This is a genomic window from Desulfomicrobium macestii, assembly GCF_014873765.1.
Taxonomy (GTDB): Bacteria; Desulfobacterota; Desulfovibrionia; order Desulfovibrionales; family Desulfomicrobiaceae; genus Desulfomicrobium; species Desulfomicrobium macestii.
The window spans coordinates 1-54,224 of the sequence record NZ_JADBGG010000031.1; the positions used below are offsets into that span (position 1 = coordinate 1).

Consider the following 54,224-nt stretch of genomic DNA (forward strand, 5'->3'; position numbering starts at 1 on the left):
AAAAGCAAGTTCAATATACCGATATCATTGATTTATTTCAAGTGCAAAATGTTTCAAAACTGTATATTCAATGCAACTTTTTCACGGATTCAGGGATATTCTTAATCCTCTTTTTTTAATCCAGTTGTTTATATAGACATTAAATTCCCGAAATGGGTATCTAAATTTATTCTTTATTTTAATTTTTAAATTAAAAAAATGTAATTTTTTGAGAAATCGTGTTGTATATTTTTTTCTATTTTTAATATTGTGTATGTGAAATGCAGTTATAGTTAAAATATGTTGTAATTGTGAATTTCTGTCAAATATAACATTTGTCATATTCGATTTGTTAAAATTGGAGAATGACATGTTAGCTTCTCGTAAATCAGTCTCAGTCATGTTTGTATTTGTGAAATTGCATTCTGAAATATTGCTTTGAAAGAAAACACAACGACAGGCATCGGCGTTACAAAATGTACTGTTAGGAAGATTAGATTTAGTAAATTTTGAATCTGCGATTTTTGCACTATTAAAGTTTGCTCCATTTAAAACAGCTTGTCGAAAACAACTGTCTGTGATGTCAGCAAATTGAAAACTTATATTTGCCAAATCTGATCCCGTAAATTTATTTGCACCTCCTTTGGCATTTTTGAATTGAGCGCGAGTCAAAATTGAATCAAGAAAATGTGCGTTTCTAATTAATGAATTATGGAATTTTGCTTTTGAAAAATCGCAGCTCTTAAATATAGAATTGCGAACATCTGCTCCTTCAAGAATTGTATTTGTAAATGTTGAATACTCTACAAGAGTTTCAGGGAAGTTTGTCATTTTCATTATAGCTGTATCAAACACTGTTCTTAACAATATAGATTGTTCAAAATTTGCAGATGAAAGGTTAGCTTTTTTAAAAACAGTGTACTCTAGATTTGCTCTTTCGAAATTTGCATTGGTTAGTTTAGAATTAGATAAATCAGCATTAGTTAATTCAGAGTTTGTGAAGTCACAATTTTCAAGATGAGCTCCAAAGAAAATAGTACATTTTAGATTTGATTCTGTAATAGTTGAGTCATTAAGTATAGAGTTTGAAAAATCAGCAGAAGTAAAATTTCCAAAGTCAAGGTTGGCGCCATTAAGGTTAACTTGGTGGAAATCAATATGTTGAAGCTGTTGTCCGCTTAAATCCTCTTCGCTCAGGTCCGGCAGTAATTCAGGATGTCTGGAACGCCATTCGTTCCATTTGGTGACGCCTTTTAACAGAATTTGTATATGCTCTTTGTTTGCCATGGGGTGTATATATTTATTTATAAATCTGCGATCAATCTTTTTTAGACAGTAGCACCAATGAGGAGCACAGGACTCTCTACTTCAGGCGTTGCGAGAGTTGTGTGCGTCAATTTCTGCAAATTCTTCCACAGCATAACGGGTATGCTCAAGCATCTGGCGACCGAGAATGGGCCACCCAGAGCTCGTCGGAGGTCGCCAGATGCGTTTTCCATTAAGCAACCAGTTCCATCAAAGCCTTCTTTTTCATATCTGTCAGCAGGTTTAGGGAAGAAACTGGGGTCAGATCTTGGAAGAAACTGGGGTCAGATCTTGAATCTTGAATTTTTCCTAAACTCTCATCTCACCATTTCCAGAATAGCCAAAGACATATCTGATCTGCATCGTGTCTGTTCAGGGTGGTGCTTGACAGCCCTTCGACGTCTTGGGCGGTGGGGTCACGTTCTCACTGATTTTTTTTAGCGAGTGAGACCGCGCTGCGAGCACGGTGGACCATCACGCAATTTTATACCGTGCAAATCGATAAGAATGTCATATGTGTTTATTATAACATATTGAAAATATTGATTGAAGTGCTATGTAGTCATCAGCTCTGCACCCGCTACCCACTTTGTGAAGAGGGAGTGAAGGGTGCAGGAACATGAAACCATGGAGGTTTTGATGGCTACGTTTTCACGGCGAGGGTTCATGAAAATCACCGGGGCGGGCGTCGCAGCCATGTCCCTCGGGCAACTGGGGTTCGATCTGAAGCCCGCCTACGCGTATGCGAAGGCCCTGAAGATCGAGGGAGCCAAGGAGGTCATCTCGACCTGTGCCTTTTGCTCCTGCGGATGTGAGATCATCATGCATGTCAAGGACGGGAAGCTCGTCAGTTCCGAGGGCAATCCCGATTATCCCGTCAGCGAAGGCGCATTGTGCGCCAAGGGAGCGGCGTATTACGCCATGCACGTCAGCGACCACCGCGTTCTCAAACCCAGGTATCGCGCCCCGGGTGCCGACAAATGGGAAGAGAAGGATTGGGACTGGGTCCTGGATCGCATCGCACACAAGATCAAGGATACCCGCGACAAGGATTTCGTTTTCAAGAACGACAAGGGACAGGTCGTCAACCGCTGGGAATCCTACTTTCAGCTCGGCACTTCCCAGATGGACAACGAAGAGTGCGCGCTGGCGCACCAGATGTGTCGCGCCCTGGGCGGCGTACACATGGACCATCAGGCCCGGGTCTGACACAGCCCCACTGTAGCGGCTCTGGGAGAGTCGTTTGGACGCGGTGCTATGACCCAGCATTGGATTGATATCAAGAACGCCAATGCCATTCTGATCATGGGCAGCAATGCTGCCGAACATCACCCTATTTCCTTCAAATGGGTGCTTAAAGCCAAGGACAAGGGCGCCAAGGTGATCCATGTGGATCCCAAGTTCTCGCGTACCTCGGCACGAAGCAGCTTCCATGTTCCGCTCCGCAGCGGAACCGACATCGCCTTCCTGGGCGGTATGGTGAAGTATATCCTGGAGAATGACCTCATTCAGAAGGAATACGTTGCCGAGTACACCAACGCTTCCTTCCTTCTCGGCGACGATTACAAGTTTGAGGACGGCATGTTCTCCGGCTTTGACCCGGCCACAGGTACGTACGACCGCAAGAAGTGGGCCTTCGCCAAGGACGAAAAGGGCATCTCCAAGCGCGACAAGACCCTCAAGGATCCTCGTTGCGTATTCCAGCAGCTGAAAAAACACTATGAACGTTACAACCTCGATACGGTCTCTTCCGTGACGGGTGTGTCCAAAGCCAACCTGCTCGCGGTGTACGAGGCCTATACGGCCACGGGCAAGCCCGACAAGGCCGGCACTATCATGTACGCCCTTGGCTGGACTCAGCACTCCGTCGGCTGCCAGAATATCCGGCTCGGTGCCATGATCCAGCTGCTCCTGGGCAACATCGGCGTGGCCGGCGGCGGCGTCAACGCCCTGCGCGGCGAGCCCAACGTTCAGGGCTCCACGGACCATGCCATCCTGTGGCACATCCTGCCCGGCTACCACGCCGTGCCGACGACCACTTGGCCCAAGCTCGAAGACTACCTCAAAGCCACGACTCCCAAGACCAACGATCCCAAGAGTGTGAACTGGTGGGGCAACCGTCCCAAGTATGTCGTCAGCTTGCTCAAGGGCTGGTTCGGCGACAACGCCACTGCCGAAAACGAGTTCGGATACCAGCTGCTGCCCAAGTGCGATGCAGGCGTGGACTATTCGACCATGTTCATGTTCGATCGCATGTACCAGGGCAAGATGAAAGGTGGCATGATCTTTGGCCACAACCCGTGCATAAGCATGCCCAACACGCACAAAATCCGTGCGGCCATGCAGACGCTCGACTGGCTCGTGATGGGCGAGGTCCACGACACCGAAACCTCGTCTTTTTGGCGTCAGCCCGGTCTCGATCCGAAGAAGATCAAGACCGAGGTCTTCATGCTGCCCTCCTGTCAGCGCGGCGAGAAGGACGGCACGACCTCCAATTCCGGTCGTTGGCATCAGTGGCACCACAAAGGCTACGAGCCCCTGGGCGAGAGCAAGTCCATGGGTTGGATGCTGGTGGAGATCTTCAAACGCGTGCAGGCACTCTACGCCAAGGACAAAGGCACCTTCGCCGAAGGCGTTCTGAGCCATTGGTGGCCCGAGAAGTACGATGCCGAGCAGATGTCTGCGCTGATTAACGGCGTTTTCACCCGCGACACGACCATCAAGGACAAGACCTACAAGAAAGGCGATCATGTGCCCGGTTTCGCGGCCCTGCAGGCCGACGGCTCCACCACCAGCCTTAACTGGCTGTATTGCGGTGCCTACCCCGAGGCAGGCAAGAACCTGACCAAGCGTCGCGAACTGACCCAGACGCCCATGCAGGCCAAGCTGGGCCTGTTCCCGAACTATACCTGGGCGTGGCCCATGAATCGCCGTCTCCTGTACAACCGCGCCTCCGTGGATCCGCAGGGCAAGCCTTTCAACCCCGAGCTGCCGGTCATCCTGTGGGAAGGCGGCAAGTGGGTGGGCGATGTTCCGGACGGTGGAGCACCGCCCATGGCCGAAGAGAAGGGCACCTATCCCTTCATCATGCAGGCTGAAGGGCATGGTCAGATCTTCGGACCTGGCCGCGTGGATGGCCCCTTCCCGGAACACTACGAACCTGCGGAAACTCCGCTGGCCAAGAACCCCTTCTCCCAGCAGATGAACAACCCCTGTATGAAGGTGGCAAAGGCTGATGTGGATCTGCTGGCGAAGAACGCTGATCCAAAGTATCCTATCGTGCTGACCACCTACAGCCTGACCGAGCACTGGTGCGGTGGCGGCGACACCCGCAACACTCCGTATCTGCTCGAGGCTGAACCGCAGCAGTATGTGGAGATGAGCCACGAACTGGCCGCCGAAAAAGGCATCAAGAACGGCGACGTGGTCGTGGTCGAGAGCATCCGCGGCAAGGTCCAGGCCATCGCCATGGTCACGGTGCGCATTGTGCCGTTCCAGGTGGAGGGCAAGACCGTGCATCTGGTAGGCATGCCCTTCTGCTTTGGCTGGACAACACCCGGTTGCGGCGACGCCACCAACCGTCTTACTCCTTCCGTGGGCGACCCGAACACCACGATCCCGGAATACAAGGCGTGTCTGGTGAATGTGATCAAGGCCGACAAGGTCTCGGAACTGGCCATCTAAGCAGGGAGGAACGTCATGACGAAGAGCATCTTCATCGATACCACCCGCTGCACGGCTTGCCGTGGCTGTCAGGTGGCGTGCAAACAGTGGCACGATCACGAGGCCGTGCCCACAAAGCAGACCGGCACGCATCAGAATCCGCCGGATCTGAACCCCAACAACTTCAAACTGGTCCGTTTCTCGGAGCACAGGATCGAAGGCCGCGTGGAGTGGCTCTTCTTTCCGGAGCAGTGCCGCCATTGCCAGCAGCCCGGCTGCAAGGCCGCGGCCGATGCGTATGTGGACGGCGCCATCATCATCGACGAAGCCACGGGCATCGTCATCTGCACCGAAAAGACCAAGGAACTGACCAAGGAGCAGTGCGACGAGATTATCGAAGCCTGCCCCTACAATGTCCCGCGCCGCAACGATGCGACCGGCATGCTGACCAAGTGCGACATGTGCATCGATCGCGTGCAGGCCGGGCTTGTTCCCATGTGCGTCAAATCCTGCTGTACCGGAACCATGAACTTCGGCGACCGCGCCGATATGCTCAAGCTGGCCGAGGAAAGACTGGCCAGGGTCAAGAAGGAATATCCCAAGGCGGAACTGCTGGACATGGAAGACCTCTCGGTCATCTATCTGGTCAGCCAGCCGCGTGAGATGTACCACCTGTACGCCCGACGCGAAGTGAAGCCCCTGAACCGGGCCGACTTCCTCGCGGGTTTGACAAGACCCGTGCGCAACATCCTGGGCTGATACATTCATTAACATGGCCCGCCGGGAATTCCCGGCGGGCCCCTTCACAAGGAGCAGACATGCCGTCCACGGAAATTCGACCAAGGCAAACCCTTCTGAACGAAATGGCCGGCAGGCACGTTGCGTTTCGTGAAATAATCGAGCGATTCGGAATGCTGCTGGACCGTCAGGCGGAGGCGCGGGAGGAATTGCACGTCGTGAATCCTGCGAAATGCGCATACGAAGAGGAGCGTTTTCTGGGAGGAGAGCCCTTGGTGGCTTTCGTGAATCCCGAGGAGTTCGGTCCTGCCCTGCGACAGTCGGCTTCGAAGCTGTGGCCGTTTCTCGGTCTGGTTTTTCCCCCGCTTCACGAGGCTCTCGGCACCATTGGAAAACGTCTCGACGAGGACGGGGACTGGCTGAACCTTTGTCTGCGTGCGATTGTCCATGGCGACGAGGAAGCCTTGACGCAGGCTGCCGCCCTGGCCCACGTGAGCCCCGATTTTCTGTTCATGGCCTTGCAGACGGCGTATGGGCCGTGCATCACAGCGCACAAGGAGGCTCTTTTATCCCTGGCGCCCGCCGAGCTCTGGCGCAAGCCTCATTGTCCGGTCTGTGGTTCCGCTCCGGATCTGGCCACGCTCGAATGTCATTCGGGCCAAACTGATTTTCTGATATCAAAAGGCGGGGAACTGTGGCATCACTGCTCCGCATGCAGTCATCATTGGCGTTTCGTTCGGCTGGAGTGTCCGGGCTGCGGCAATCAGGACCACAAGACCCTGGTACGCTTCTCCCTGCCGGACTCACCCCGCGAGCACATCTACGCCTGCGAGAAATGTCGGCATTACCTGCCGTGTCTGGACTTGATGGAAAGTTCCGACAAGGTGGATCTGGATCTGACTGCCCTTGGGCTTGTGCATCTGGACGCCGTCGCGCAGAGCAAGGGGTATGCGCCCCTGTCCCCGGCCCCCTGGACCGCCCTGGGTCTGGCAACGCCCGAGGCCAAGGCATCCTGACTCTTCATACTCTTCACCCTCCTCCTTAGGTGATGGGCCGTCAATGGACTGGGCGAGTCCGTTGGCGGCCGCTTTCATTTCAACCCGCAAGCTCATCCCGCCTCATTTGCGGGGCACGAACATGCACAGCATCTGGGCCAGGATGGGAACGAGATCCTGGTCGCGGGAGTTGTAGCGGAGTTCGCATTCCTTCAGATAGAGCGGGAAATGCGAGGCCGGCACGCCGCGCATGTGGCGCAGGCGCAGCTTGGCGAAAGTCCAGAACGGGGACGCCTCGACAGGCAGGCGCTTGTCCGCGTGCCTGATGTACTTGGCGGGCCAAAGGCCGGGTCCGCAGGAGACGAGGGACAGATACTGCTTGTAGGGCGCGGTGTAGACCACCTGCCCGACGCTTGCCGTCTTGAGGTAGAAGTTGAGTTTGAAGTGCAGCAGATTTTCGGCGCTGAGGGAGGGCATGAGGTCGCAGATGGCCACGCCGCCCAGTTCGATGATGCCGAAGACCGGGGCATCGACAATGGCCGCCGTCGGCATGGGATTGCCCGGGCCGGGCCACACGCCCGCCTCGTAGAGCCTTTCGGCGTCCAGCGCCTGGGCCACTATGGCCCGGCGTACGGTATCGGCAGCTTTCAGGATGGTCGCGTAATTCACGTCCATCTCCGTTGAGATGCAGACCGGAGCTATGTCCAGTGCGAAAAGCTTCAGGAACCAGAGCCATTGCCTTGAGGTGAAGGCGCAGCGATTCAGGAATCGGCGGCTGAAATCATGAAAGGTGTAGCCGCAGCGGCCGCATCTGCGTCTGCCGTCGGCGAGGCGATAGAGTTTGCGGTTTTTGCAGCTCGGACAATATCTTTGATGGTTTTTCCAGCAAAAATCCAAAAGGAATTTTCGTGCGGACTTCTCCGTGAAAGTCAAGCTATTGAAGCTGATGATGTCTATTTTTGCCATGCCCTGCCGTGCCGGATCGTCAATGTGTTCAGGTAGAGTGGGTGCGTTATCGGCGGTTTTGTCACAAACAATCATGCCTAACAAGACATAATGACGAGCGAGTTTCATGCGGTTGGGTCAAAAAGACGCAGTGATTTGTCTTGGCGAAAAAAAATCAATAAATTTAGACGAATGTCGAATTAAAGGGCTGGGCCAAAGCGATAGGTTGTGCAGCACGGGGGCGTTGCGGCGGCATGGTTCCATGATATGTTCCTGCGCGACATGACACGAAATTTCATAATTGGAGCGCCCATGAACATGCCCGACGGATCTTCAGCCCTGAGTTATGCCAGCCCCGTCATTGGTCCGTACACCGTAGACGAATTCATAGAAGCGGCGGGACGCTTTCACGGATATGCCGCGCCCGGCCTGATACTGGGCGGGTTCATGGTCCATGAGGCGAAAAGCCATATCGCCGAGGGAATCCTCTTCGACGCCATCTCCGAAACCGCCTGGTGTCTGCCGGACGCCGTGCAGATGCTGACCCCTTGCACTGTGGGCAACGGCTGGCTGCGAATTTTCCATCTTGGCCTCTACGCCGTCTCTCTTTTTGACAAGTTCACCGGCAAGGGCGTGCGCGTGGCCGTGGAGACGGACCTGCTTACGCCCTATCCGACCATCCGCGAGTGGCTTTTCAAGCTCAAGCCCAAAAAGGAGCAGGACAGCAAGCGTCTGCGCGAGGAGATCCGCATGGCGGGGGCATCCATCTGTTCCGTGAAGGAGATCGCGCTGCGGCCGGAATTCATGGGAGGGCGCGGCAAGGGGGCCATCGCGGCCTGTCCGTCCTGTGGTCAGGCCTATCCGGCCCGGGATGGCTCGGTCTGCCGGTCCTGCCGGGGCGAGTCCCCCTACATGGGCTGGATCGGAGGCTATGATCTGCGCGAACTGGGCTTCGACGGGCCAAGGCTCCGGGTGGTCGCGGCCGAAGAGGCGGTGGGCGAGAAGACCCTGCACGACATGACCTGCATCGATCCGGGCGTGAGCAAGGACGCCGCCTTCACGCGCGGGCAGGTGCTCGATGTAGGTGACGTCTGCCGTCTGCAGCGTATGGGCCGGTTCGAGGTCTATGTGGAGGATGAGGAGCTGGAGGAATCGCGCTGGGTTCATGAGGACGATGCGGCGAGACTGCTGGCCGCGGCCGTGGCCGGAGACGGGGTGGATTGTTCGGGAGAGCCCCGCGAAGGCAAGATCACCATGGTCGCCCGGCACGGAGGACTCGTGACCATAAACGAGGAGGCGCTCGAAGAGCTGAACGCCATCCCCGGCGTCATGTGCGCCACACGTCACGCCTTCAGCGTGGTCGAGAAGGGACAGCAGATCGCGGCCACTCGCGCCATTCCACTCTATCTTGGCCGGGATACGCTCGGCGAGGCGCTGCGCACCCTGGGCGGCGGTCCCGCCGTCAGCGTGCGTCCCTTCGGCAAACGCCAGGTCGGCATCCTGGTCACGGGCACGGAAGTGTTCAAGGGCCTGGTCGAGGATCGTTTCATTCCCATCATCACCGCCAAGGTCGAGGCCTACGGATGTCCCGTGGTGGCCACGGACATCGTGCCTGACGAGCGTAAGCTCATTTGCCGGGGCGTACAGGACATGCTCGATCGCGGCGTCGAGCTGATCGTGACCACGGCCGGTTTGTCGGTGGATCCCGGAGACGTGACCCGGCAGGGGCTTGTCGATGCCGGTCTGGAAAACCTGCGCTACGGCACGCCCATCCTGCCGGGGGCCATGACGCTGCTGGGCTCGATCGAGGGCGTGGAGCTGATCGGCGTTCCGGCCTGCGCCCTGTATTTCAAAACCACGAGCCTTGATCTGTTGTTGCCGAGGGTGCTGGCCGGAATGTCTCCGTCACGCCGCGAACTGGCCAGGCTTGGCCACGGCGGACTGTGCATGCAGTGCAAACGCTGCACCTATCCCAAATGTCCGTTTGGAAAGTGAGGAATGCCATGAAGACACCAACCGTTCGGATGCATCTGTGGCTGGAATCGGGGGAGAACGTCTATTTCGGCATGGGACGGCTCATGCTTCTCGACAGAATCGAGGAGCATGGCTCCCTGCGCAAGGCCGCCGAATCCCTGGGCATGTCCTACCGGGCGGCCTGGGGAAAACTTCGGGCCACGGAGGACGCGCTGGGCGAGGTGCTTGTCGAGACGATCGGCACCAAGCGCGGTGGATACCGCCTGACCCCGGCCGGTCGGCGCTACCGGGACAAGTTCAGCGCCTGGTTCGAAGCAGTGGAGAGGACGGCCGTGGCCGAGGCCCGGGTCATTTTTGCCCAAGGCGTGCAAAGCTTTTCCGAAAAGAAGATCAGGCCGCACGCGTCCGGGCATATTGAAGTTCCGGCGAATCATCGAAACAGGCATTGAGCCTGTTTCGATGATTCGCCTGGCCCACTCTCAATGCTGGTGGCCGCTGCACACCTGCAATTCTTCAAGTTCGTGATGATTTTCGTTGCATTCGTCCGTCCCCTCAGGGTTGCGGATCAGCTTTAGTTCCCGCCTCTCCATGGCCATGAGGGCCTCTTCCGCGGACAGGCCCGACCCGAAAAATCGGGTCACGTGGTCGTCCGCCAGAATCTTGAAAACATCCTCTTCGAGCTTGCCGGTGATCAACGCTTCACAGCGGTGTTTCAGGATCATTTCGGCCAAGGCGATCTCCGAGTTTTTCCCGGACTTGTCATGCGGAATGCTTGTGCATTCCATCGTCTCTACATTCACGATCAGCAGAAACGGAGTTTTCGAGAATTCTTCGAAAACCGGACTGGCCAGGGATGCTCCTGCGGCGCTTACTGCAATATTCATGAGTTCTCCTTTGATGTTTTGATGGCAGAGCCAAGCATTTATTGTGCCTTTTTCGACATATGTCGAGATGGAATCGCTTGGGAACCGAGAGTCTTGCCTGAGAGGGCGGTTCGGGATTCCAGGCTGAAGTTTTTCATGTCAGGTGTATCATTTTGTCTCATTTTTCCTTTTTTGGGTGGTTCCATTTGGGACAATTCGGCCAAGTGCGAACACGAATCAACTTCAAAGAGTGACTGAGCTTTTACGTTGAAAAGTTATATTTTCAATTAATTCGACAGTTTATTATATTTTAGGGTAATAATTTAAGCACGTTGGCCTTGTTTTTGCCTTTATGCGTCGATATGCCACTTGTGACATAGTGATTTAGTTCGGCTTGACAGCCTCCAACATTTCGATGTGGCGAGGTCTTTTCAGAAAGAATGTTTTGCATATGATAATAGGTGGTTAAGGTTGCTCAGGCCTTAAAATATGTCAAAAATGACATGTTTTAATATTAAAATGCCAATCAAGATATATTTTGGACATGCGATGAAATCCATCCCCGTTGAAGAAGCTGTCGGCACCGTTCTTTGTCATGACATCACGCGCATCGTTCCCGGCGAGGCCAAGGGACCCGCCTTTCGGCGCGGGCACATTGTCGGCCCGCATGACATTTCCACCTTGCTCGATATCGGCAAGGCCCATCTTTATGTTTTCGATCCCAGAGACGGATACGTCCACGAGGATGAATGCGCCCTGCGCCTGGCCCGGGCAGCGGCCGGACAGGGCATCTCCATCAGTTCGCCAAGCGAGGGCAAGTCGACGCTCACCGCCGCCCACGACGGTGTCCTGTCCATCGACGTGGAAGGACTTTTCCGCCTCAATTCCATCACCGACGTGACTTTTGGCACCATCCACACCGGCCAGTTCGTGAAGTCGGGCAGAGTGCTCGGCGGCACGCGGGTCATCCCGCTGGCCGTGCCGGAAGAGTTGCTGCAGGAGGCCGAGGGCGTCTGTCGCGAGCATGCCCCGCTCATCGAGGTCCGCCCCTTGAAGCCCGCGCGCGTCGGCGTGGTGACCACGGGCAGCGAGGTCTACACCGGCCGCATCAAGGACGGCTTCGGGCCGGTGCTCAGGAAGAAATTCGAAGGTCTTGGATCAACCGTTCTGGATCAGGTTTTCGTCTCGGATCAGGTCGAGATGACAGTCGAGGCCATCATGGGCCTCAAGGAGCGGGGCGCGGACTTCATCGCCGTCACCGGCGGCATGAGCGTCGATCCCGACGATCAGACCCCGGCGGCCATCAGGGCGACCGGTGCCCGGGTCGTTTCCTACGGCGCGCCCACCTATCCCGGCGCCATGTTCATGCTCGCCTATCTGGATGACGTGCCCGTGGTCGGACTGCCGGGATGCGTCATGTACTACAAAGCCAGTATTTTCGATCTGATCGTGCCCCGTCTGCTGACCGGGGAGCGTTTGGAGCGGAAGGATATTGTTGCGTTCGGTCACGGAGGCCTGTGCGAAAGCTGTCCCAGTTGCCACTACCCGGCCTGCGGCTTCGGCAAACTCTAGCGTCCCCACGCAGATTCTGTTCGAACATTCACATTGTTATTTGGAGGAACCGGAATGATTAAGAAGCAAATTGTGGTCAATGGCATCCCCAGGAACCTGGTGGTCGACGCGGAAGAAACCCTGGTCAACGTGATCAGGAAGAGCATCGGCCTGACCGGCACCAAGGTCGGCTGCAACGAAGGCCAGTGCGGGGCGTGCAGCGTCATCATGGACGGCAAGGTCGTGCGTTCCTGTGCGACCAAGATGAAACGCGTCAACGATGGCGCCGAGATCACCACCATCGAAGGCATCGGCACCCCGGCTAATCCGCACCCGCTGCAGCTCGCCTGGATGCTCCACGGCGCTGCCCAGTGCGGATTCTGTTCCCCGGGCTTCATCGTCTCGGCCAAGGGCCTGCTGGACACCAACCCCAGCCCGACCCGCGACGACGTCCGCGACTGGTTTCAGAAGCATCGCAATGCCTGCCGTTGCACCGGCTACAAGCCGCTGGTGGACGCCGTCATGGACGCGGCCAAGGTGCTGCGCGGCGAAAAGAGCGCGGCCGACCTCGAATTCAAGATGCCTGCCGACGGCAGTGTGTGGGGCACCCGCTACCCCCGTCCCTCGGCCTTGAGCAAGGTCACGGGAACCCTGGATTTCGGCGCTGATCTGGGCCTGAAGATGCCCGCCGGTACCCTGCAGTGCGCCATGGTGCAGGCCGAAGTGTCTCACGCCAAGATCCTGTCCATCGACACCACCGAAGCCGAGAAGATGCCCGGCGTGTTCAAGGTCGTCACCCACAAGGATGTGAAGGGCAAGAACCGCATCACCGGTCTGATCACCTTCCCCACCAACAAGGGCGACGGCTGGGATCGTCCGTTCCTGTGCGACGAGAAGATCTTCCAGTACGGTGACGCCATCGCCATCGTCTGCGCCGACACCGAAGAGCAGGCCAAGGCCGCTGCCAAGGCCGTCAAGGTCGAGATCGAGCAGCTGCCCGAATACATGAGCGCTCCGGCGGCCATGGCCGAGGACGCCATCGAGATCCATCCCGGCACGCCCAACGTCTACTACATCCAGAAGATCGCCAAGGGCGCCGAGACCGCTCCCATCTTCGACAAGGCCGACGTGGTCGTGGAAGGCAGCTACTACACCTCCCGCCAGCCCCATCTGCCCATCGAGCCGGACTGCGGCTTTGCGTACATTGATGACGAAGGAAAGCTGATCATTCACTCCAAGTCCATCGGCCTGCACCTGCATCTGTACATGATCGCTCCCGGTCTTGGTCTGGAACCCGATCAGCTGCACCTGGTTCAGAACCCGGCCGGCGGCACCTTCGGCTACAAGTTCAGCCCGACCCTGGAAGCCCTCGTCGGCGCCGCCGCCCTGGCCACCGGTCGTCCCGTGAATCTGGTATACGATTATCGTCAGCAGCAGGCCTACACCGGCAAGCGCTCCCCGTTCTGGACCAACGTGCGTCTGGCCTCCACCAAGGACGGCAAGCTTCTGGGCATGGAAACCGACTGGACCGTCGACCACGGCCCGTATTCCGAGTTCGGCGATCTGCTGACCCTGCGCGGAGCCCAGTACATCGGCGCCGGCTACGATATCGAGAACATTCGCGGTGAAGGCCGCACCGTCTGCACCAACCACTGCTGGGGCGCTGCGTTCCGTGGCTACGGCGCTCCCGAATCCGAGTTCCCGTCCGAGACCCTGATGGACGAACTGGCCGAAAAGCTGGGCATTGATCCTTTTGAACTGCGCTACAAGAACATCTACCGCAAGGGTTCCACCACCCCCACGGGTCAGGATCCTGAAGTGTACAGCCTGCCCGAAATGTTCGACATCATGCGGCCCAAGTACGAGGAAGCCAAGAAGCGCGCCGCCGCTGCCTCCACCGCCGAAGTCAAGCGCGGCGTGGGCATCGCCCTGGGCGTTTACGGCGCAGGCCTTGATGGCGCCGACTCCGCCGCCGCCGATGCCGAACTGATGGCCGACGGCACCGTCACCATCTACGACTGCTGGCAGGATCATGGCCAGGGCGCCGACATGGGCACCCTGGGCACGGCTCACGAAGCCTTGAAGCCGCTGGGCATCACGCCCGACAAGATCCGCCTGGTCATGAACGACACCCGCGTGGCTCCCAACACCGGCCCTGCGGGCGGCAGCCGCTCCCAGGTCATGGGCGGACAGGCCATCATCAACGCCTGCGAACAGCTGCTCAAGGCCATGAAGAAGCCTTCCGGCGGATTCCGCACCTACGATGAGATGGTCGCCGAAAAGCTGCCCACAAAGTATAACGGCAAATGGACCGCTCCCGCCAAGGATTGCGACGCCAACGGCCAGGGCAGCCCCTTCTGCTGTTACATGTACGGCCTGTTCCTGTCCGAGGTCGCTGTCGAAGTCGCCACCGGCAAGACTACGGTCGAAAAGATGGCCATTGTCGGCGATATCGGCAAGGTCAACAACTACTCCCTGGTCGACGGCCAGATCTACGGCGGCGTGGCCCAGGGCATCGGCCTGGCGCTGACCGAGGATTACGAGGACCTGAAGAAGCATGCCACCATGCGCGGCGCCGGTATCCCCTACATCAAGGACATCCCGGACTCCATGGACATCACCTATGTGGAGACCCCGCGTCCCGCCGGCCCCTTCGGCGCCTCCGGTGTCGGTGAAATGCCTCTGACCGCTCCTCACGCAGCGGTCCTGAACGCCGTGTACAACGCCTGCGGCGCTCGTATGCGCGAGATTCCCGCGCTGCCGGAGAAAATCCTGGCTGCAATGAAGAAATAATGACCTGGTCAACCTCCCTCCGGGCGCTTTTGTGCCCGGAGGGCTTTTTTTATTTCTAAGGAGTGGTCATGGACCAGAAGGAACTCAGGAAATGGGAAGCGAAATGCATCCAGGAGGAGCCCCCCAAATGCAAGGCCGGGTGTCCCCTGGGAGTTGATGCCAGAGCTTTCGCCCAGGCAATGGCCAAGGGCGATCTTGGCGCTGCGAGGACCGTGCTCGAAAAGAGCATGCCTCTTGCGGCGATTACGGCCCGATTGTGCGAGGCGCCCTGCGAGGAATTCTGCGTCCGGGGGGATCTTGGAGGAGCCGTGGCCCTTGGAGGGCTTGAGCGCCTGTGCATCCGGGAGACCCGGCCCAAAGGCAAGCTTCTGCGTCTTCCCGCCCGCCCCCGCAAGGTGGCGGTGTTCGGGGCAGGGCCGAGCGGCCTGGCCGTGGCCTTTGATCTGGGCAAGAAAGGTTACCCCGTGACCGTGTACCATGTCGGCGAGGCTCCCGGCGGGTGGCTTCGCGATCTTCCCGAGGCCGACCTGCCGACGCGGGTGCTCGACGAGGAGCTGTCCAGGCTCGCCTCCCTGCATGTGACCTACGTGTCCGTCCCCGTCATGGATTTGGCCCTGGTCGAAGCGCATCCCGCCGACGCGGTGTATGTGGGTCAGGATGACGCACTTGCTCCGGAACTCCTGGCCTTGCTCGGTTCTCCTGATCCCGACACCTTTGCGCTGGAGCGTCCGGGCTGGTTCACGGGCGCGCTGGAAGGGCGGTCGCACCGGTTCATCAGCGCTGTTTCCCATGGCCGCGAAGCAGCCGTTTCCATCGACCGCTACCTGCAGAACGCCTCCCTGACCTCAAGCCGCGTTTTTCTGCGCAGGGGCCAGACATCGCTTTTTACCCGGACCACGGACATTGCCCCTGTCCAGAGGGTTGTCCCGGCCGACGGCGTCGCATTCACCACAGAGGAGGGCCTGCTCGAAGCGGCGCGCTGCATCGACTGCCAGTGTCTGGAGTGCGTGCGGCACTGCGTGTATCTGTCCGAGTACGGCGGGTATCCCAAGAGTTATGCACGCCGTGTCTTCAACAATTCGGCCATAGTGAAGGGTGGGGGCGTGCATCAGGCCAACACGTTCATCAATTCCTGCTCCCTGTGTGGGCAGTGCGAAACGCTGTGTCCCAACGACTTTTCCATGGCCGACATGTGCCTGGACGCAAGGCGACTGATGGTGCGCGACAACCGCATGCCGCCGTCGGCCCACTGGTTCGCCCTGGAGGAGATGCGCTCGGCAGCGAGCGAACAGGCCGCCTTTATCAGGCATGCGCCCGGAGCACCGGACAGCGCAATGCTCTTCTTTCCGGGTTGCCAGCTCTCCGGCATCCGTCCAGACCAGACCCTGCGCCTTTACGACCGCCTGCTGGAGATGGAGCCGCGCACGGGCATCTGGCTCGACTGCTGCGGCGCTCCCGCCCACTGGGCAGGGCGCGAGGACGAGTTCGCGGCCGTGCTGGGCAAGCTGGAGGAGGCCTTCAAAACCATGGGCAGCCCCAGGGTCGTCACGGCCTGTTCGACCTGTCTCAAGATGTTTCGCGAACACCTGCCGGCATTCGGGGCCGAATCGGTCTGGACCCTGCTGGCGGGCGAGGCCCTGATTCCCGGCGAGCCCCGTGAGCCTCTGGCCCTGTCCGATCCCTGCACATCGCGGCACGACGCCGCCACGCGCGGGGCCGTGCACGCCGTGCTGGAGAAGCTCGGGCAGCCCCTGGCGCCGTTGGCCATGTCCGGCGAGCTGACGGAATGTTGCGGCTTTGGCGGCCTGATGGACAACGCCAACCCTGCCCTGGCCCGCAAGGTCGCCCAGGCGAGAGTGGCCCAGTCCGAGGCCTCTTTTCTGACCTACTGCGCCATGTGCCGCGATCAGCTGGCCAAGACCGGCAAGCCCGTCCTGTACATCCTTGACCTGCTTTTTCCTGATCTGGCCCACGGTGCTACCGAACCGCCCGCCGGCATCTCGGCCCGGCGCGTGAACCGGCGCAGGCTCAAGGACGCTCTCCAGGGCCGGCACGGCCGCGAGGGCATGCCGCGTCAGCCCTTTGAGGACGTGTCCCTGGTTTATTCCACGGAAGTGGCCGAACTCTTGGAGACCCGGCGCATTCTCGAAGACGACCTGCGCCAGGTCCTGCACAAGGTCCGAAACGGCGGGAAATGTCTGGTCCATGGCGAAGACGGCCGCAGGATTGTCGCGGCCGAACTGGGTGAGGTCACCTACTGGGTGGAATTCAGGCACGTAAAGGATGGTTTCGAGGTCCTGCGGGCCTGGTCTCATCGCATGCGCATCGCGGGAGGGCGGATATGAGCAGTCTTACGTTCGAGCCCAAGGACATGAACTGGGTCTGCGAGCCCTGCGGCCAGGCCCTGGAGCTTGGCCGCGTGGAACTCACGTATCTGGGCAACTCCTTTCATGTGGAGTTGCCGGTCTGTGCCAGGTGCGGAGCGGTGTACATCTACGAAGAGCTGGCCATGGGGCGGATCTTCGAAGTGGAGCAGTTGCTTGAGGACAAATGAACTTTATGCCTCGCCTCCGGTGCGCAAGTTTCTCGGCCCGGCGCTGCGTCCGGGCGGCGAGAGGCTGACCCGGCTCATGCTGGAGCTGGCAGGCCCGCTGCACGGCGCGCTGGCTCTGGACGCCGGATGCGGTTGCGGGGCGACCCTGGCGCTGCTCAGGGAACATGGGGCCAGGGCCGTGGGTTTGGACTTGAATGCGGCTTTGCTGCGCGAAGCCGGAGACGTGGATGCGCGCGTCGCACAGGCTGATTTGGCCGATCTGCCGTTGCCGGACGCATGCCTGGACCTCGTTCTGTGTGAATGCGTCTGGAACCTGACCGACAAGGAGCGCGTGCTGGCGGAATTTCGCCGGGTCCTCAGGCCGGGAGGAACGCTCGCACTGGCCGACATTTACGCGCGCGGGTGCCGCACCGGGGATTGGCCCGTGCGCTGCTGTTTCGCGCAGGCCACGGATCTGCAGACGGTGATGGAGCAGGTTGCCGGAGCCGGATTCGAGATCGATGTGGTCGAGGAGCACACGGAATTGCTCAAGAAGACCGCTGCCGATTTCGTGTTCCGGCACGGCTCCCTGCACGGCTTCTGGCAGGCCGTGACCGGCGACCCGGTGCTGGCGCAGATGGCCTGCGACGCCTCGCGGGCATCGAAGCCGGGTTTGTTTCTGCTGATTGGGCATGCCAGGAAAGTTACATAAGTCCTATAGGACCTATAAGACCTATGGGACCTATAGAGCACTTTGTTTTATTTAAACAAATACCGAGGCCGACATGAACGAATACGATCTCGACATCCTGCGCCTGCACACCCAGGGTTTTTGCTGCGCGCAGATCGTCGTGCAGATGGCTCTGGAGATGCAAGGTGCTGAAAATCCGGGTCTCATCCGGGCCATGTCTGGACTGTGCGTGGGTTTCTCGTCCGCTCGGGGCGCGTGTGGAGCCTTGACCGGAGCAGCCTGTCTCATTGCCTATTATGCGGGAAAGGGTACGGCCGATGAACAAGCGCACGACAGATTGCCCCTCATGCTGACCGAACTCGCGGATTGGTTCGAGGAATACGCCACGGAACGCTTCGGAGGCATGGCCTGCTCGGCCATCGTGCCCTACGGCAAGCCGGATGCATCCATCTGCGGCGGCCTTGTCTCCGAGTGTTTCGGCAGGGCCATGACCATCCTGGTTGAAAACGGATTTGACCCTTCGAGCGATGTTCATGAGTAAGGTTTTGGGTTCGATCCGGAGCGTGTGTCCGGAATGTCTGGGCAGGGTGACCGGGGAGCTGGTGCAGACCGGGGATGTCGTGCGCATGGTCAAGAGATGTCCCGAGCATGGAGAGTATACGACAGTTGTCTGGCGAGGGAATCCGGCATTTTCAAGCTGGGTGCGGCCCAAGATTCCTTTTGGCGGTGGTGTGCGCGAATCGGTCGGCAATGGCTGCCCCTATGACTGCGGCCTGTGCGCGCGCCATGCCCAGCGCACCTGCACGGCATTGGTCGAGATCACCTCGCGCTGCAACCTGCACTGTCCGGTATGCTTCGCCGACAGCGGCGGGGCAGAAAAAGATCCGGATCATGACGTCCTGCGGCGCATGTTCGAGCAGACCATGGCCCGCACCGGCGGCTGCAACCTGCAACTCTCCGGCGGGGAGCCGACTGTGCGCGATGATCTGCCGGACATCGTGCGCCTGGCCAAGCGTGCCGGGTTCGGGTTTGTGCAGCTCAATACCAACGGGCTGCGTCTGGCCGAAGATCCGGCCTTGGCCGGAAAGCTCGCCGAGGCCGGGCTGTCGTCGATTTTCTTGCAGTTTGACGGCGTGCGCGACGAGGTCTTTCGCGCCTTGCGCGGCCGGGATCTGCTGGAGACAAAGAAAAGGGCCATGGACCACGCGGCCGGAGCGGGACTCGGCATCGTGCTCGTGCCGACCGTGGCGCGCGGCGTGAACGTCGATCAGCTGTGGGATATCGTCCGGTTCGGGCTTGAGCGTCAGCCCCATGTGCGCGGAGTGCATTTTCAGCCCATGAGTTATTTCGGTCGCTTTCCCGCTGATTTTTCACCGGAGCACGTCACCTTGCCCGAGGTCATGACCGGCCTGTGCGAGCAAAGCGGCGGCGAGATCAAGGCGGGAGATTTTTTGCCTCCGGGCTGCGAGCACGCCCTGTGCTCCTTCTCGGGCAAGTTCATGACGCGCGAGGACGGCGCGCTCATGCGCATGGGCAGCGGGACTTGCGACTGCACCCCAAGGCCCGCCGAGGCCGGAGCGCTGAAGTCCATTGGCGTCACGGCCCGTCAATGGTCCGCTCCGGTGGTCCCGGAGGCTCAGTCTTCAGATTGTTCCCGCACGTCCCCGGACACCTCGCCTGGCGACGACCTGGATCGTTTTCTGGCCCGCGCCCGGACGCATTCCTTCACCATTTCGGGCATGGCCTTTCAGGACGCCTGGACCCTCAATCTGGACCGCTTGCAGGGGTGCTGCATCCACGTGGCCCAGCCCGACGGGCGGCTCATCCCCTTTTGTGCCTTCAATCTGACGTCCAGGGATGGCCGCAGCCTGTATCGCGGTACCGTATGAAGCCAAGCAGCGTGGACGCCTTGTCGGCCAGGCGCCTCGGCCTTGCCTGGCCTCCGGACCGGGAGCGGATTGAGACCGCGCGCATGGAAGCGCTCAGAAGCACCGTGGCCCACGCACGGCAAAAGAGCTCCTGGTACCGTGAGCGACTGGCGGGTCTGGACCCGGATTGTCTGCGCTCCAGCGTCGATCTTGCGCGTCTTCCCTTTCTGAACGGCGCGGACTTGGCGGCCCACGGCCGAGAGCTGCTCTGCGTCTCCCAGAGCGAGGTGGCACGTATTATCACTTTGCAGACCTCCGGCAGCACCGGCGCGCCCAAAAGGCTGCATTTCACGCGCGAGGACCTGGATTCGACTGTCGATTTTTTTCAGCAAGGCATGTTTTCGCTCATTTCATCCCACGACAAAGTGCTCGCCCTGCTCCCTTTTTCCCTGCCGGACAGCACCGGTGATCTGCTCATCCGTGCCCTGGCAAAAGGGGGCGTGCACTGCGAGGGCGTGTGGCCGCCGACAGACTGGAGGGCTTTGGCCCTGCGCATCCGGGACGAGAATTTTACCAGCATCGTCGGCCTGCCCCAGCACCTCCTGGCTCTGGCCTATGAACTTCCGCACGGCCTGGTGCGCACCATGCTCCTGTGCTCGGATTACGCCCCGCAATCCCTGCGCGCCCGAATCGAGGAAGCCTGCGGCAGCGAGACCTTTCTGCACTACGGCACCACCGAGACGGGACTTGGCGGCGGCGTGGAATGTCTGGCGCACGGCGGCTGTCACATGCGCGAGTCAGACCTCCTGATCGAGATCGTCGACCTGCGCACAGGAGCACCCGTGCCCGAAGGCGAGGTGGGGGAGGTGGTCGTCACCACCCTGAACCGTCAGGCCATGCCGTTGCTGCGTTACCGCACCGGAGACCTGGCCAGCCTCGACACGTCGCCCTGCCTGTGCGGCGGGGTCTCAGCCCGCTTGTGCGACATCCGGGGTCGGCGCAAGGCCTGTCCGATCGCGGGAGGCTACTCCGTGGCCAGCCAGGACCTCGATGATGCCCTCTTTGCGCTGGATGGCCTGCTCGATTATCGCGCCTCCTTGACACGTTCGGCCGGAAGGGATGCAATCAGCGTTGAATTTCTGGCCAGGCCGGGGCATGAGCGCCTGGAGCGGGAGATTCATCGGGCCTTGAAATCGGTGCCTGCCCTGAACATGGCCATGCAAAGCCTGACCTTCGAGGCCGGGCCCGCGCTGCGGGTGGAGTCCTTTTCTCCGTCGCACACCTTGAAACGCACCATCCTTGATAACCGTGGGAGTTGTTCATGAATGATATATTTCAGTCTGTTGTGGAAGTTCTTCGGAAGGGGGAAGACGCTGTTTTCTGTGGCATCGTCGAGAGTTCCGGCTCTGCCCCACGCACTTCCGGGGCGCGCATGCTGGTGCTGTCCGACGGGTCCATCCATGGCTCGGTGGGCGGTGGCCCCGTCGAGGGAGCCTGCCAGGCCAAGGCCGCAAAACTTCTGCAAGGGACAAAGACGCATCACTTTCTGTCCTTTGACCTGAATTCCGTCAAAGCCGCCGATGCGGGGATGGTCTGCGGTGGAGCGGTCAAGGTGCTGCTGCAGCGGGTTTCCGCGGAGCATCTGCCATTTTTCGAAAACATCGTGTGTTTGCAGCGAGAAGGGGAGAGGCCGGTGCTGGTCACCGTCATGCAGCCGAAGCAGGATCCCGTGCTGGCCGTCTGGACGGCGCGCGACGGACTGGCGGGAGCCGCACCGCCTGAAACCCTCGCCGCTGAGCTGGCGCGCAAGGCCGCCAAGACGCGTCAGTCCTTTGGTCTCGAAGAAAGCGGCGTTAGCGTCTTTGCGGAGCCCGTCGTCATGCCGACGGTGCTGCACCTGGTCGGCGCGGGGCATGTGGCCCTGGCCACGGCCAAGGTCGCGGCTTTTGCCGGATTCGAGGTGGTGGTCATGGACGATCGCTCCGAATTTGCCGATCCCGGGCGTTATCCAGAGGCGCGCGAGGTGCGCGTGCTGGAAAATTTCGATGCCTGCCTCGCCGATCTTGGCGCCGACGACTATGTGGTCATCGTCACGCGTGGGCATCTGCACGACCGCGACGTCCTGGCCCAGGCGCTCAAAACCGGGGCCGGGTACATCGGCATGATCGGCAGTCGCAGCAAGCGCGACGCGGTGTACCGTTCGCTTCTGGAGTCCGGCTATACCCAGGCAGACCTGGACCGCGTCTTTTGTCCTATCGGTCTGACCATCGGCGCGGACACGCCCGAGGAAATCGCCGTCAGCATCGTCGGCGAGATGATCCGGGTACGGGCCGGGGTCCCGGCGTGACGGAAGGAGGCACACGCTTCGGGGCCGTCATCCTTGCGGCCGGGTTTTCCTCGCGCATGGGCGATTTCAAACCCCTCATGGACCTCGGCGGCATGGCGGTGCTGGAGCGCTGCGTGCGCATGTTTCGCGACGCAGGCGTCGAGCGGGTCCTGGTAGTCACCGGGCATCGCGCCCCCGAGGTGCGGGCCGAGGCCGGGCGGTTTGGCGTACCCACGATTTACAACGAGGGGTACGAGAAGGGCATGTTTTCCTCCGTGCGCACGGCCGTGTCCGCCATGTCCGGGCACGACGCCTTCTTTCTCCTGCCCGTGGACATCCCGCTGGTCCGTCCTTCCACGGTCACGGCCCTGCTCGACGAGTATGACGGCCGCATCGCCTTTCCCGTCTTCGAGGGAGAACGCGGACATCCGCCCCTCATTCCCGCCGCCCTGATCCCCGCCATCCTGGAACATGACGGCCGGGGCGGTCTGAAGACGCTGCTGGAAGGGTACCGTGCCCTTGATGTTCCGGTCTGGGACAGAGGCATCCTTCTTGATGCCGACACCATGACGGATTTTGCGCTTCTTGAGAGGCGCGCCGCCCGTCTCCATATCGGCGATCGCGGCGAGGCCCTGGCCCTGGCCGCGCAGTCCATGCCCGAGCGGGGCCTCGCACACGGTCTGGCAGTGGCCGCCGTGGCCTTGCGCCTGGGCGGAGAGCTGAACCGGCATGGAGGGAATCTTGATCCGGACCTGATCCACAACGCCGCGCTGCTGCATGACGTGGCCAAGGGCTGTCCCGGGCATGAGGCCGCCGGCGGCGAGCTGCTGGCGCGTTTCGGGCTGTCCGGCTTGTCCTCCATAGTGGCCGCCCATCGCGACGTCCCGCCCCCGGCTTCGGGCGTGCTGACGGAGAAGGAGGTGGTCTGTCTGGCCGACAAGCTGGTGCGCTGCGACAGGCGTGTGGCCGTGCGGGATCGTTTCGGCGAGAAGCTGGCCCTGTACCGCTGCGACGAGGAGGCCTGCGCGGCCATCCGAGGCCGCATGGACAACGCCCTGGCCCTGGTGGCCCTGGTCGAGGCGGCCTGCGGTCGGGGTATCGAGGAGATTCTTGTGGGGGAAGCGGCGTGAGCGAAATCTATCTCATCCGCCACGGCGAGATCACCCAGTCCTCGCCGCGTCGCTTTGTGGGGCAGACGGATCTGCCTCTGACGGACAGGGGGCGGGAGCAGATTGAAAGGGTGGCGCTATTTCTTACCGGCAGGGGCGTGGGGCGGCTGCTGTGCAGCCCGATTTCGCGCTGCGTGGAGAGCGCGGGCATCATCGGCGCGGTTCTGGGGATTGCGCCCGAAATCGTCCCGGACCTGCGCGAGATCGCGCTTGGCGCCTGGGAGGGCCTGACCGTGGACGAGGTGCGCGAGCGTTTCCCGGGCCGCTACGAGGCGCGGGGCCGAAACCTGGCAGGATTCCGTCCGCCGGACGGGGAGAGCTTCGCCGACGTGCAGCGCCGAGCCTGGCCGGCCTTCGAGACGGCCGCCGTCGATCTGGATGAACCTCTGGCCATCGTGGCTCACGGAGGAGTCAACCGCGTGCTCCTGTGCCGCATCCTGGGCATGCCGCTCGAAAACCTGTTCCGCCTGGAGCAGCACTATGCCTGTGTCAATATTCTGCGGGAGGACGACGGTGAGTTCCGCGTGGCGACGATGAACCATTGGGCGGAGTGAACGGACGGGCTGCTCCGGAAATCCGGTCCCGGAGATCATGGAACCGGGACATGCATCCGGTCGGTAAGGAAATAAAAAGGACCGCCGCGTGATTATCGCGGCGGTCCTTTGTGTTGCGAAGCCGGACTCGGAAGGTCAGAAGCGGTAGGCCACGCTCATGCCGACCAGATGGGCGTCGCCGTCCTCGAAGTCGGCGGTTTCGACGTTCCCGCCGCTGACATGGATTTCCGCGCCCTTGCGGTCGATGATCAGCAGATAGGTATAGCCAAGATCCACGCTCCAGGCGTCTCCGTGCCAGCCAAGGCCGGCGGAGAAGAGCTGACGGTCGTTGGCCGGGACCATGTAGTCGGCGCGTTCGGTGCGGACGGGCGTTTCGTCGTAGACGTAGCCGGCTCGCAGATCCCAGGCCGGAGTCAGGGCGTATTCGGCCCCGATCGCCAGTCTCCAGGTGTCTTTCCAGTCCTTGAAGACGGGGCCGGAGGGGTTGACGCCATTGATACGGATGTCCAGTTCCTCGTATGAGGACCAGCCAGTGCGGGTCACGTCCACTTCGATGCTCAGCCTGTCGACGGGGGTCAGGCACATGCCGAGGGACCAGGAGTCCGGCAGGGTGATTTCGCCGTCGGCGTCACCGTTGAGCTTGTCGCCCAAGGTTCCGGGCACGTTGCTTTCGGCCTCGCCGCGCGGATGCACGTCGATGGCGCTGCGGTACATGAGCCCGAAGGACAGCCAGTCCGTCGGTGCATACAGGGTGGAAACGCTGACACCCAGTCCGACGTCGTCGCCCCGGACCTTCAGGTCGTAGGCTCCGGCCACTGTCTTCTTCTGCTCGAAATCGAAATAATTGGCCTCGACGCCAAGGCCGATGGACCAGGTGTCCGTAAGCTTCATGCCGAGCACCGGCGTAACGGAAACGCTCTTGATGCCCGCATAATAGACGCTGCTGCTTCCGGCCCAGTCCTCGTCGAATTCCGTGCCGAGCCCGAAGCGGTTGTAGACGCCGATCCCCAGCCAGTAGCGCTCGCCGAGCTGGTGCACTGCATAGGCATGGGGCAACAGCCAGACATTGTCCTTGCCGTCGGCGCTCTGCCGTCCGTCAATGGACACGGTGGCCATGGGGGCCACGGCCACCAATCCGGTCATGACCTGCGTGCCGTTCAGCCCGGTCATGGCGGCGGGGTTGGACGCCACCACCGAGGCATCGGCCTTTCTGGCCATGGTCGTGCCGCCGAGGGCATTGCCCCGTGCGCTCCATTCGTAAACGGCAAAGCCGGCCGCCGACACCTGCTGTCCCGTCAGCAACAGCGCCAACATGACAGCGGCAACAATTCTCCCCATCGCTCCTCCTCGTTCAGCACAGGTTCATGCGCACCCGCCCGGGCGCGCGACAAGCTCCGGCGCATACGGATTTTTTTCTGTCATCTCAAGGAGAAAGGGTAAAGTGATCGCTCAGTTGCGGCTCATGGATCGCGGCAATGACGGGAGGAAACTCAACAGTAGCGGTGAGTTCAGTCGTTGAGTGTCTGCCGCAAGGGAATTGTCGTGATATTGAACATGCCGCCCATGGAGCGCAGAAAGTCTTCGATACGGGCGATGAGCCGTTTTTCCAGTTCCCGTTCGCTGTGCTTTTCATCGAGTTCCAGAAAATCGAAGGTGTAGCCGTCTCTTACGGCCAGCTTGGCCTGGTTGCGGAGCGCCGGCGTCAGCGCCTGTTCGAAATTGTGCTGGCCGGGAAGGGATTTCTCGTCGTTCTCATAATGACAAGGTGTTGGCTCCCCCCGATTTCTCGCACAAGTGGTGCGAGTTTTATGTGTGCATCGTAGGACTAGAAAAACGGATCACGGCAAGGGTCATGTCGTCGGCCTTTTTCTCCGTTCCCCGAAAGGCGTTCACGGCGTCGATGATCTCCCGGATGATCCCGGCGGCCGGGAGATCATGGTGGGTGCGGATGGTGTCCTTGAGGCGCTGCTTGCCGAACATCTCCCCGTCCGCTGACATCGTCTCCCAGATGCCGTCCGTGCCGATGAAGATGATCCGGCCCTCGGGCAGGCCGGGGCGCTCGTGCAGCTCGAAGTCGGTTTGCCTGATGACGCCGAGGGGCAGGCCTTCCCCACGGAGCTCCTCGAATCTGTCTTCGACCGGGGAATAGACCAGGGCCGGATCGTGCCCCGCCCGGACCCAGCGGATGGCCCCGCTTTCAGTCAGTTCCAGCAGGAACAGGGTCATGAACCGCCCCGTGCGGTCCGTGTCCTCGGCCACAAGCTCGTTCACGCGCCCGACGATATCGTCCAGACCCTTGCCGCAGGCTGCCTGGCTCCGGATGTAGGCCCTGGCCGAAGCCATCATCAGGGCGGCCGGGATGCCGTGTCCGCTGACATCGCCGACGGCGATGACGAGACTCTTCCCATCCGCGCCTTGTCTGGGGATGAAGCCGTAGTAATCGCCTCCGGTCTCGTGGCAGTACTCGCTGACGGCGGCGATGTCGTGCCCGCCGAACCGTGGACTTTCCGTTGGCAGGAGGTTCTGCTGGATCTGCTGCGCCACTTCCAGGGCGTTCTTGATGTGAATCCGGTCTTCGAGTTCAGGGACCATGCGGTTGAAGGCCTTTCCGAGCTGTCCTATTTCGTCCTTGCCCCGCACGTCGGCTCGCGCCGCGAAGTCGCCACGGGCGATCCTGGCCACAGCGGTGGCGAGCATGGAGATGTTGCGCGTGAAGAGCTTGGACAGGATGAAGGCCACGGCGCAGACAACCCCGCCCACGATCAGGACGATGACGCCCATGCTCCGGATGTGGCTGCGGATTTGGGCGAGGATGAACTCCCGTGCGGTCAGGGTTTCCCTGACGACATCGGCCTTGGGCACGAGAACCATGAGGGCCGCTCCGCCTGGTTCGATGGGTGCATAGGCCCACAGCGTGTCCTCTCCCTTGGAACGCATGTCGGCGATACCCGAGGTCGTCGCCGTCAGGTCCTGCAGCATGGCGGCGTAGGACTGTACATCGTCGGAAAGGAGCCATGTGTCCGTGCCCGGCCGGCCCCAATGACCGCGCTGGGTTTCCTGGGACTGCTCCCGGGCGACGATCCGCAGCTGCCTTTCCAGCGAGCCGGGGGCGGTTTCCGGGCTGGCCAGAAACGTGGCCGCGTTGTCCGAAAAGATGCCAAGATGCGGGTTCTTGTGGAGAAGTGCGCTCACCGGAACGGCAAGGGTCACGTGGCCCTGGACCGTACCGGTTTCGTCCTTGATGGCGGAGGTGATGTTGAAGACGAGCAGACGGGTGCGCGGGTCGATCTGTGGGTCCGACCACGCAAGCTCCCGGACGTGTTGCGTGTCGGCGTCGCGGTATAGCGGTTCGCGAAGGAACATGCGCGAGGTGGATTTCGGGTAGGTGATCCGTGTCGCGTCGGAAAGCTCGATGTCGATCCAGAGGACGAGATCGCTGTACCTGAACTTCAGATTTTTCAGGACGGGAAGGAGCAGGTCGTGCAGGGATGAGGCCGAGGGATCGGGGATGCTCCGCCGATCGTTTTCGATCTCCATGGAATCAAAGTCGACCTCCAGATTCTGCCGTCCGCTTCTGTGCAGAAAATAATAGTCGTCCCGGGCGGTGAAGACCTGCGCCGCTGACGGCAGAAAGCGGGGTTCGGTCGCGGCGTGCTCGTGTCCGTACAGGATGCCTTCGATCCTGGAGGCGAGAAACTGCGCGTTGGATTCCAGGAGCTGCTGTTCACGCCGCAGGATGCGGGCATGGTCCTCGACGATCCGTTTCAGGGTCGTTCGGGCGGTGTTCATGAGGGCGTTGAAACTCCGGTCCACGAGTCCGTCGCCGAGGGCGGCCAGGTTGTCCCGGAATTGGAAGCCGACCACGAGCAACGGCGCGAGGGAAATGAAGAGCAGCAGTACGAGCAGTTTGTTTCGAATGCCCATGGGTCCTCCACGGAAAGGCGATGCGCTGGGGTGTTGGTCAGTGTATACCAACCCCGGTCAGGGGGGAAGTGCCCCGGACGCGGCGACGAGACTGCCGTCATGATGACGCAGCAGGCCGGACGTAGCGTCTGGAAAGTGAAAACGCCGTCCCGGTTGTCCGGTACGGCGTTTGTCATGCAGATCACGGCCTGGCGCGGGAGGAAGGGCTTTTTAGAAACGCTTGAGCTCTTCCTTGGCCAGGACCGCGTGAATTCCGTCGCTGTCCGCCGGATGGACAAGAAGCGTCGATCTGCCGTTCATGCAGATGGTCTTGAGCTGGTCCGAGATGCGAATGCGTCTTGCGTCCTCGATGGGCGCGTTGTCCGGGGTGCGGATGTCCTCGATGGACTCGTAGCTCCTGAGTTCTCCCGCCGTCATGACCGAGCCGGCTTGCCCCAGATGATACCAGCCCCGGAAGCGACCGTCGTTGCCCTGCAAGCGCAGGCCGATTCCGGCCAGGGCACCGATGATGCCGCCGCCGGTGCCGCCGTGCTCGGACAGGTGTATGCCGAGCTTTTCGGCCAGGGTATACGCCTGGCTTTTGGTCAGTACCTCCTTCTTGGCACGCAGACCGAATGAGATCAGGGCCTTGCAGGTTGCAGCCTCGGGTTCGGGGACGATGCACAGTCCCGGATCTGAGCCTGGCGCGCTGTGCGTTTCAAGGTAGGCGCTCAGGAATTCTGCGTATTTTTCCGGCGCGACGTCGGTCTTGGCCGTAAAGACCATGGAGCTGTTGTGCGAGGTGTAGGGGATGTCCGGGTGCACGAAGAGCTGATGGCGGGAGATCATGGAATATGAGCCCCAGCCCATGGCGGTCATCTCGCGACACGCGGCCTCGACCAGCCACCCTGTGCCCTTGCTTTCCAGATTGTCGGTGTCGTCCATGCAGATCATGAGTTTCATGGGTTCGCTCCTGAATTTTCGGGTTTGGGATTTGCGGAAAGAAGTCCACGGGCTTCAAGTTTGGTCAAAAGGGCCGGAACGGGCAGCGCGCCCAGTGCTCCAAAAATCATTCCGCCGCCGGTCTTGATGGCGGTGCTCATGAACAGCACCTGCACGTCCATGCCGACCATCCACTCCGAAAAGAGTGAGATCGGGGCGCGGGCCGCGGCCGCCAGCAGGCCCGCGACGGCGAAGAAGGCGAGGTTCTTGCGATGGCTTTCCAGGAACGGCACGCAGAAATCGATGACCAGGGCGGGCAGCATGTAGCTGACGATGCCCAGGGGGCCGAGCTTGCCGCTGCCCGTGAACATGCCCAGCAGCCCGGCCATGCCCGCGGCCAGGGTGGCGCTCCAGCGCTTGCGCACGCACAGGGCGGCGAGCATCAGAAAAAGGATCAGAAAAAACATGGAGTGGCCAGGCACCTTGAGGTGCAGGCGCAACATGAGCTTGGTGGACAGAATCAGCAGGGAGCAGAAACCCAGGAAAAGGGATTCCTGCAGGGTGAAGCCGAACATGTGGTTACGCACGGGGCTCTCCGGTTGTATTTGATGGATTGGGGCCGGGCCACACGGTGCGGTCCGGGTGCAGGCCGTACCAGCGGCAGTGGGCGGCCAGGGCCACGTCCTTGGCAAGGACCAGGCTGGAGACGATGGCGGGCAGGCAGATGACGCGCACCAGCGTGCCCCAGTTGGCGGGGTTGACGAGCTCGCGAGGCAGGATGCGGGCCCCGCGCAACACCTGACTTTCATATGTCTGCACCGAGACGCCCCACAGCGTTGGGAAGAAGAATACACAGGTGGAGAGCACGAAACCTACCTTGGCGGGCAGAAAGCGGAGCAGGAGTCTGGCCATCTCCCCGTGATGCGTGGTCTTCATGAGCAGCACTCCCGGCAAGACGAGCAGTACGAGCCGACAGGCGACCAGGGCCCCGTCCGGCAGGCTCTGCACGCCGTATCGAAGCAAATAGAGGGCCATGACCAGCACGACCTGCCAGATGAAGACAAGGACGAGGCGTCTCCAGGGATGGCGATGGGCTCCCGTGGCTACGGCCAGGGCCGCCGTGCCCAGGGTCAGGGCCGTCAGGCTCCAGGGGCCGTGCCAGAACAGGGCGCCCATGGCGAGTGCCATCGCCGCAGTGATGCGAAGGATCAGCCGGGTCTGGCTGACTCGCGTGGTGTGTCGGGATGACCCGTTCAGCATGGGATGAGCCCCATGGCCCGAAGTTCGTGGACGCTGTGCGCCCCATGCACGGCGGGACTGCGGTGCAGGGTGCAGATGACGGACGTGCCGTCAAGGCACGCCTGGTGCAATATGCTCCAGACGCGGGTGGTCGAGGCCGGGTCCAGACCCACGAAGGGGTCGTCCAGCAGGAGCAGTTCCGGCTCCACGGCCAGGACCGAGGCCAGGGCCACGAGATGTTGCTCGCCGTGGCTGAGCAGGAATGGCGGGCGCTCGGCCAGTGCGACCAGATCCAGTTTTTCAAGGATGTCCATGGCCAGTTCACGGCAACGCGCCTTGGGCAGGCCGCGGTACGTCAGGGGAAAGGAGACCTCGTCCAGGACCGTGTCCGCCGTGAGTTGGCGGGCGGGGTTCTGGATCAGCAGTCCGACCCTGCCGCGCAGTCCTTTCGGAGTCGGCGTCAGGCCGAAGACGGAGGCGCTGCCGTCGCTCAGGGACTCAAAGCCCGTCAGGCAGCGCAGCAGCGAGGTCTTGCCCGAGCCGTTACCACCCTTGATGATGGCGATTTCGCCTTGGTGCAGCGTGAAATCGAGCCGTTCCCAGATGCGTTTGTCACCCAGTTCAAGTCGTGCGTTCTCCATGGTCACCACGGCGGTTTTTCCGGGTACGGAGGGAGGGGCGGGCAGGTCAACGGGGGGAGGGACGACGGCGGGCCGCAGAGTCCTGTTCGCGATGCCCAGGATGCGGCCGATGGCGCGCAATGGAGCGGGGTCGTGTTCACACAGAACCACGCTCCCGCCTGCGGCCAGGAAATTTTCGAGGATAGAGTTCAGGGCGTCGATGCCGCCCTGGTCGAGCTGGGCGCAGGGCTCGTCCAGCAGCAGGATATGGGGCTCCATGGTCAGCATGGCCGCCAGGAGGAGTTTGTATTTTTGACCGACGGACAGGGTCCCCACCGGGCGGTCCAGGGGCAGGGTGTCGTGGTCGAGTCCCACGCGGGACATGGCCCCGAGCATGCGCGAGGTAATCTTCTCGGGCGGCACGCGCAGGTTCTCCAGCCCAAAGGCCAGTTCGGACCCTACATCGGCGCAAAGAAGCTGTGTGTCGGGGTTCTGAAGGATGAGCCCAATGCGCCCCGGAAGGGCCTGGGAAACTGGCTGGCCGTCTAGCAGGACCCGGCCAGGTCCCGGCTCGTGCAGGCCGGCCATGGTCCGCAGCAAGGTTGATTTTCCGCATCCCGTGGGGCCGGTGATGCAGACGCATTCCCCGGGGCCGACCTCAAGGTCGACCCCGGAGTAGAGCGGGCCGGTCAGGCCGGCCGCGCCGACATTTTCCAGCGTGAGCGCCATCAGAAGGCGTAGTCGATGCCGCAGTAGAGGGTCCGTCCGGGACGGGGGAAGCCGTAGCTCTCCTCGTAGTCCTCGTCGAAGAGGTTGTTCACCCCTGCATAGACGCTCAATGCCTTGTCCAGGAAGGACTGGCTGATCTTCAGATCGACCACCGTGAAGTCGTCCATGCGTTTCTTCTCGGTCGCGTCGTCGTTGTAGGTGTACTGGTTGGCCACGTACCGGACTCCGGCATACAGAGCGGTGCCGAAGGGGCAGGTGTACTGGGCCTCCAGGGCCACGGTGTCGCGCGGACGGTACTGCAGTTCGTCGCGTTCGGAGTTGTCGGACTTGTCTTCGGAATGCAGGTAGCCGTAGCTCGCCCGGGCCCAGAAGGAGTCGAAGAACCTGTTTTCCAGACCCACTTCGAAGCCTTCGAGGAGGTATTCCTCATAGTTCTCGTAGATATCGGTCGTGTCGTCCTTCTCGATGAGGTTCTCGGCATACGTACGGTACACGGAGCCGGTGAACACGGTCTTGAAGGGCAGTTCCTGGTCCAGGCCGATCTCGAAGTGGCGGGCCACCTCCGGTTCCAGGTCCGGGTTGCCGGAGGTGGCGTCGAAGAGGTTGCGGATGGAGGCGAAGCGCACCTTGCGGGCGTGGTTGGCGGAGATGGTCGTGCCTTCGAAGGGCCGGTAGCTGGCGCCGAGGAGGTAGGTCCAGTCCGTCGCGGTTTCGGACTCGGGGCCGGTCTGGGCCACGTAGCCGCCGCCGGCCACCAGGGTCACCTGTTCGATGGGAGTGATGGTGTATTCCATGGCCGCAGAGTATTCCTGCAGGTCCTTATCCGTATCGATGATGGTCTCGCCTTTCTTCTTCTTGGTGAACCCGGTTTCTTCCCAGCTCTGGTTCTCGCCGCTCAGGGCCGCGGTCAGGACGCCGTATGCGTCGAAGTCGTAGCTGGCACGCATGTTCGTGCCGGCGATGGTGCTGGTGGAGTCGCTCTTGGAAGAGCCGCTCAGGTCGGTCGTGCTGTAAGAATCGTCGTCGTAGCCCTTGGTCAGTTCGTTGCGCTGGTTCGCATAGACGGCCGTGGCGATGGTCAGCGGAAAATCGAACTCGTGGCGCAGGTTGAACTGGGCAGCCAGGTCGCTGTAGTCTTCCAGGCGCTCGTACTTGGCCGTCTTGCCAAAGGGGTCGGTGCTGTCGGTGATGACGGACGGCGGCTTCCCGTAGCTTCCGCCGGTGTACGAGAAGACGGCGCCAAGCTGGGTGCTTGCGTCGATGTTGTAGGCGCCGTTGAAGAAGAAGCTGTTGCGCTCACGGTCGCTGTTCTCGCGGCGGTCGGAGTCCTGGGCCTCGTTTTTGTCGAAATCGTCGGAAATCAGGTAGCCGTTGGAATTGAGCCGGCTCACGCTGCCGAAGAAAAATCCCTTTTCGTTGCCGCCGGAGAGGGATGCCTTGCCTAGGTAGGAATCTTCCTGCCCGGCACGAAGGCCCACGGAGCCGTGCATGCCCTGGTTGCCGCCCTTGGTGATGATGTTGATGACGGCTGCCGTGCCGCCGGAACCGTACAACACCGAACTCGCGCCCTTGGTCAGGATGATGCGGGAAATGTTCTCGGCAGGGATGGATGCAGGATCGAACTGGCCGTCATAGGTGGACTGGAAGGGCACGCCGTTGATCAGAAGCTTGATGTGCCTGGTTCGGAAGCCTCTGATGTCGATGCGCGGAGTTCCATCGGCGGCCGTGCGGATGTACACGCCGGGGAGCATCTGGATGGCCTCGTTCAGGGTCGTCGCGCCACGGGTTTCAATGTCCTTGGCCGTGACCTCGGTGATGTTGGTCACGTCGTCCACGCCCGGTTTGTCGGAAGTCACGACAATTTCGCCCAGAGCATATTCAGGCTCTTGGGCAAGGGCGGGTTGGGCTGCGACCAGGGCGAGGAACAGCAGGAGGGCCAGTTGGAATCGGGGCATGGTAATCCTCGGAAGTAAAGGGTTGGTGGTAGGTTGGCATCAACAGCATGTAATTATGTCTGATTTGGTATAGTTTGAAAAAATTTTAGTCAATAATGTCGAATATGTCAGATGAGGCATAATAAGTTTGTTGGCCCATGCCTCGCCATGCAAGGCGACTCTGGATTGTTGGACAGGGAATTCGTGACGACGTATGGGAGGCACACTCGTGTTTAATGCTGCAAGCAAATAAGGATTTCGCATGAAAGATAAAGACAACAGTGCTTTGGGTCGTTCTCTGTGGCGGCTGGTGCGTTTTGCCCGCCCGCATGCGCGGCGCATAGGCCTCGGGCTTGCCGCCAATGCGGGGGCACGATTTTTCGACCTTCTGCCCATGATCGTGGTCGGGCGCGTGGTGGATACCGTGGCCGGGGCTCTGCGTGAAGGGCAGGTCCTGGCTGGCGCCGATTTTGCTTGGGCAGGCCTTCTGGTGCTGGGTACTTTTGCCGGGCTGGCCGTGTTTCAGAGCGTCAGCGACTACACCCTGGACTCGGCGGCGCAGCGGATTCGCCACGACCTGCGCGTGGATCTCTACACCCATGTGCAGAAGCTGGACGTGTCCTACTTCGAATCCCGCCAGACCGGCGACATCATGGCCGTGCTGGCCGGGGATGTGGACAATCTGGAGCGCTTCTTCTCCGACACGTCCACGAGCATCGTGCGTCTGCTTATAACCTTCACCGGAATCTACGGCATCCTCTTCTGGATGGACTACCACCTTGCGCTGCTGCTCCTTGCGCCCATGCCCATCGCCATCTGGGCCGTGCGCTTCTTCGCCACCCGCGTCGCCCCGCAGTACCGCAAGGCGAGAAAGGCCGTCGGCGACATCAACGCCATCCTGGAAAACAACCTCCAGGGCATGAACGTCATCCAGGCATATTCCGCGCAGGACCACCAGACCGGCCGCATCCGTCTTCGATCCGAGGAATATCGCGACGCTGCCATCCGCGCCGCCCGCGAGCGGGCGCGATTCGTGCCCCTGCTCTACGGGGTGGCGGGGATTGGATACGCGCTCCTGATCGGCGGAGGCGGGTGGATGACATTCGCGGGCATCGGCCCCAGCGTGGGCGATTTCACGACTTTCGTGCTCCTGGCCATGCGCCTCATTCTGCCCCTTTTCGTCTTCGGCATGCTCATCAATCAGATCCAGCAGTCCGAAGCTTCGGCCCTGCGCATCAACGAAATTTTCGATACGACGCCCACGGTGCGCGATCAGGCCAAGGCCTACCCTCTTGACGGGGAACTTCGCCGGGTCGAGGTCCGCGATGTCTGCTTTGCCTATCCGGAGCGCGAGAAGGTTCTGTGCGGAATAAATCTGTGTCTTGAGCGCGGCCGGGTGCTGGGCGTGGTCGGTCCCACCGGGGCGGGCAAGAGCTCCCTCGCCAAGCTCATGCTGCGCTACTACGATCCTTTGGATGGGCAAATTCTGGCCAACGGTCGCGAGCTGTCTTCCGTGACTCTGGACTCATGGCGGGGGCGCATCGGCTATGTTTCGCAGGAGGCCTATCTGTTTCACGGCACGGTGTCCGAGAATATCCGTCTCGGGTCGCCGCTGGCCTCGGATGACGATGTTGTGCGGGCGGCGGACATGGCCGGAGCCGGTGAATTCATCGCCGCATTGCCGCAAGGATACGAAACCATGGTCGGGGACCGGGGCATGAAACTTTCCGGCGGACAGCGGCAGCGCATCTCCCTGGCGCGGGCCATCCTGCGCGATCCGGAGTTTCTGATCCTGGACGAAGCCACCTCCAGCGTGGACACGCGCACGGAGGAGGTCATTCAGAACAATCTCAAAAACCTGCGCGCCGAACGCATCACCCTGGCCATCGCGCACCGTTTGTCCACGGTGCGGCACTGCGACGAGATCGTCGTGGTCGTGGACGGCATCATCGTCGAGCGTGGAACGCACGGGGAACTGGTGGCGGCGGGCGGCGTTTATGCGGGGTTGTGGCAGGTGCAGAGCGGAGAATAGGGGGCTTGGAAGATGGGAGAAGATGGGAATACGGTGCTGGGCGGCGGAGCCTTGCTGGGCGGTTTGCGCTGCGCCGAAACTCCTTCGCGGGCCTCGTAAGGCTTGGCCGTCGCGTGCAGGACGGATGTGTCGGGATGTGCGGTGGACGACGGACAAGCCAACGATGCCTGGCTCAGTCAGACAGTCGGCGCAACACAAACCGACCAGCAAGGCTCCTTGGTGCATGAGATAATAAAAATCCCCGGGAAACTTTTGTTTCCCGGGGATTTTTCAATCTCAAACGAATCGATTCAAAAATGCCGAGCTGATAAAAAACAATGAATGGGGTGCAGGGGACGCGTCCCCTGCCCGCCGGAGGCATCTTCTTCCCCTTATTTCTCTTCGCGCTCCTTGTACCAGGCGCTGGAGTCTTCCATCAGTTTGTTCAGACGGTTGACCATCTTGTGCGGGTCGGCCAGGTAGCCGTCCATGAGCAGGGCGGATTCGTAGAGCTGTTCGATCACGGTGGCCACGAATTCGTCCTTCTCGTCCTTGGCGAAGACCGAGAGCAGGTTGCGCACCAGTTTGTGATCCTGGTTGATCTCGAAGACCTTCTTGGGAATGGAGGTGTCCTTGGTCACCAGCTGCATGATCTTGTGCATCTGGGATGTGGAGCCGTCCGGACTGACCAGGCAGGAAGGGCTCTGGCTCAGGCGCTTGGAGATGCGGGCCTCGGTGATGCGGTCGCCCAGGATTTCCTGCACGCGTTTGAGGAAGCGGTCCATGTCCTGGGATTCCTCTTTGGAGAGTTCCTCGGGCTTGTCCTTTTTCTCGGCGCTGTCGGCGTATTTTTCGATATTCGTGATGTCGGCGTTTTCGGTCGCCTTGAGCTCGAACTCCTTGAATTTGCGCAGGCTGTCCATGACGAACTCGTCCACGGGCTCGTACAGGTAGAGTACTTCCAGGCCCTTGGCGCGGAAGATCTCCAGGTGCGGATTCTGTTCGATGGCTTCGCGGCTGGGGCCGGAGATGTAGTAGATTTCCTTCTGACCTTCCTTGGCCGCCTCGATGTATTCTTCCAGGGAAATGAGCCCGTCCTTGTCCTCATGGCGCGAGGAGTTGAAGCGGAGCAGTTCGCCGAAGGCCTCCTGGTTGGCGAAGTCTGCATATCCGAGCTTGAAGCGTTTGGCGTGCTCGTTCCAGAACTTGACGTAGCGGTCCTTGTCCTGCCCGAGTTTTTTCAGGTGCGAAAGGATCTGCTTGGTCAGGGTGGTGGCGATTTTGCGGATGAGCAGGTTTTCCTGCAGGGTCTCGCGCGAGATGTTCAGCGGCAGGTCCTCGGTGTCGACCACGCCGCGCATGAAGCCGAGATATTCCGGGATGAGGTCCTTGTTCTTGCTCTGGATCAGCACGCGGCGCACGTAAAGGTCCAGTCCGTAGTTCTCGCGATCGAAGCCGAAGGTGTCCTGGCTGCGCGGGGGCACGAAGGCCAGGGCCGAGAACTGCACCGGGGCGTCCACGCTCATGTGCAGGGTGTCCAGGGGTTCCTCCTGGTCGTAGGTCAGGAACTTGTAGAACTCCGTGTACTGTTCGGGGGTGATGGAGAACTTGTTTTCGCGCCACAGTGCCTGCACGGTGTTGGCCTTCTCGCCCTGGACCAGGATGGGGAAGGATATGAAATTGGAGTGCTTCTTGATGATGGACGTGATGCGGTTCTTTTCCGCGAACTCCTTGCCGTCTTCCTTGAGCTGAAGGGTCAGGGTCGTGCCGCGCGGCAGATCCTCTTCCAGTTCGGCTACGGTGTAGGTGCCGAGCCCGTCGGAGGACCATTCCACGGCCTTGGCAGCCGGGTCGAAGGAACGGGTGCGGATGGTGACCTTGTCGGCGACCATGAAGACCGAATAGAAGCCCACGCCGAAGCGGCCGATGATATTGGAGGAGTTGGCCTGGTCGGCCATGGCCTGGCGGATGAATTCGGCGGACCCGGAATGGGCGATGGTGCCGATATTGCGGACCAGTTCATCCATGGTCATGCCGACGCCGGTGTCCGCGATGGTGAGGGTGTGGTTTTCCTCGTCCGCGGTGATGGAGATCTGCAGTTCAAGATCGGGGTTTGCGATCTCGGCCGAGCGGGCCTGCTCGAAGCGCAGCTTGTCGAGGGCATCCGAGGCGTTGGAGACCAGCTCTCGCAGAAATATTTCCCGGCTTGTGTAGATGGAATGAGTAATGATATCGAGTAATTGCTTGATTTCTGTCTTAAACTCGAACTGTTGTGCCTGAGACATAAATGCTCCTTCTGGTTTGGAAATTTTGTTTGCACCAAATAAAAGGCCTGCTCTCATTGTCAAGGGTTGCGAAGAAACAAGATTTTTACTTGACCGGGTCAGGGGGCTTGGGTAGAGAGTTTCCCCTGTCGGATGGTGGGTGTAGCTCAGTAGGCAGAGCACCTGGTTGTGGCCCAGGATGTCGCGCGTTCAAGCCGCGTCACTCACCCCATTAGACAATACGGGACAGTTCGTCTGTCCCTTTTTTTTCTCGCTTTTTGTGGTGGGTGTAGCTCAGTAGGCAGAGCACCTGGTTGTGGCCCAGGATGTCGCGCGTTCAAGCCGCGTCACTCACCCCATTTGACACCCAAGCAGAACCGGATAAGAACTGGTTCTGCTTTTTTTTTGGGGAGGTCGCATGGCTGCATTCACGGGCATCAACCACCTGGCCATGGTCACGGCGGACATGGACCGAACGGTACACTTCTGGCGGGATCTGCTCGGCATGCGTCTTGTCGTTGGGCTTGGGCATCCCGGGTACAGGCATTATTTTTTCGAAATCACAGACAAGGACATGATCGCCTTTTTCGAATGGCCCAAAGTGGAGCCCATTGCCGAAAAAGATCATGGCGCCCCGGTGCGCGGGCCCGCGGCTTTCGACCACCTGTCCTTTGGAGTGGAGAGCCTTGAAGAGCTGGGGCGTCTCAAGGACCTGCTGGAAGCCAATGATTTCTGGGCTTCGGAATTCATCGATCACGGGTTCATTATTTCCCTGTACTCCTTTGATCCCAACAACATCCCCATTGAATTCAGTTATGCCGTGCCCGAATACGACGTTCACTCCCATCCGATCATGATCGACTCCCATCCGACTCCGGCCGCACTGGAAGGCAGTAAGCCGCGTCCGGAAAGATGGCGCGACGCCGTTCCTTCGGATTCGGATCGCGGTATCTATCCCGGCGAGGCTGAAGCCGTGCGCGCCGCATTCACCAAGAAAACATAAATCCCGGGACATACCGGGGTATTTGAGGAAAATATGGATAAGCTTGTCATAGAAGGTGGCGTCCCGCTCAAGGGCGAGGTCCGCATCAGTGGTTCTAAGAACGCGGCCCTGCCCATTCTGCTCGCTTCGATTCTGGTCGAAGGCGAGGTGCGTCTCACCAATGTCCCGAATCTGCGCGACATCGCCACCACGCTGAAACTGCTCGAACTGCTCGGCTGCCGCGCCGAATTCAATGACGGCGACGTGCTGCTGCATTCGTGCGATTTGAAGCCCGAGGCGCCCTATGACCTGGTGCGCACCATGCGCGCCTCCGTGCTGTGCCTGGGGCCGCTTCTGGCGAGGCTCGGCCGGGCGCGGGTGGCCATGCCCGGCGGCTGCGCCATCGGTGCGCGGCCCGTGGATCTGCACCTCAAGGGGTTGGAGCAGATGGGTGCCGTCTTTGAACTCGAGAGCGGCGACATCGTCGGCACCTGCGACCGCCTCAAGGGGGCCCATATCCACCTTGATTTCCCTACCGTGGGCGGCACCGAGCACCTGATCATGGCCGCTGTGCTGGCTGAAGGCGAGACCGTGCTCGAGAACGCGGCCCGCGAGCCGGAAATCCAGGATCTGGCGGAATTTTTGAACACCTGCGGGGCGCGCATCACCGGCCACGGCACCAGCGTCGTGCATATCGAAGGCGTCGAATCCCTGCACGGCTGCTCCTATCCCGTCATGCCCGATCGCATCGAGGCCGGCACCTATCTGGTGGCCGCCGGGATGACAAAGGGCGACCTGACCCTGCGGGACTGCCCGGTGGATGCGCTTGACGCCGTCATCTCGAAATTGCGCGAAATGGGCATGATCATCGAGGGCGACCGCGATCTGCTGACGGCCAGCGTCGACGGCCCCCTGAATTGCGTCGATCTTTCGACCAGGCCCTATCCCGGCTTCCCCACGGACATGCAGGCTCAGATCATGGCGCTCATGTGCGTCAGCCGTGGCGCGGGCGTGATCACCGAAGGCATCTTCGAGAACCGCTTCATGCACGTGCAGGAGCTGGCCCGCCTTGGCGCGCACATCACCCTCTCGGGACAGAGCGCCATGGTGCGCGGGGTGGATTCACTGAAAGGCGCCACGGTCATGGCCTCGGACCTGCGCGCCAGCGCCTGCCTGGTCCTGGCCGGCCTGGCGGCAACGGGACGCACCGACGTGCGCCGCATCTATCACCTCGACCGGGGCTACGAACAGATGGAAGTGAAGCTGGCTTCCGTCGGCGCCAGGATCAGGCGCGAAAAGGAATAGGGTGTGGCCGCAAGGCCGCCGAAGGCCGGAATGAAAAAACCTCGCTGAAAGTCTCAGCGAGGTTTTTTTTGGGGCTGTTGCCGGAGCCCTGCCTGTCGGGAGAGAGGTACAGGCGGTCCGCAGCGTATGAATTCTCGTGACTGAAGCGGGGCCTGTACGGCCCGCCATCATTTCCTTGCCTTCACTCCTGCCCGGGGATTTTCCCGGCCGTCGCGTTTTCTGCGGGCCTGGGCGCATGGTTCGGGAACTGCAATTCGCGCTTCAGAAAACCTCGCACACGCAGGTACTCGGTGATGTTTCCTTCCCCGCGCAGGACCATCTCCCAACCCGGCCGCTCCATGACCACCAGGACCGGGATGCCCGTGTAGCCCTTCATCTTGAAATAGGCCCGGGCCGTGCGCACCGTCTGGCGCAGGTCTTCGGACACCGGCACTGGGTCGATGGTGTCCAGGCTTTCCACGCGCAACACTTCAAGGAACAGGTTTTCCTTGCTTGCGTCGGCGTTTTGCACAGTGGCCAGACGGTACAGGTCGTCTTCCTTGTTGTCGGTGCTGGCCAGATGCCATTTGCCGGGCAGGGTGTGGGCGTTGATGGACAGGTTGGCCAGGATTTTCGAGCAGTGGTCGCAGTGCAGGCTGAAAAAGAGGACGTGCTGCGGCGCGTTGTCCGGAGCCGTCTCCCAGGTGCTGAAGGCCGTGTCCACGATGGCGGGTGGAACGACGTTCAGGTCCAGCACCGCGTTGGCGGTGAAGCCGCCGCACCACACGGCCACGCCCAGAAAGACCGTCAGGAGCGACCTGCGCACCCACGCAAAAAGACAGAGTCCCACAAAAAGGGTCACGCCCACGATGACGCAGAGCAGGCATTTTTCTTTGAGGCCCATGAACTGAAAGCCAAGGATGGCTCCGTCAAAGGCCAGGGCTCCGAAGAGCAGCAGACTGGCCAGACCCCAGATCCATTTCTTGTCGTAGCGGCCGCCAAAGAAGACCAGCCCCCACAGAAACCAGAAAAAGGCCGCTCCCATCTTGATGAGGTTGCCTTCGCCGAAGCGGACATATTCTCCGACGACGTCGCAAGCGGAGGTGGTGCAGAACGATGTATGGCGGACGGCCTGCATCCAGACCTCTGCCGAGAGGAAGGACGCGGCCAGGAAAAGAAAGGTCAGCAGAGAATAGCGAGAGAAGCGGATCATGACAAACTCCCTGTTGGATGATGGGTGTTTGTGTATCCAAGGTGTGCGTCGCGTCAAGCCGGAAATGCTTACGTCGGGGGCAAACGCACTTCTTGAGCCGTTTTGGCGGTGTCAGGCTGCAGTCATTTCAAACGTATGGAATGCTTCTTGAGCAGTTCGTACAGTCGGGCCCGGGACAGGCCGGAGCACTCGCAGGCCGTCGGCACATCATTGGCGCAGAGTTCGAGCAGCTGGCGCATGTAGGTGTTTTCGAGCTGGCCGACCACAATTTCTCGCACTTCGCGCAGTGGCGGCAGTTCGTCGCCCGGTGAAAAGGGCAGGGGTATGGCGCCGTGGATGCGGCCGGGTTCGAGCAGGGTGGGCTGCTCCTTGTCCGGATTGTGGCGAAAGGAGTTCCTGGCGATGCTGATGCGCACGTCCACCGGCAGGTGGTGGCTGTAAAGGGATGGCTCGTCCTGGCAGTTGTCGATGGCCACGGCCATGGTGTTGACGAATTCGCGTACATTGCCCGGCCAGTGATAGGCATGCAGGGCGTTGAGAAATTCCGGCGTGAGCGTCTTGGGTGTGATGCCGCTTTCGCGGCAGTTTTTTTCCGTGTAGTATTCGGCCAGCAGGAGGATGTCTTCCCTGCGGGAGCGCAGCGGTGGGATTTCGATCTGGTGGCCATTCAGGCGGTAGTAGAGATCGCTGCGGAAAAGCCCCTGCTCGACCATGAGCCGCAGGTTGCGGTTGGTGGCTGCGATGACCCGGAAATTGCTGCTGACTTCCTTCTCTGATCCGATGGGACGAAATTTGTGTTCCTGCAGTACGCGCAGCAGGGATTTTTGCAGCTCAAGGCTCAGTTCGCCGATCTCGTCCAGAAAAACCGTACCGTTATTGGCCAGTTTGAAGAGGCCGTCCCGGGCCTCGTGAGCGCTGGTGAAGGACCCCTTGGTGTGGCCGAAAAGGGTGCTTTCAGCCAGATGTGTGGACAGGTTCGTGCAGTCGATGACCACCAGCTTGCCCGGCGTTGCCCCGTTTTCGTGGATGCCTCTGGCGAAAAGTTCCTTGCCCGTGCCCGTTTCGCCGGTGATGATGACGTTGGCCTTGCTTCCCGCCGCCTTGCCCATGACTTCAAGGCAGTTCATGATGGCCGGGCTTTCGCCGATGATGGCGCTGCGCTTGACCTTGCGCGGCCCACGGTTCTGCTCCTTGGAGGCCCGGTAGGCAATGGTGCGCTGCAGGATGAGCATGATGTTGTTCAGGGAGATGGGTTTGCCCACGTAATCCCAGGCTCCGTTGGCGATGGCCAGGGTCGCGCCGTCGGAATCGCCGTCGCCGGTCAGGATGACAACCTCGGGCAGGGAAGAAAAGGACTGAAACTGCTTGATGTGTGCAAGCCCGTTGCCGTCGGGCAAATTGACGTCGAGAAAGATGAGATCGCAGTCCATGCGTTGCAGCCGGTCGAAAGCATCCTTGATGGTGTGAGCGATCTGGCAAGGATGGCCAATGCGTTCAATGATCCGCTGAAAGGAACGGGAAAAATCCTGATCGTCGTCGATTATGAGAATGTTGGCCATTTGCAGCTCCAGACAAAAGTTCAATCCGCTTTTGTCGGAATATGTCTGGAAAAGCAAGATTCTTGTGCGCCATGAATCTTCATGCCCGTGAACATGAAAACAACGAGCGGGCTGGCCTTTTCCATGTTTAGGGATTAAAAAATAATTTCGCTCCCGGAGGAATTGTCCATGCAGGTGCCGCCTGACGTGCATTCCGGCTGGAATTTACTGGAAGCGAAAAGGTCAGGGCGGATTGTTGTCGGGGCTTTTTTATGTCAACATGCGAAACGACATTGGAAGGTTGCAGGTGGAACGCATGTTTTTTCAACACAAACCCCACGCAGGAGCGCCATGTGGATAGTGATGCGAGGAGAGTGATCCCGGCAGGCAAGGAACGCAGACCATACAGGATGCTTGCGGCTTTTTTTTGCGTAGCGGCGGTGCTCTTTGCTGTTTGCCTTGTTCAGGCCGCCGATGACCAGACTTTGATCACCCAGCGCTGTCTGGGCTGTCATGGTATGGAGAAAAATTGCGAAGTCACCGTGAACGATCCAGAATGGTGGAAGGAAACGGTGCTGCGCATGGTTGAATACAAGAGCGATCTGCTGAACGACGTCGAGACCGACAAGGTCGCTCTTTTCCTGGCCGATGAACGGAAGCGGTCAACGCTCTGTTCTTCGAACTGAAACTTTTGAAAACCTGGAGGATGCTATGAAATACGTATTGGGATGTCTTTTGGCCGGTCATCTTTTCGCTTCGGTGGCCGTGGCTTCCGGTGATTTGGGTGCCGAACGCTATGCGAAGATGTGCAAGAGCTGTCATGGGGCCGATGGGTCTAATGCGGCCATGAGTCGCGCCCTCAAGGGGTTGCCGGCCGAGGAAGTGAAGGCGGCCCTGATCGGCTACAAAGAGCAGACCTATGGTGGAAAGAAGAAAGGCATGATGGAACGCGTGGTCAAATCCCTCACCGATGAGGATATCGAGGTGCTGGCCACACATATCGGCACTTTTTAAGGGTTGGACCGGATCAACCGGCCTTAAGTCCTTTTCTCGCGAAACGGTGGCCGGTGCCTTTTTACGGCGAGCATTCAAGCAATCCTGAACCCAGAAACCAACGAGCCCTTCCTGTCTGGGAGGGCTCTCTCATGAGGCCCGGATGCGATCAGCTCTTCTTCTTTTTCTTTTGTTGGTCTGGCCGACGCAGGCGATTTCGCAGAGCGCCCTGCACCAGGCGCATGATGCAGCGGCCGCAGTCACAGCCCATGACCGCTCCACGACGGAGCAGGCCCAAGAGGCGCTGCATGCCGGTCACGGTGATGCCGCGCCCATGCCAATGGAGCCTTTGGCCCAGGACCCCGCCACGGACGATGGTCCCGCGCAGTCCACGCATTCGGGCCACGCGCAGCCCGAGGCAATGCCTGCCGATCATTCCGGGCACGGGACCATGGCCCCTCCGGTCGGGAACGTTACTCCCGCGTCCGCACCCGAACCCGAGCACGTCCATCCCGCACCCGTGGCCGAAGCCTCGATCGGCGTGACGGAGAAGCTCGGAGAATTCATTGCCGCCGAGACCCGATTCTTCGACGAAGACGGCAAGGCCGTGACCATGGGCGAGATCGTGGACAAGCCGACCATCGTCGTGCCCATCTATTTTTCCTGCCCCAATGTCTGCGCCATCATCCAGAGTTCCCTGACGGCGGTACTGCCGGACGTGAAGCTTGAGCCCGGCGTCGATTTTCAGGTGGTCAGCGTCAGCTTCGACGACACGGACACGCCGGAACTGGCCACCCGCCAGAAGCGCAACTACATGGCGGCCATGGACTTCAAGTATCCGGAAAACGGCTGGCGGTTTCTGACCGGCAAAGAGACCGACATCCGCATGCTCATGGATTCCCTGGGGTTCGGCTTCAGGCGCGAGGGCAAGGATTTTCTGCATCCGGTGGTCATCATGGCCGTCTCGCCCAAGGGCAAGATCGTGCGCTATCTCTACGGCACGAAGCCCCTGGCCTTCGATCTGACCATGGCCGCCACCGAGGCGGGCAGGGAGCAGATCGGCCTGTCCGTCAAGCGCGTGCTGGCCTACTGCTTTTCCTATGACCCCGAAGGCAAGCGCTACGCGTTCAATTTCATGAAGATAACAGGCACGGGCATCCTTTTGATCCTGGTCGTATTGCTCGTCTCGCTCATGCTTGCAGGCCGCAAGAAGCGCACTCCCCGAAATTAAGCACGTAAAAGAGGTTTTCACGCATGCATTCTCCCGGTGAAACCGTGCCCTTTCTGGACCCCTATCCGGGCCGAAGCGGCATCCTGTCCTGGATCTTCTCCACGGATCACAAGCGCATAGGCATGCTCTATCTGTGGTGCATACTGACCATGTTCGCGGTCGGAGTGGTGCTTGGCGTGCTCATGCGCCTGGAACTCATCGCGCCGGGGCGGGACATCATGGACGCCCAGACCTACAACGCCATGTTCACCCTGCACGGCGTGGTCATGATCTTTCTCTTCGTCATCCCCGGCATTCCGGCCGCTTTCGGCAACATTCTGCTCCCTTTGCAGATCGGGGCCGAGGACGTGTCCTTTCCGCGCCTGAACATCTTTTCGTGGTGGCTGTACCTGACCGGAGCCTGTCTGGCCGTGACCAGCCTCTTCACCGGCGGCGGCCCTCCGGACACGGGCTGGACCTTTTACGTGCCCTTCAGCGAGCGGACCACGACCAACGTCTCCCTGGCCGTGGTCGCGGTCTTCATTCTCGGCTTTTCGTCCATCCTGACCGGGCTCAACTTCATCACCACCATCCACCGTCTGCGCGCTCCCCAGATGAGTTGGGGCAAGCTCCCGCTTTTCACCTGGTCGCTCTACGCCACGGCCTGGATTCAGCTGCTGGCCACGCCGGTGCTGGGCATCACCGTGGCCCTGGTCTTCATCGAGAGGTGGCTCGGCATCGGGCTCTTCGATCCCTCCAAGGGCGGGGACCCGCTCCTGTATCAGCATCTGTTCTGGATCTATTCGCATCCGGCCGTGTACATCATGATCGTTCCGGCCATGGGCGTGGTCTCCGAGATCATTCCCGCCTTCGCGCGCAAGTCCATCTTCGGGTACAAGGCCATCGCCATATCGAGTCTGGCCATCGCCTTCGCCGGTTCGCTGGTCTGGGCGCATCACATGTTCACCAGCGGCATGAGCGACACAGCGGTCATGGTCTTTTCCTTCCTGACCTTCGTGGTGGCCATCCCCTCGGCCATCAAGGTCTTCAACTGGGTGGCCACCCTGTACAAGGGCTCCATCTATCTGGAGCCGCCGCTCATGTTCGCGCTCGGCTTCATCTTCCTCTTCTCGGCCGGAGGATTGACCGGGCTGGTGCTTGGTTCGGCGGGCACGGACATCCATGTCCACGATACCTATTTCGTGGTTGCCCATTTTCATTATGTCATCTTCGGAGGCACGGGATTCGGGCTCTTCGCGGCCATGCTCTTCTGGTTTCCGAAGTTCTTCGGGCGCATGTACGATCGCCGCATGGCCAACGTGAGCTGGTACCTGCTCATCGGCGGATTCAACATGCTCTATTTTCCAATGTTCGTGATCGGCCTGCAGGGCATGCCGCGTCGTTATTACGACTATCTGCCCATGTACCAGACCGGACAGATGGTCTCGACCATCGGATCCTGGGTGCTTGTCGCGGGGCTCATCGTCCTGTTTTACAGTCTTTCCAAGTGTTTTTACGGGCCGCGCACCGTGGGCAACAATCCCTGGGGGGCGGCGACCCTGGAATGGACCCTGCCGAGCCCGCCGCCGCACCTGACCTTCCTTGATCCGCCGGACGTGCCGCGCGGCCCCTATTCCTACGAGGGGGTGAATCGCGATGAGTGAGGCACACAAGGATTACGCCGGCGACAAGTTCGGGATGTGGCTGTTCCTGTTCACCGAGATCCTGCTCTTCGGCGGCTTCTTTCTGCTCTATTCGGTCTACCTGCACCGTTATCCGGTGGAGTTTCATGAAGGCGGGCTGCAACTGAGCCGCGTGTTCGGCACCCTCAACACGGTCGTGCTCATCACCTCCAGCCTGACCGTGGCTCTGGCCATTTCCGCCCTGCAGCAGGGCAGGAAGGCGCTCTGCCTGTGGCTCCTGAGCGCGACCATCGCCCTGGCCGGGGTCTTCATGGTCAACAAGTTCTTCGAATGGTCGGCCAAGATCGGACATGGCATCTATCCCGGCTCGCCGGAGATGGCGGCCGGTTCCGGCGGGGCGAACATCTTCTTCGGCCTTTACTACCTCATGACCGGAGCCCATGGCCTGCATGTGGTCATCGGTGCCGCTATCCTCGGCTTCTGTATGCTGCGCATATGGCAGGGCAGGGTCACGGCCGACAATTTCGGGCTGCTTGAGAACGGCGGCCTGTACTGGCATCTGGTCGACCTGGTCTGGATTTTCCTTTTTCCACTTTTTTACCTGATCAGCTGACATGACTACACAAAAACACATTCTGCCCTTTGCCCTGCTGACCAGGATCTGGCTGGCCCTCATGGCCCTGACCGGGGTCACGGTGGGCGTCGCGAGCTTCGATTTCGGATATCTGAACGTGCTGGCGGCCATGACCGTGGCCTCGACGAAAGCCCTCCTGGTGATCTTTTTCTTCATGCATCTCAAATACGAGAACCGCACGCTCGGGGCCTTCTTGCTGCTGGTCTTCGTCATTCTGGCCATCTTCATCGGCTTCACCTTCTTCGACGTGGCGATGCGGCCGGAGGCAGGCTCATGATCCCGCCCATCACCAAGGTCGCGGCCCAGGTCGATCAGGTCTTCCTGCTTATTTTCGGAGTATCGACCGTCATATTGATTGCCATCACGGCGCTCATGGTCTGGTTCGTCATCCGCTACCACCACTCCCGTCATCCCAAGGCGGCGGACATTCGCGGCAACCTCCTGGCGGAGGTCATCTGGACGGTCATCCCGAGCATTCTGGTCATGGGCATGTTCTACTACGGCTGGGCCAGTTTCAAGGCGCTGCGTTCCGTTCCCGCCGACGCCATGCGCGTGCAGGTCACGGCGCGCATGTGGTCCTGGGTGTTCGAGTACGAGAACGGCAAGCGCGCCAGCACCCTCTATGTGCCCCTGGACCGGGCCGTGCGCCTGGACATGACCTCCGTGGACGTCATCCACAGCTTCTTCGTGCCCGCTTTTCGCATCAAGATGGACACCGTACCCGGCATGCAGACCCATGCCTGGTTCCAGGCCCAGCGCGGGGGCAGCTACGACATCCTGTGCGCCGAATACTGCGGTCTCAGGCACGCCAATATGCTTTCCACCGTCGAGGTCATGGACCCTGACGATTTCAGGACCTGGTACGAAAGTACGGCCGCAGGGGACGAGGCCGCCATCGGGCTTCTGGAGTCGTACGGTTGCACTGCCTGCCACTCCCTGGACGGGTCGGAGGAAATGGGGCCGACGCTTCTGAACATCTACGGGGCGCAGCGGCGGGTCATCGACGCAAACGGCACGCGGGAGGCCTTCGTGGACGAGGCCTACCTGCGCCGCGCCATCATCGAGCCGGACGCGGAGCTGGTGGAGGGCTTCGAGGGAATGCCTTCCTACAAGGAGGAGATGCCGGACCAGGATCTGGATGCCATCATTAAATATCTGACGGGCGGAGCGAAGCGCGATCTTGATCGAGGAAGACAGCTGATGGAGGCCGAAGGGTGCCTCAGCTGCCATTCCACGGACGGTTCGGAGATAGCCGGGCCGACGCTCAAGAACATCGTCGGGCGCGAGGTCGAATTGGCAGACGGTTCGCGGACGGCGGCCGATGATGAGTATCTGATCGAAGCCATCATTGATCCGGAGAAATTCATTGTCGTCGGGTACGATCCCATCATGCCGTCCTACGAACACCTGACCGAAGACGAGCTGCAGGCCATGGTCGACTACATGCACGCCTTGAGCGAGAACAATGATTAGGGACATTCCCTCGCTGACACGGCCCGGCATCTCCCTGGCTGTCGGGCTGTCGGCCCTGGCCGGATATGTCATGGCCGCCGGCGCGCTGTCCGGCGGCGGGGCGCTTTTTGCCGGGACGTTCGCCCTGAGCGCGGCGGTTTCGGTTCTGAATCAGATCCAGGAGCGAGGCCGCGATGCACGCATGGAACGGACCAGGAACCGTCCGCTGGCAAGCGGAAGAATGAGCGTAGTGCAGGGTTGCCTGATATTTGCATTACTGCTTGCGCTGTCGGCCACGCTGCTTTGGTCGCTTCTTTCCTGGCGTGCCCTACCTGTCCTGCTGGTGGTTCTTGGCCTGTACAATGGCCTCTACACCCTGATGAAGCCCGTCACGGGCTGGGCCATGATCCCCGGTGCGGCCTGCGGCGCGCTGCCTTTCTGGATCGGCTGGGTGGCCGGGGGGGGGCGGCCTGTCCTACATCGAACCGGCCTATTTCTTCGTTTTTTATTTCGTTTGGCAGATGCCTCATTTCTGGATGCTGGCCGAAGCCAATGCCGATGACTACGCGGCCGCCGGATTTCCGGTCCCGGCCAACAGTTTTTCCGGTTTCTCCCGTCAGGCCATCCCCAGAATATGGGCTCTGGCCCTGGCCATGATCGGCGGCATGGCTCCGCTTTTTGGCCTCGCGACAGGTCCTGGTCAGGCCTATGCACTGGCCACGGTCTGTCCTGCCTACGCCCTTCTGGCGATTTTCGCTCGGGCCCGGGTGCTGCGCTTGGCATCGGATGGTTTTCTGGCGGGGGTGGTGCTCATGATTGTGGCGGAACGGCTGACCACGTGATAACGCATGCAGGACGTGGACTTGTTCAGCTGTACGATCTTCAAGAGGATGGCGACTTCTCGCAGTGACGTCTTCATTGAGCGCATTCTTCAGCCAAGGAGGATCTTTTTATTCCTGTCTTCATGCCCGCACGCATGCGGCAGCATGTTGGATCTTGTATAAATATGGCCTGACGGCGATTTTTCCTTAATTTTGAAAAGACGGGGTATGATCATGAAAAAGTTGTGTGCATTATTACAGATTTTTTGTTTTGTAGGCGTGTTCTCTGTGGCCCTGGCGAGTCCCTTTGACGTGAATACCACTGTCGTTGCGACCTCTTCATCAAACCCAGGTGCGATTGAAGCCGTGGGTACTGTTACTCAATGGATCAAAGGCAAGGAAGTCCCGCTTTCACTTGCAACCGTTCTGATTGGAACAAATCTTTCCCTCAAGGCTCAAGGAAGCACCGACGTTGTTTCCAATGCCAAAGGAATCGTGGCTGAAGTCACGACCAACAAGGCCGGTGTTTTTTCCGCGAAGATTCCCGCAGGCACCTATTCCGTTATTCTGTGGAAAAAAGGCTACGTGCCTGCCACCTATTCGATGAAGGTTCCGGGCACTTTCAAGGGGACCATCTCGGTTGACAATCAGGTTGGAGCCACTGGCCGGCACGTGAATCTTTTGAAGAAATGAAGCCGCGTCCCGGCAACAGGTGATGTGTTTTTTTTTGACATTCGCGGCCGGGACGGGAATCAGGTGGATTTGATTTTAGCTTTGGGCATGTTGCGCTGCCCGGGATATTTGATTTCGCGGCAGCGCAAGACCTCAAGAATCGCGTTCGTGTCGCTCGGTTCGGACATGAGTACTCCGGTCATGATCGATGCGCCGTCCCTGGCAGGTCTGAAACGAGAGAAGCCACGCAGGTTTTCCTGCGTGGCTTCTCTTGCGCTTGAGTCCTGTAATCAGCAGGCGTGCTGCAAATTGGCGGCGGGAGCGAAACGCCACTTGTGCAGGCACGAACTGCCGCAGGAGTTGGAGCATTCGCATTCCTCGCCGACCACGACCACTGGCACGGAGCTTTGCTTGCTGACCGTGTCCGTCAGGGATCCGAGAATCTTGCGCGCCGAGGCATTGCCCTTGGTGCCCATGATGATCATGTCGCAGTCGTGCTCGCTTGCAGCCTTGATGATGGCGTCGGCTGTCGCGCCCTGTTCGACCACGATTTCAAACTCGACCCCGGCTTCTCTGCAACCATCCACGAAGATGGCGAAAATCTTGCCCATTTCTTCCAGATTCCTGCGGATGATTTGCTCGCGTCCATCGGGGCTGATGCGTCCGCTGATTAGGCCGTGGGCGTGGAAAAGGACAACTTTCGCCCCGCACTGTTTGGCCAGCGCGATGGCATAGCGTTTGGCACGACGGCCGGCTTCGCTGTTGTTCACCGGAACCAGAAAAGTTTTGAAACCAGGCAATTTCATATGAAGTTCCTCCCGAGGAAAGATTGAATTGGTTAATCAACCAATTTGTGCCATGGTTCACAAGGGAGCGTCAAGAAAATTTTCATGCGGATTGAAAAATTCCTGCAAGCGCGGATGGTTGAAGAGTCGCAATGAGTTTATGACAACTTGGGTAGCGCTTTAGAAACGGGTAGGGCGTTTGCTGGGAATTCAAAAGTTTTAAGTGTGACGATTTTTTTTCGGATATGCCGAACATGGCGCAAATTGCTTCAAGTGCGCTTGCCATTGGCACGCGATGGGCCTAAAAAAGGAACGTTTTACAATCAACCGATATTTCATTCTTGGAGGTCTATCGTGGAGAAGATTCTGATCGTGGGGTGCAAGAACACCATGGACGATGTTTGCATTGGCTGTTCACGCTGTCTGGTGGCTTTCAACAGAAGACAGGGTATCTTTGAAATCTACGAGGACACCGACGCCGAGATCGTTGGCATGGTTGGCTGCGGCGGCTGTCCGGCACCGGCCATCGTGACCAGGCTCATGCAGGTCAAGCTCTGGAACGCGCCCATGAACGAAAAGCCCACGGTGATCCACATCGCGCCCTGCATAGCCGAGCAGTGTCCGCACAAGGAAGAGATCATCAAGAAAATCACGGCCAAGGCAGGCATCCGTGTCATCGAAGGAACACATCCCTACGTTCCCAAGGACATCTTCGCCTGATATCGCAAAAGAGCCGATGAGGCGCATGGTGCGTCCTCGGCCCTTCCGGATCACTGATCTGTATTGATCTTGAATACAGGTGGTTACGGATATGTCGCGCCGCTCATCCTTATAAACGGTCAATTCATATCTCACCGGATGGCTTCGCGACCTGACCGGGCAGCCTTGAAGGCAATTCGCGTATGACCCCGCCTCATCGTGGAGGACATACTTTTTTTGTCCACACGCATTTCTCAACCTTTGCTTGAAGTAAATAACCCGCATCGACAGTCTCTTTGTCGAAATGAATGCGCCTCCGTTCAACTTGTGAGCGGAGGCTTTTTTTTACGGAAAAATTTTGCTGCTGATGATCAAAAAGGAAAATGATCTGTGCCGGTCGCATCTTTATTCATTAATGATTTTGGTCAATGTAATGTTGAATTATTTTCTATTTCATTATTGGTTAAAATAGCAACTATCTACATATGGATATGTATATAGTTTCAGGTTTGTATAATTACAGATAATTATTTGTGAAAATATTTATTATGAAATAATCGCATTGTGTTCATCTTATTGATAGTATTATGAAAAATTATTTCGATTGTCTTATGTGAACATGCCGGCTTCCATAAAATACGCCAACTTTAAAAAAATGTAGCCAGAAATTGGTCGCTGAGTTCCAATTTCTGAGAGCCAGGTACGGGGACGGTTCATGAAGCATGCGCTGCAACGGTTTATATGTCTGACGCTGGCATTTTTGCTGGTATTCAATCCCGTGGCGGCTGCTGCGGATGGCATCGTGGTCGATCCCACGGCCCCGGCCGCCAATCAGCCGGCCGTAAGCGCCGCGCCCAACGGCGTGCCCCTGGTCGACATCGCAAGACCGAACTCTGGGGGCCTCTCCCACAACATGTTCGATCAGTTCAACGTGGGCGGGCCCGGCGTAATCCTGAACAACAGCAAGAAGGCCGGGCGCACGCAACTGGGCGGAGTGGTGGCCAACAACCCGAAGCTCGGCAAGGGCCCCGAAGCCCGGGTCATCCTGAACGAGGTCACGGGCAGCAGCCGATCCCGCCTTGAGGGCTACACTGAAATATTCGGTTATCCGGCCGACTACATCCTGGCCAATCCGAACGGCATAACGGTCAACGGCGGCGGGTTCATAAACACGCCCCGGGCCACGTTGACCACGGGCAAGCCCCGGTTTGGCGAGTACGGAGGTCTGAGGGCCCTGGATGTGCGTCAGGGCGATGTGCTTGTCGACGGCCTGGGCCTCAATGTCTCCAATCTCGACGCATTCGACATCATCAGCCGCACGGCCAGGATCAACGCCGACGTGCACGCCGTGAAGCTGGGCATCAGCACCGGATACGGCAGCCATGACGTCGCCACGGGCCAATTTTCCGCCCTGCCCCCGGACGGTTCGGATGTTCCCGCAGTGGCGCTGGACTCCACGGCCCTTGGCGGCATGTATGCCGAGCGCATCATCCTCGTGGGCAATGAGAAGGGCGTGGGCGTGAATCTGGAAGGCGTCACCCACGCCACCGACGAACTGGTCCTGACCGCCGATGGCAGGATACGCATCAAGGGGCGTGTTTCCTCGGACAATGATGTCCGGGTTGCCTCGAACGCTGACAGCGTGGAAATTTCCGGTTCGCTTGCGGCAGCGAAAATTGCGGAGGTTACGGCTTTAAAGGATTTGGTGCTCAAGTCGGAAGCAGGCACGCAGGCCTTGCTGTATGCAGATGATGCGCGGGTTTCTTCCGAGTCGCTGCACAATGGTGACGGCAGGATCGAGTCCGGCACGAATCTGGCCGTTGCAACGCGCTCCGGCCTCGCGAATGCGGGAAGCATCGTTTCCGGGGGCAACGCCGTTTTGAACGCGGGCGGCGTCGTTGGCAACACGGGGCAGATGCAGGCCAGGGGTAGCCTCGACGTCGAGGGCGCGCATGTCCTGAATTCGGGCCGGATGTTTTCCATCGAGGCGGTCAGGATTCATTCCGCGGGGGATATCGTCAATGCCGGCGGCGAGATTTCATCCAAAAAATCAAGCAGTTTGGAGGCCACGGGAAATATCTCAAACACCGGGGCCATCCGGACCGAAGGGCTGGCGAGCATCCGCGCAGGCAGCCTGAGCAACGAGGGCGGGCGCATCGAGGCCACGGATGCCATGACCCTAGGCGTAGCAGGGCACATGGCAAATTCGGGCACTATCGGCACGGAGCGGGGTGCATTCATCAGCGCAGGCAGCCTGAGTAATGAGGGCGGCCGCATCCTGTCCCAGGGCGATCTGGATTTTGCGGTGGCGGGTGGTTTGGGCAATTCGGGGATTATTTATTCCGGAAGGGCCAGCCAAATTCGCGCTGGAAGCATGCGCAATGATCCTGCCGGTCAGGTGCTGACCTTGGCTTCTCTGACCCTGGATCTGGACACCGATCTGGAGAATCTGGGCGTCCTGAATGCCGGGGAACCCTTTTTCGTGCAGAGCGGCGGCAGCGTCATCAACAATGACGGCAGCTTTTTGTCCCAGACAGGGATGGAGCTTGCGGTCCAGGGCGGCATCACGAATTCGGGTGTCATCCAATCCGGCGGAACCGGCCTGTTTCGAACTGGCGGGACGCTGCTCAACGAGGGCGAAATCCTGGCCGTGGGCGACGCTGTCTTTGAAATCGGCGAAGATCTGGAAAATTCAGGCACCCTGCATTC

47 protein-coding genes and 2 tRNA genes are annotated in these 54,224 nt (G+C 59.9%); 34 read left to right on the forward strand and 15 right to left on the reverse strand.

All coding sequences use genetic code 11. The features are described from left to right. Nucleotides 1–81: 81 nt before the first annotated feature. Nucleotides 82–1,266, reverse strand: a complete 1,185-nt coding sequence (locus H4684_RS16325; protein WP_192624568.1) for a pentapeptide repeat-containing protein — start codon at nt 1,264–1,266, stop codon at nt 82–84. Between the two features lie 657 nt (nt 1,267–1,923). On the opposite strand from H4684_RS16325, the gene fdnG reads away from it, so the two are divergent. The 3 genes from fdnG to H4684_RS16340 are packed head-to-tail and all read left to right on the forward strand — an operon-like array spanning nt 1,924 to nt 6,701. Beyond that, complete coding sequence (fdnG, locus tag H4684_RS16330) at nt 1,924–4,968, forward strand: formate dehydrogenase-N subunit alpha (RefSeq protein WP_192624569.1); 3,045 nt, start codon at nt 1,924–1,926, stop codon at nt 4,966–4,968. A 15-nt stretch (nt 4,969–4,983) separates the two neighbouring features. Then, a complete protein-coding gene (locus H4684_RS16335) occupies nt 4,984–5,706 on the forward strand; it encodes a 4Fe-4S dicluster domain-containing protein (protein ID WP_192624570.1) in 723 nt (240 codons plus the stop codon). Nucleotides 5,707–5,765: 59 nt separating this feature from the next. Further along, nucleotides 5,766–6,701, forward strand: a complete 936-nt coding sequence (locus H4684_RS16340; protein WP_192624571.1) for a formate dehydrogenase accessory protein FdhE — start codon at nt 5,766–5,768, stop codon at nt 6,699–6,701. Between the two features lie 102 nt (nt 6,702–6,803). Here H4684_RS16340 and H4684_RS16345 read toward each other — a convergent pair whose 3' ends face one another. After that, the gene (locus H4684_RS16345; RefSeq protein ID WP_192624572.1) at nt 6,804–7,646 is read right to left on the reverse strand and encodes a transposase; all 843 of its coding nucleotides are present in this window, start codon (nt 7,644–7,646) and stop codon (nt 6,804–6,806) included. Nucleotides 7,647–7,943: 297 nt separating this feature from the next. Here H4684_RS16345 and H4684_RS16350 point away from each other — a divergent pair, with 297 nt between their 5' ends. Beyond that, nucleotides 7,944–9,620 carry an FmdE family protein gene (locus H4684_RS16350; protein WP_192624601.1) on the forward strand — a complete coding sequence of 559 codons (1,677 nt, stop codon included), beginning with the start codon at nt 7,944–7,946 and terminating at the stop codon, nt 9,618–9,620. Nucleotides 9,621–9,628: 8 nt separating this feature from the next. Beyond that, on the forward strand, nt 9,629–10,048 hold the full coding sequence (locus tag H4684_RS16355) for a winged helix-turn-helix domain-containing protein (RefSeq protein WP_192624573.1): 420 nt from the start codon (nt 9,629–9,631) through the stop codon (nt 10,046–10,048). 30 nt (nt 10,049–10,078) lie between these two features. On the opposite strand, the gene H4684_RS16360 is transcribed toward H4684_RS16355, so the two are convergent. After that, nucleotides 10,079–10,483, reverse strand: a complete 405-nt coding sequence (locus H4684_RS16360) for a NifB/NifX family molybdenum-iron cluster-binding protein (RefSeq protein ID WP_192624574.1) — start codon at nt 10,481–10,483, stop codon at nt 10,079–10,081. Nucleotides 10,484–11,011: 528 nt separating this feature from the next. Here H4684_RS16360 and H4684_RS16365 point away from each other — a divergent pair. From H4684_RS16365 to H4684_RS16415, 11 genes are all read left to right on the forward strand, one after another. Continuing rightward, on the forward strand, nt 11,012–12,034 hold the full coding sequence (locus tag H4684_RS16365; RefSeq protein WP_192624575.1) for a molybdopterin-binding protein: 1,023 nt from the start codon (nt 11,012–11,014) through the stop codon (nt 12,032–12,034). Between the two features lie 54 nt (nt 12,035–12,088). Beyond that, on the forward strand, nt 12,089–14,806 hold the full coding sequence (locus H4684_RS16370; RefSeq protein WP_192624576.1) for a molybdopterin-dependent aldehyde oxidoreductase: 2,718 nt from the start codon (nt 12,089–12,091) through the stop codon (nt 14,804–14,806). A gap of 68 nt (nt 14,807–14,874) precedes the next feature. Further along, entirely contained in the window at nt 14,875–17,151 is a 2,277-nt protein-coding gene (locus tag H4684_RS16375) for a pyridine nucleotide-disulfide oxidoreductase/dicluster-binding protein (RefSeq protein WP_192624577.1), read from the forward strand. Beyond that, nucleotides 17,148–17,360, forward strand: a complete 213-nt coding sequence (locus tag H4684_RS16380; protein WP_092191465.1) for a DVU_1557 family redox protein — start codon at nt 17,148–17,150, stop codon at nt 17,358–17,360. The genes H4684_RS16375 and H4684_RS16380 overlap by 4 nt, the downstream gene beginning before the upstream one ends. Next, nucleotides 17,347–18,051 (forward strand): DVU_1556 family methyltransferase, encoded by a 705-nt coding sequence (gene trsM, locus H4684_RS16385; RefSeq protein WP_192624578.1) that lies wholly within the window; start codon nt 17,347–17,349, stop codon nt 18,049–18,051. Before H4684_RS16380 ends, trsM begins: the two co-directional genes overlap by 14 nt. A 73-nt stretch (nt 18,052–18,124) precedes the next feature. Next, nucleotides 18,125–18,571, forward strand: a complete 447-nt coding sequence (locus H4684_RS16390; RefSeq protein ID WP_192624579.1) for a DVU_1555 family C-GCAxxG-C-C protein — start codon at nt 18,125–18,127, stop codon at nt 18,569–18,571. Further along, nucleotides 18,564–19,919, forward strand: coding sequence for a radical SAM (seleno)protein TrsS (gene trsS / locus H4684_RS16395; RefSeq protein WP_192624580.1), 1,356 nt, complete (start codon nt 18,564–18,566; stop codon nt 19,917–19,919). Before H4684_RS16390 ends, trsS begins: the two co-directional genes overlap by 8 nt. Beyond that, complete coding sequence (locus tag H4684_RS16400; RefSeq protein ID WP_192624581.1) at nt 19,916–21,223, forward strand: DVU_1553 family AMP-dependent CoA ligase; 1,308 nt, start codon at nt 19,916–19,918, stop codon at nt 21,221–21,223. Before trsS ends, H4684_RS16400 begins: the two co-directional genes overlap by 4 nt. Further along, nucleotides 21,220–22,245 carry an XdhC family aldehyde oxidoreductase maturation factor gene (locus tag H4684_RS16405; RefSeq protein WP_192624582.1) on the forward strand — a complete coding sequence of 342 codons (1,026 nt, stop codon included), beginning with the start codon at nt 21,220–21,222 and terminating at the stop codon, nt 22,243–22,245. Before H4684_RS16400 ends, H4684_RS16405 begins: the two co-directional genes overlap by 4 nt. Continuing rightward, nucleotides 22,242–23,354 (forward strand): DVU_1551 family NTP transferase, encoded by a 1,113-nt coding sequence (locus tag H4684_RS16410; protein WP_318779651.1) that lies wholly within the window; start codon nt 22,242–22,244, stop codon nt 23,352–23,354. The genes H4684_RS16405 and H4684_RS16410 overlap by 4 nt, the downstream gene beginning before the upstream one ends. Then, nucleotides 23,351–23,947 carry a histidine phosphatase family protein gene (locus H4684_RS16415; protein ID WP_192624583.1) on the forward strand — a complete coding sequence of 199 codons (597 nt, stop codon included), beginning with the start codon at nt 23,351–23,353 and terminating at the stop codon, nt 23,945–23,947. Before H4684_RS16410 ends, H4684_RS16415 begins: the two co-directional genes overlap by 4 nt. Before the next feature lie 135 nt (nt 23,948–24,082). On the opposite strand, the gene H4684_RS16420 is transcribed toward H4684_RS16415, so the two are convergent. The 8 genes from H4684_RS16420 to H4684_RS16455 all read right to left on the reverse strand — a co-directional run bounded on the left by H4684_RS16420 (nt 24,083) and on the right by H4684_RS16455 (nt 33,335). Then, complete coding sequence (locus tag H4684_RS16420; RefSeq protein WP_192624584.1) at nt 24,083–25,285, reverse strand: OmpP1/FadL family transporter; 1,203 nt, start codon at nt 25,283–25,285, stop codon at nt 24,083–24,085. A 170-nt stretch (nt 25,286–25,455) separates the two neighbouring features. Beyond that, entirely contained in the window at nt 25,456–25,653 is a 198-nt protein-coding gene (locus tag H4684_RS16425) for a PDDEXK nuclease domain-containing protein (RefSeq protein ID WP_318779652.1), read from the reverse strand. Nucleotides 25,654–25,753: 100 nt separating this feature from the next. Next, the gene (locus H4684_RS16430; protein ID WP_192624585.1) at nt 25,754–27,871 is read right to left on the reverse strand and encodes a PP2C family protein-serine/threonine phosphatase; all 2,118 of its coding nucleotides are present in this window, start codon (nt 27,869–27,871) and stop codon (nt 25,754–25,756) included. 210 nt (nt 27,872–28,081) lie between these two features. Further along, a complete protein-coding gene (locus H4684_RS16435; protein ID WP_192624586.1) occupies nt 28,082–28,813 on the reverse strand; it encodes a hypothetical protein in 732 nt (243 codons plus the stop codon). Next, on the reverse strand, nt 28,810–29,379 hold the full coding sequence (locus H4684_RS16440) for an ECF transporter S component (RefSeq protein WP_192624587.1): 570 nt from the start codon (nt 29,377–29,379) through the stop codon (nt 28,810–28,812). Before H4684_RS16440 ends, H4684_RS16435 begins: the two co-directional genes overlap by 4 nt. Continuing rightward, nucleotides 29,372–30,052 carry a hypothetical protein gene (locus H4684_RS16445; protein ID WP_192624588.1) on the reverse strand — a complete coding sequence of 227 codons (681 nt, stop codon included), beginning with the start codon at nt 30,050–30,052 and terminating at the stop codon, nt 29,372–29,374. Before H4684_RS16445 ends, H4684_RS16440 begins: the two co-directional genes overlap by 8 nt. Then, a complete protein-coding gene (locus H4684_RS16450; RefSeq protein WP_192624589.1) occupies nt 30,046–31,380 on the reverse strand; it encodes an ATP-binding cassette domain-containing protein in 1,335 nt (444 codons plus the stop codon). Before H4684_RS16450 ends, H4684_RS16445 begins: the two co-directional genes overlap by 7 nt. Continuing rightward, the gene (locus tag H4684_RS16455; RefSeq protein ID WP_192624590.1) at nt 31,380–33,335 is read right to left on the reverse strand and encodes a TonB-dependent receptor plug domain-containing protein; all 1,956 of its coding nucleotides are present in this window, start codon (nt 33,333–33,335) and stop codon (nt 31,380–31,382) included. Before H4684_RS16455 ends, H4684_RS16450 begins: the two co-directional genes overlap by 1 nt. Before the next feature lie 241 nt (nt 33,336–33,576). Here H4684_RS16455 and H4684_RS16460 point away from each other — a divergent pair, with 241 nt between their 5' ends. After that, a complete protein-coding gene (locus H4684_RS16460; protein ID WP_192624591.1) occupies nt 33,577–35,346 on the forward strand; it encodes an ABC transporter ATP-binding protein in 1,770 nt (589 codons plus the stop codon). Between the two features lie 141 nt (nt 35,347–35,487). Next, on the forward strand, nt 35,488–35,667 hold the full coding sequence (locus H4684_RS16465; protein WP_192624592.1) for a hypothetical protein: 180 nt from the start codon (nt 35,488–35,490) through the stop codon (nt 35,665–35,667). A gap of 50 nt (nt 35,668–35,717) precedes the next feature. Here H4684_RS16465 and htpG read toward each other — a convergent pair whose 3' ends face one another. Beyond that, nucleotides 35,718–37,610, reverse strand: a complete 1,893-nt coding sequence (htpG, locus tag H4684_RS16470) for a molecular chaperone HtpG (protein WP_092191391.1) — start codon at nt 37,608–37,610, stop codon at nt 35,718–35,720. 135 nt (nt 37,611–37,745) lie between these two features. Here htpG and H4684_RS16475 point away from each other — a divergent pair. The 4 genes from H4684_RS16475 to murA all read left to right on the forward strand — a co-directional run bounded on the left by H4684_RS16475 (nt 37,746) and on the right by murA (nt 39,876). Next, nucleotides 37,746–37,821: transfer RNA gene (locus H4684_RS16475), tRNA-His, on the forward strand. 51 nt (nt 37,822–37,872) lie between these two features. Then, a tRNA-His gene (locus tag H4684_RS16480) sits at nt 37,873–37,948 on the forward strand. Nucleotides 37,949–38,007: 59 nt separating this feature from the next. Further along, nucleotides 38,008–38,592: a VOC family protein gene (locus H4684_RS16485; RefSeq protein ID WP_092191393.1), complete on the forward strand. Its 585-nt coding sequence runs from the start codon at nt 38,008–38,010 to the stop codon at nt 38,590–38,592. Nucleotides 38,593–38,625: 33 nt separating this feature from the next. Beyond that, complete coding sequence (murA, locus tag H4684_RS16490) at nt 38,626–39,876, forward strand: UDP-N-acetylglucosamine 1-carboxyvinyltransferase (protein ID WP_192624593.1); 1,251 nt, start codon at nt 38,626–38,628, stop codon at nt 39,874–39,876. A 181-nt stretch (nt 39,877–40,057) separates the two neighbouring features. Here murA and H4684_RS16495 read toward each other — a convergent pair whose 3' ends face one another. Both H4684_RS16495 and H4684_RS16500 read right to left on the reverse strand, forming a co-directional pair. Beyond that, nucleotides 40,058–41,068 carry a hypothetical protein gene (locus H4684_RS16495; RefSeq protein WP_092191397.1) on the reverse strand — a complete coding sequence of 337 codons (1,011 nt, stop codon included), beginning with the start codon at nt 41,066–41,068 and terminating at the stop codon, nt 40,058–40,060. Nucleotides 41,069–41,190: 122 nt separating this feature from the next. Then, entirely contained in the window at nt 41,191–42,627 is a 1,437-nt protein-coding gene (locus H4684_RS16500; RefSeq protein ID WP_192624594.1) for a sigma-54-dependent transcriptional regulator, read from the reverse strand. 332 nt (nt 42,628–42,959) lie between these two features. On the opposite strand from H4684_RS16500, the gene H4684_RS16505 reads away from it, so the two are divergent. The 10 genes from H4684_RS16505 (at nt 42,960) to H4684_RS16550 (ending at nt 50,052) form a co-directional block, all read left to right on the forward strand. After that, nucleotides 42,960–43,292: a hypothetical protein gene (locus H4684_RS16505; RefSeq protein WP_143077863.1), complete on the forward strand. Its 333-nt coding sequence runs from the start codon at nt 42,960–42,962 to the stop codon at nt 43,290–43,292. A gap of 25 nt (nt 43,293–43,317) precedes the next feature. Continuing rightward, nucleotides 43,318–43,620 (forward strand): c-type cytochrome, encoded by a 303-nt coding sequence (locus H4684_RS16510; RefSeq protein WP_192624595.1) that lies wholly within the window; start codon nt 43,318–43,320, stop codon nt 43,618–43,620. Nucleotides 43,621–43,762: 142 nt separating this feature from the next. Further along, nucleotides 43,763–44,830, forward strand: a complete 1,068-nt coding sequence (locus tag H4684_RS16515) for an SCO family protein (RefSeq protein WP_092191405.1) — start codon at nt 43,763–43,765, stop codon at nt 44,828–44,830. A 23-nt stretch (nt 44,831–44,853) separates the two neighbouring features. Then, nucleotides 44,854–46,473, forward strand: a complete 1,620-nt coding sequence (gene ctaD, locus H4684_RS16520) for a cytochrome c oxidase subunit I (RefSeq protein WP_092191407.1) — start codon at nt 44,854–44,856, stop codon at nt 46,471–46,473. Continuing rightward, the gene (locus H4684_RS16525) at nt 46,466–47,065 is read left to right on the forward strand and encodes a cytochrome c oxidase subunit 3 family protein (protein WP_092191409.1); all 600 of its coding nucleotides are present in this window, start codon (nt 46,466–46,468) and stop codon (nt 47,063–47,065) included. The genes ctaD and H4684_RS16525 overlap by 8 nt, the downstream gene beginning before the upstream one ends. Nucleotide 47,066: 1 nt before the next feature. Beyond that, nucleotides 47,067–47,363, forward strand: a complete 297-nt coding sequence (locus H4684_RS16530) for a cytochrome C oxidase subunit IV family protein (protein WP_092191411.1) — start codon at nt 47,067–47,069, stop codon at nt 47,361–47,363. Beyond that, entirely contained in the window at nt 47,360–48,559 is a 1,200-nt protein-coding gene (gene coxB / locus H4684_RS16535; RefSeq protein WP_192624596.1) for a cytochrome c oxidase subunit II, read from the forward strand. Before H4684_RS16530 ends, coxB begins: the two co-directional genes overlap by 4 nt. Then, a complete protein-coding gene (locus H4684_RS16540; protein WP_192624597.1) occupies nt 48,552–49,100 on the forward strand; it encodes a UbiA family prenyltransferase in 549 nt (182 codons plus the stop codon). Before coxB ends, H4684_RS16540 begins: the two co-directional genes overlap by 8 nt. Beyond that, nucleotides 49,060–49,380 carry a hypothetical protein gene (locus tag H4684_RS16545; protein WP_192624598.1) on the forward strand — a complete coding sequence of 107 codons (321 nt, stop codon included), beginning with the start codon at nt 49,060–49,062 and terminating at the stop codon, nt 49,378–49,380. Before H4684_RS16540 ends, H4684_RS16545 begins: the two co-directional genes overlap by 41 nt. Before the next feature lie 207 nt (nt 49,381–49,587). Next, nucleotides 49,588–50,052, forward strand: a complete 465-nt coding sequence (locus H4684_RS16550; protein WP_192624599.1) for a carboxypeptidase-like regulatory domain-containing protein — start codon at nt 49,588–49,590, stop codon at nt 50,050–50,052. Between the two features lie 269 nt (nt 50,053–50,321). Here H4684_RS16550 and H4684_RS16555 read toward each other — a convergent pair whose 3' ends face one another. Further along, nucleotides 50,322–50,837 (reverse strand): universal stress protein, encoded by a 516-nt coding sequence (locus tag H4684_RS16555; RefSeq protein ID WP_092191419.1) that lies wholly within the window; start codon nt 50,835–50,837, stop codon nt 50,322–50,324. Nucleotides 50,838–51,170: 333 nt separating this feature from the next. Between H4684_RS16555 and H4684_RS16560 the strand changes: the two genes are divergently transcribed. Together H4684_RS16560 and H4684_RS16565 are read left to right on the forward strand one after the other, a co-directional pair. Beyond that, nucleotides 51,171–51,536: a CGGC domain-containing protein gene (locus H4684_RS16560; protein WP_092191421.1), complete on the forward strand. Its 366-nt coding sequence runs from the start codon at nt 51,171–51,173 to the stop codon at nt 51,534–51,536. A 694-nt stretch (nt 51,537–52,230) separates the two neighbouring features. Then, nucleotides 52,231–54,224, forward strand: a 1,994-nt coding sequence (locus H4684_RS16565; RefSeq protein ID WP_192624600.1) for a filamentous hemagglutinin N-terminal domain-containing protein, incomplete at its 3' end; no start/stop codon positions are given.

Coding starts and splice junctions, on each gene's coding strand:
- H4684_RS16325 (WP_192624568.1), bottom strand. CDS start 1,266: ATGGCAAACAAAGAGCATATACAAATTCTGTTAAAAGGCGTCACCAAA.
- H4684_RS16335 (WP_192624570.1), top strand. CDS start 4,984: ATGACGAAGAGCATCTTCATCGATACCACCCGCTGCACGGCTTGCCGT.
- H4684_RS16340 (WP_192624571.1), top strand. CDS start 5,766: ATGCCGTCCACGGAAATTCGACCAAGGCAAACCCTTCTGAACGAAATG.
- H4684_RS16345 (WP_192624572.1), bottom strand. CDS start 7,646: ATGGCAAAAATAGACATCATCAGCTTCAATAGCTTGACTTTCACGGAG.
- H4684_RS16350 (WP_192624601.1), top strand. CDS start 7,944: ATGCCCGACGGATCTTCAGCCCTGAGTTATGCCAGCCCCGTCATTGGT.
- H4684_RS16355 (WP_192624573.1), top strand. CDS start 9,629: ATGAAGACACCAACCGTTCGGATGCATCTGTGGCTGGAATCGGGGGAG.
- H4684_RS16360 (WP_192624574.1), bottom strand. CDS start 10,483: ATGAATATTGCAGTAAGCGCCGCAGGAGCATCCCTGGCCAGTCCGGTT.
- H4684_RS16365 (WP_192624575.1), top strand. CDS start 11,012: ATGAAATCCATCCCCGTTGAAGAAGCTGTCGGCACCGTTCTTTGTCAT.
- H4684_RS16370 (WP_192624576.1), top strand. CDS start 12,089: ATGATTAAGAAGCAAATTGTGGTCAATGGCATCCCCAGGAACCTGGTG.
- H4684_RS16375 (WP_192624577.1), top strand. CDS start 14,875: ATGGACCAGAAGGAACTCAGGAAATGGGAAGCGAAATGCATCCAGGAG.
- H4684_RS16380 (WP_092191465.1), top strand. CDS start 17,148: ATGAGCAGTCTTACGTTCGAGCCCAAGGACATGAACTGGGTCTGCGAG.
- H4684_RS16390 (WP_192624579.1), top strand. CDS start 18,125: ATGAACGAATACGATCTCGACATCCTGCGCCTGCACACCCAGGGTTTT.
- trsS (WP_192624580.1), top strand. CDS start 18,564: ATGAGTAAGGTTTTGGGTTCGATCCGGAGCGTGTGTCCGGAATGTCTG.
- H4684_RS16400 (WP_192624581.1), top strand. CDS start 19,916: ATGAAGCCAAGCAGCGTGGACGCCTTGTCGGCCAGGCGCCTCGGCCTT.
- H4684_RS16405 (WP_192624582.1), top strand. CDS start 21,220: ATGAATGATATATTTCAGTCTGTTGTGGAAGTTCTTCGGAAGGGGGAA.
- H4684_RS16420 (WP_192624584.1), bottom strand. CDS start 25,285: ATGGGGAGAATTGTTGCCGCTGTCATGTTGGCGCTGTTGCTGACGGGA.
- H4684_RS16430 (WP_192624585.1), bottom strand. CDS start 27,871: ATGGGCATTCGAAACAAACTGCTCGTACTGCTGCTCTTCATTTCCCTC.
- H4684_RS16435 (WP_192624586.1), bottom strand. CDS start 28,813: ATGAAACTCATGATCTGCATGGACGACACCGACAATCTGGAAAGCAAG.
- H4684_RS16445 (WP_192624588.1), bottom strand. CDS start 30,052: ATGCTGAACGGGTCATCCCGACACACCACGCGAGTCAGCCAGACCCGG.
- H4684_RS16450 (WP_192624589.1), bottom strand. CDS start 31,380: ATGGCGCTCACGCTGGAAAATGTCGGCGCGGCCGGCCTGACCGGCCCG.
- H4684_RS16455 (WP_192624590.1), bottom strand. CDS start 33,335: ATGCCCCGATTCCAACTGGCCCTCCTGCTGTTCCTCGCCCTGGTCGCA.
- H4684_RS16460 (WP_192624591.1), top strand. CDS start 33,577: ATGAAAGATAAAGACAACAGTGCTTTGGGTCGTTCTCTGTGGCGGCTG.
- htpG (WP_092191391.1), bottom strand. CDS start 37,610: ATGTCTCAGGCACAACAGTTCGAGTTTAAGACAGAAATCAAGCAATTA.
- H4684_RS16485 (WP_092191393.1), top strand. CDS start 38,008: ATGGCTGCATTCACGGGCATCAACCACCTGGCCATGGTCACGGCGGAC.
- murA (WP_192624593.1), top strand. CDS start 38,626: ATGGATAAGCTTGTCATAGAAGGTGGCGTCCCGCTCAAGGGCGAGGTC.
- H4684_RS16495 (WP_092191397.1), bottom strand. CDS start 41,068: ATGATCCGCTTCTCTCGCTATTCTCTGCTGACCTTTCTTTTCCTGGCC.
- H4684_RS16500 (WP_192624594.1), bottom strand. CDS start 42,627: ATGGCCAACATTCTCATAATCGACGACGATCAGGATTTTTCCCGTTCC.
- H4684_RS16510 (WP_192624595.1), top strand. CDS start 43,318: ATGAAATACGTATTGGGATGTCTTTTGGCCGGTCATCTTTTCGCTTCG.
- H4684_RS16515 (WP_092191405.1), top strand. CDS start 43,763: ATGCGATCAGCTCTTCTTCTTTTTCTTTTGTTGGTCTGGCCGACGCAG.
- ctaD (WP_092191407.1), top strand. CDS start 44,854: ATGCATTCTCCCGGTGAAACCGTGCCCTTTCTGGACCCCTATCCGGGC.
- H4684_RS16525 (WP_092191409.1), top strand. CDS start 46,466: ATGAGTGAGGCACACAAGGATTACGCCGGCGACAAGTTCGGGATGTGG.
- H4684_RS16530 (WP_092191411.1), top strand. CDS start 47,067: ATGACTACACAAAAACACATTCTGCCCTTTGCCCTGCTGACCAGGATC.
- coxB (WP_192624596.1), top strand. CDS start 47,360: ATGATCCCGCCCATCACCAAGGTCGCGGCCCAGGTCGATCAGGTCTTC.
- H4684_RS16540 (WP_192624597.1), top strand. CDS start 48,552: ATGATTAGGGACATTCCCTCGCTGACACGGCCCGGCATCTCCCTGGCT.
- H4684_RS16545 (WP_192624598.1), top strand. CDS start 49,060: ATGCCTCATTTCTGGATGCTGGCCGAAGCCAATGCCGATGACTACGCG.
- H4684_RS16550 (WP_192624599.1), top strand. CDS start 49,588: ATGATCATGAAAAAGTTGTGTGCATTATTACAGATTTTTTGTTTTGTA.
- H4684_RS16555 (WP_092191419.1), bottom strand. CDS start 50,837: ATGAAATTGCCTGGTTTCAAAACTTTTCTGGTTCCGGTGAACAACAGC.